This window comes from Streptomyces sp. NPDC006739 (assembly GCF_042869815.1).
In the GTDB taxonomy this organism is placed as follows: domain Bacteria; phylum Actinomycetota; class Actinomycetes; order Streptomycetales; family Streptomycetaceae; genus Streptomyces.
Map to the genome: position 1 here is coordinate 199,543 of NZ_JBIAGM010000010.1, position 57,671 is coordinate 257,213.

Genomic DNA, 57,671 nt, shown 5'->3' on the forward strand with positions numbered 1-57,671 from the left:
GGCGACGGCGATCCCGTCCAGGACGCCCAGGGACTTGCGCAGCTCCTGCCGCGCGGGGGGACGTGTGCCGTGGGGTTTGTCGTTCATGGCCGGCTCTCCGCTCGCGCCGTGGGGCCCGGTGGGCCCTGATGACGGCACATGAAACTGCCCGCGCCCTTCACAGGTCAACGGTGTTGTCATAAGGTCCCCGTCACACCCAGGGAGGTCCTGTGAGCGACCGTGTCGTCCCGTCCGCCGACCGCCGGCGCCGGCGCCCCACCAAGCAGGGCGTCGTCCTGTCCGCCGAACTCATCGTGGACACCGCGCTCCGGCTGATCGAGGAGCACGGCGCCGACGCCCTCTCCGTCCGCCGCCTCGGCCGCGCGCTCGGCGCCGACCCCAGCTCCCTTTACCGGTACTTCCGGCACACCGACGACCTGATGCTGGCCATCGCCGACGAGCTGATCGGCCGGACCCTGCGGGTCTGGCGCCCCACCGGAGACTGGCGCGCCGACCTGCGCGACCTGGGCCTGCGCATGCACGCCGGTGCCCTCGCCCACCCTCGCGCGGCGATGCTCAGCGCCCACCGGGTGACCGGCCGGACCCATGAGATCCAGGCCGTGGAGAGCATGCTCGGAGTGCTGCGCGGGGCCGGGTTCCCCGACGCCGAGGCGGTGCGGATCTATCACGCGTTCGTCGACCAGGCCCTGGCCTTCGGCGCCCTGGACTCAGCGGGCACCGCGCTGCCCCGGTCCGCCCGGGAGGCGGAGGCGCTGGTGTGGCGGACCACGTACGCCCGGCTGCCCGCCGACACCCACCCGCACATCGCGGCCACCGCCCGCCACCTCGTCGCCTCGATGCCGGGCAGCTCCTACCCGGCCGCCCTGGACCTGCTGCTGGCGGCCGCGGCCGCCCTGCTGGCGGAGGCGAGAGCCGACTGAATCGCGGGCACGGGGATATCCGCAGGGGGAGGGACCCCCGAAGACGGATCCGCCGACATCCCCGGAGGAAGCATGCCCCTGGTGAAAGCGGGCGTCGTCGTTCTCGACTGCGCCGAACCCGAGAAACTCGCCGAGTTCTACCGGCAGTTCCTGGACGGTGAGGAGACGGACGCGTCCGCCAACCTCATCGAGATCCGCGGCGCCGACGGCGTCCGGATCGCCTGCCGCCGCGATGTGAACGCCACCCCGCCGAGCTGGCCCCGCCCGGAGAACTCCCTGCAGGCCCATCTGGACTTCCTGGTCGAGGACCTGGACGAGGCGGAGCGCAGGGTGATCGGGCTCGGCGGGCGCCCGATCGACACCAAGGACGCGGCCGGGCCGTACGAGGAACGCGGTTACTCCGACCCGGCCGGCCACTCCTTCACCCTGCGCCTCGTACCGCCCACCGCCCCCAAGCAGGGCTGAGCGCGAGGACCGCTCAGTCCCGGCCGCCCTTGTCGGACGCCGGCCACACCCCCGTCGAACGCTCGATGGCCTTGGCGCCGGTGCGGTCCACGGCACTGCGCACCACCGCGAAGATGGCGCCCTGGACCGCCGCCGCCAGCAGGATCTCGCCCCAGCCGCGGTCCGGGTCCAGGGCGTCCGGGGCGTCCTCCTCGTGCCGGATCGTCTTCCACGCCTTGCGGAAGGCCAGGCCGGCCAGCGCGCCGCCGGCCCAGCTCAGCACGAAGCCGACGGGCTGGTAGACGAGGGGGAGTTTCTTCTTCTTGTTCTTCGCCACGTGGATCTCCTTCGTCGGGATGTCCGGGTCGTCGGGATGTCCGGGTCGTCGTGATGTCGGGGTGTCGTGGTCAGGGCCTGCCCGGGGCCGGGACCTCCTCGTCCGGGGGCACCGGGCCCGGCGCGGTGCCGTCGCCGAACGGCCTGCCGCCCAGTTCCTCCCGGTGGTGCCGGGTCAGCCAGCCGGAGAGATCCGGGCCCAGGGGAACGATCCGGGTCGGGTTGATACCGGTGTGGACCCGGTAGTAGTGCCGCTTGATGTGGTCGAAGTCCACGGTGTCGCCGAAGCCGGGCGTCTGGAAGAGATCCCGGGCGTACGCCCACAGCACCGGGTTCTCCGTCAGCTTCCAGCGATTGCACTTGAAATGACCGTGGTAGACGGCGTCGAACCGGACCAGGGTGGTGAACAGCCGGATGTCCGCCTCCGTGAGGGTGTCGCCGACCAGGTAGCGCTGCCCGGCGAGTCGCTCGGTCAGTCGCTCCAGCCGCCGGAAGAGCGCCGTACAGGCCTCCTCGTACTCCGTCTGGCGGCTGGCGAAACCGGCCCGGTACACGCCGTTGTTGACGTCCTCGTAGACCTCCGCCATCACCGCGTCGATCTCGTCACGCCGTTCGCTCGGGTAAAGATCCGGCGCCCCCTCGCGGTGCAGGGCCGTCCACTCGGTCGCGAGGTCGAGGGTGAGCCGCTGGTAGTCGTTGGTGACCAGCCGCCCGCTGGGCACGTCCACGACCGCGGGGACGCTGACCCCGCCGGGATGGCCCGGTTCCCGCTTCTCGTAGGCCTCGCCGAGGAAGCGGATACCGAGGACGGGGTCGCGTCCGCCCGGATCGAGGGTGAACCGCCAGCTGCGGTCGTCCTGGATCGGGTCGGCGACGGCCATCGGCAGCGCGGCCTCCAGCCCGAGCAGCCGGCGGGAGATCACCGCGCGGCTCGCCCACGGACAGGCCCGGCTGACCACCAGCCGGTAGCGTCCGGCCGCCACCGGCCAGCCGTCCCGGCCGTCCGTCGTGATCCGGTCCGTGAAGTGGCTCTTGGACCGCGTGAACGACTCGTGTCCGTACGCGCTGTTGCGGTCCGCGTTCATGTCTCCTCCTCGCCACGGCTGCTCTCCTGGGAACCGCGTTCCCCGATTTCCCCGGCCCGCACGGTGTGACCTGCCCGGGCGCGGGCAGTCGGCGAAGGGTGAACCGGACAGACTCCAGCAAGAGCGGGAAAGCGCGGAACGCCGACCACAGGACCCGGGTCACCGTCGTGGTCGCGCTCGCGGCGAACCTGGTGATCGCCGTGGCCAAGGCCGCCGGGGGCGCCGTGGCCGGCTCGCCCGCGCTGCTCTCCGAGGCCGCGCACTCCGTGGCCGACAGCCTGAACGAGGTCTTCCTGCTGGCCGCGTTGCGGCGCAGCCGCCGGCCCGCCGACGCACGGCACCCGTTCGGCTACGGCAAGGAGCGGTTCTTCTGGTCGCTTCTCGCGGCCGTCGGGATCTTCGTCATGGGCGGCTGCTTCTCCGTCTTCCAGGGCGTCGAGGCACTGCGCGACGGTGCCGACGAAACGTTCACCGGCTATGTGGCGGGGTTCGTCGTGCTCGGCGTGGCCCTGCTCGCCGAGAGCGTCTCGCTGCTGCGGGCCCTGCATCAGGTGCGCGGGCAGGGCGGCGGGCTGAGCGACCCGGCCCTGCGCACCGTCGTCGCCGAGGACGGCACCGCGGTGCTGGGCGTGACCCTCGCACTGGCCGGCATGGCCCTGCACATGGCGACCGGACAGGTGGTCTGGGAGGCGTCCGCCTCGCTGGCCATCGGCGTCCTGCTGGTCTACGTCGCCTACCGGCTCGGCCGCGAGGCCCGCGACCAGCTCATCGGGGAGGCCGCCACCCCGGAGCTGAGCGGCAGGATCCGCTCGCTGCTGCGGGCCCAGCCGGAGATCGACAGCGTGGAGGCGCTGTTCACCATGAAGATGGGCCTGGACTCGATGCTGGTCGCCGCCCGGATCGACCTCGTGCCGGGCCTGGACAGCGAGCGGGTCGAGGAGATCGCCGTACGCATCAAGCGCTCCCTGGCCCACACCGTGCCCGAGGCCGACCAGATCTTCCTCGACGTGACGGACCGCCCGGCCGGCGAGGCACGAGAAAGCCCCGCCGCGACGGGGGAACGCGGCGGGGCCTGACGCACGGGTGCCCGGCCCGAAACGGGTTCATGCCTGCCGAGCGCAGATTTTTCTAAAAACCGGTCCCCGCACGGCCTGAATCAGTTCCCGTCGGCCGGCTCCAGCACGAACACCGGGATCTCCCGCGAGGTCTTCTCCTGGTACTCGGCGTAGGGCGGATAGGCGGCCACCGCCCGCTCCCACCACTGCGCCTTCTCCGCACCGGTGACCTCACGGGCCGTCATGTCCTGCTTGACCGGCCCGTCCTGCAGCTCGACATGCGGATCGGACTTGACGTTGTGGTACCAGACCGGATGCGCGGGCGCCCCGCCCTTCGAGGCGACCACGGCGTACTTCCCCTCGTGCTCCACCCGCATCAGCGGCGACTTGCGGATCTTGCCGCTCCTGGCCCCCTTGGTGGTCAGCACGATGACGGGCATGCCCGTGTCCATCAGCGTCGTCCCCTCGGTCCCGCCCGAGCTCTCGTACAACTCCACCTGCTCCCGCACCCACTGCTCCGGGCTGGGCTCGTACTCGCCCTCAAGAGGCATGGCGTCGCTCTCCTCGCTTCGACTTCTGTCTGGCGCCCGCGTCAACACCGGTGGGCGCCCGGATCATCCGTACCGGTGCCCCCTTCGGAGGCCGTCCATTACCCCGGAGGTAATCGCGTCCCCCGTGCGGCCCCGGCACAGTGTGCCGAGCGCACCCCACTCCCGTGGCATCCGGCCGAACGCAGAAGGGGCAGGACAGCCGTGTCTCCCAGCCGCACCACCCTCCCGACCCGAACCGTCGTGGACGAGCTGCTGCGCCGCCTCGGCGCCGGCGACCCCGAGCGGATCGCCGAGCTGTACGCCGACGACGTCGACTGGAAGCTGGACTGGCCCGAGCCCGAACACGGCCGCAGCGCGACCCCCTGGATCCGGCACCGCTCCACCCGCGCGGACGTCGCCGCCCACTTCCGGGAACTGGCCGCCCATCACGTCCCCGGACAGGGTGACACCCGGATCGAGCGTCTCCTGACCGACGGCGACGAGGCGGTCGTACTCGGCGAGATCCGGCAGACGGCCAGGGCGACCGGACGCCCCTATCGAGCCAGGTTCGCCCTGCACCTGACCGTCCGGGACGGCCTGGTCGTCCGCCACCACGTCTACGAGGACAGCCTCGCCGTCGCCCGCGCGTTCGCGGTGGAGGGACCCCGCTCCCGCCTCCTGTGAGCCCCCGGCGCCCCTGGGGCCTGGCGGGCGCCTTCACGGCAACGCCGTGCGCACCGCCAGAGCGAGGATCACAGCGCTCGACAGCAGCGCCGTGAGCAGTCGGCCACGGCGGCCGGTCAGGGCGTGGCCGAGCAGCGCGCCGCCCCCGGCGAGCAGCAGCTGCCAACCGGCCGAGGCGGCGAACGCGGCCAGCACGAAGGCGCCCTGCTCCAGGGGGTGAACGGTGTCGGCGGTGCGGGTGCCGAGGACCAGGGCGGCGAAGTAGACCACGGTGGCCGGATTGAGCAGGGTGATGCCGAGGAAAGCGAGATACGCCCGGCCAGGTCCGGCCACCGGGCGCTCCGGCCGTGTACCGGCCCGGAGCGCCCGGTACCGCCGTACGGCGGTCACCGCGCCGCGCACCGCCAGCGCCGTCAGCACCAGCGCCGACGCCCAGCGCAGCGGGGTCAGCACGGGCCGCAGCACCGCGGCCAGGGCGGAGCCGCCGACCGTGGCGAGGAGCGCGTAGAGGCCGTCGGCGCTGGCCACACCGAGGGCGGCCGAGGCGCCGATGCGCAGGGAGGTGCGGGCGGTGAGGCAGACCAGGTAGGCCCCGACGGCGCCGACCGGGACGGCGATGCCGAACCCGGCGAGCAGACCCGCCACGAGCGCGGCCGTCACGGGCGGACGGGCCAGGGTCTCCGGGGACGGCCGGGCTGCTGCCGGCCCGGCACCGGACGGTGGGCGGCGGTGGCGGTCGGCGGCAGGAAGGCGTCAGCGAGGGACATGCGCAGATGCTGCGGCCCGCGCCCCGGTGGCGACAACCGGATTTCGGCGGATAATCGAGTTTCCGGAGAGCGGTCTTCGGCCACATCGCGCGCGTCACCGATCTGGCCGAACTTGCCGTCGCCCTATAGATGCCCGGGGCATCTAATGAAGATCGGCACGACGCACCAACTTCGTCTGCGAGGTCTTCCATGACGGATCTGACGGACCTGACGGAAGCCACCGGTCCGGCGCACCAGGCCGAACCCGTCGCCTTCCCCCAGGACCGCACCTGCCCCTACCACCCGCCCACCGGCTACGACTCCCTGCGCGACGGGCGAGCCCTGTCCCGCATCGCCCTCTACGACGGCCGCCAGGCCTGGCTGGTCACCGGCCACGCCGCCGCCCGGACGCTGCTGTCCGACCCCCGGCTGTCCAGTGACCGCCGCCGCCCCGGCTTCCCCGCGCCCACCGCCCGCTTCGCGGCCGTCCGGGACCGCCGGGTCGCCCTGCTCGGCCTCGACGACCCCGAGCACCACACCCAGCGGCGGATGATGATCCCGGCCTTCACCCTCAAGCGCGCGGCCGGACTGCGGCCCGTCATCCAGAAGACCGTCGACGACCTGCTGGACGCGATGATCGAGAAGGGCCCGCCGGCCGACCTGGTCCCGGCCTTCGCGCTGCCGGTGCCCTCCATGGTCATCTGCGGGCTGCTCGGCGTGCCCTACGCCGACCACGAGTTCTTCGAGGCGCAGTCCCGCCGGCTGCTGCGCGGCCCGTCCGCCGACGACACCCAGGACGCGCGCCGGCAGCTGGAGGACTACCTCGGCGACCTGATCGACCGGAAGGCGGCACAGCCCGGCCCCGGTGACGGTGTTCTCGACGACCTCGTCCACCACCAGCTGCGCGAGGGCACGGTGGACCGCGCCGAACTGGTCTCGCTGGCCGTCATCCTGCTGGTCGCCGGGCACGAGACCACCGCCAACATGATCTCGCTCGGTACCTTCGCGCTGCTCCAGCACCCCGAGCGGCTGGCCGAGTTGCGGGCCGACCCGGCGCTGCTGCCCGACGCGGTCGAGGAGCTGATGCGGATGCTGTCGATCGCCGACGGGCTGGCGCGGGTCGCCCTGGAGGACATCGAGGTGGACGGCACCACGATCCGGGCCGGCGACGGGGTCCTCTTCTCGACCTCGGTGATCAACCGGGACCCGTCCGTCTACTCCGACGCCGACACCCTGGACTGGCACCGGCCCACCCGTCATCACGTCGCCTTCGGTTTCGGGATCCACCAGTGCCTGGGCCAGAACCTGGCCCGCGCCGAGATGGAGATCGCCCTGGGCACCCTGCTGCGACGGCTGCCCGGCCTGCGCCTCGCCGCCCCGGCCCAGGAGATCCCCTTCAAACCCGGCGACACGATCCAGGGGATGCTGGAACTCCCCGTGACCTGGTAAGAGGCTCCTGCCATGCACACCGAGCACATCGAGCACATCGACATCGACAAGGACGTCTGCATCGGGGCGGGCCAGTGCGCCCTGGCCGCGCCGGGCGTCTTCGCCCAGGACGACGACGGCTTCAGCACGCTGGTTCCGGGCCGTGAGGACGGCGGCGGCGACCCGATGGTGCGGGAGGCCGCCCGCGCCTGCCCGGTCGGCGCCATCACGGTGACGGAGTCCGGCGGCTGATTTCCGGCTTCCGGCTTCCACCGGTGCGGGCGGCCCCACGCAGGCGGGGCCGCCCGCACCGCCTGAGTGAGTAGGGTTCCCGGATGACCGAACCCGCCGAGAAGCCCTTCCTCTACGTCGTCGTCTGCGCGGCCGGGATCGCCGCCGGCGTCGGCACGCTGATCACCGCCGCCCAGGAGCGGGACTGGGAGGTCGGCGTCATAGCCACGCCGGTCGCCATGGGCAGCTTCTTCGACGCCGCCGATGTCGAGGCGCGGACCGGCCGCCCGATCCGCTCCGCCTGGCGCAGCCCCGGCGACCCGCGTCCCTTCCCGCCGCCGGACGCGGTGCTGGTGGCGCCCGCCACCTTCAACACCGTCAACAAGTGGGCGGCCGGGATCGCCGACACCCTCGCCCTCGGCACGCTGTGCGAGGCCGCGGGCCTGGGCATCCCGATCGGTGTCCTGCCGTGCGTGGCCGACGCGCTGGCATCCCACCCCGCGTACCGGGCGAGCGTGGAACGGCTGCGCGCGATGGGCGTCCGCTTCGGGGAGCCGTACGACGCGCCGCCCGAAGGCACCGGCGGGCGGGGGGAGTTCGACTGGGCGCGGGCGCTGGACCTGCTCGAACAGCCTTAGCGGCAGGTCACCGTGGGACCGGCCAGCATGCCCCCGGTGTAGAGGGCCTGTCCCTTGGGCATCCAGTAGCCCAGCTTGGACACGACCGTGGAGCAGTTCGGGCCGACGGTCACCCGGACCCTCACGGTGTCGGGGTGGCCCGGCTGGAGGTCGGTCAGCGCGCAGTCCAGGGAGTACCGCAGCCGGGTCGTGGACGGGTAGCGGCCGACGAGCGGGCTGACACAGCGGGGGTCGTCCGTGGCGATGCGTACGCCGCTGCCCTCCTCGCCGATGAGCCCGAAGCGGGCGCTGCCGTCCCCGTCGTCGCTGTCCCGGCGGACGGTGTAGGTGAGGGTGGTCGTGGCGGCGCGGCGCAGCTCCGGCCGGTCGACCGTGATGGCGTGGGTGGCCTTCGCCTTGGGCGCGGTGAGCGTCAGGGTGGCGTGGACGGTGCCCTTCAGGTCGACGCCGGCGGGCGTGGACCGCACCCGTACGGCGGCCGTGAGGTCGTACGTCCCCGGGCCGGGGTAGTCGGCCGAGCCGGGCAGCGTCCCCGTGGCCACGGTCGTGCCGCCGCGCCGGGCCGTCCAGGTGCCGTCGGTCAGGCAGACGTACCGCGTCCCGGTGCCGGTGCGCGCGCAGTTCGCGGGGGCGGAGACACCGAGCTGCGGGGTGCCGCTGCCCGCGCAGAGGCTGACGCCGGCCGACTGCCCGTCGGCGCCGCGCAGGGTTCCGGCCGCCGCGCACAGGGTGGACGGCCCCTCGGCCGCACGGGGCTGCGGGGGAGCGGGCCGTCCCCAGGCGGGGGTGACGAGGGCGAGGGTCAGCAGGCCGACCCCGGCCAGGGTTCGCAGGGTGGTCGCGGGTGTCGGCACCGGGTCTCCTCCGAGCGGCACTGACCGGCCGGACGCCGGTCACCTGCGCCGAGGATGCGCCCACCACGGCGCCTCCCGGCGGCTCCCACGCCGAGCGGTCACCTGCGGGCACCACACCGGCCCGAGGCCTCGGGCCGTGCCGACGTACTCTCCGAGTGGTAACCGACCCGAAGGCAGGAGCAGCAACGATGCAGTACGTGAAGCTCGGTTCGACGGGCCTGGACGTGTCGCGGATCTGTCTGGGCTGTATGACCTACGGTCTGCCGGACCGCGGCGTCCACGAGTGGACCCTCGACGAGGAGGCCTCGCGCCCGCTGATCCGGCAGGCGCTGGAAGCGGGCGTCAACTTCTTCGACACCGCCAACGTCTACTCCGACGGCACCAGCGAGGAGATCGTCGGCAAGGCGCTGCGCGACTTCGCCGACCGCGACGAGATCGTCCTCGCCACCAAGGTGCACGGACGGATGCGGCCCGGGCCGAACGGCGGCGGGCTGTCCCGCAAGGCGATCATGACGGAGATCGACCACAGCCTGCGCCGCCTCGGCACCGACTACGTCGACCTCTACCAGATCCACCGCTACGACCACCACACGCCCGTCGAGGAGACGATGGAGGCGCTGCACGACCTGGTCAAGGCGGGCAAGGTCCGCTACATCGGGGCGAGTTCGATGTACGCCTGGGAGTTCTCCAAGGCCCAGTACACGGCCGAACGGCACGGCTGGACCAGGTTCGTGTCCATGCAGAACCACTACAACCTGCTCTACCGCGAGGAGGAGCGGGAGATGCTGCCGCTCTGCGCGGACCAGGGCGTCGGCGTGCTGCCGTGGAGTCCCCTGGCACGCGGCCGTCTCACCCGCGAGTGGGGCGCCACCACCGAGCGCAGCGCCGGCGACGCCTTCGGCGGCAAGCTGTACCTGGACAGCGACCGCTCCATCGTCGAGGCGGTCACCCGGATCGCCGACGACCGGGGCGTGCCGCGCGCCCAGGTGGCCCTCGCCTGGCTGCTGCACCAGGACACGGTGGCCGCTCCCGTCGTCGGCGCGGGCAGGCCGCGGCACATCGAGGACGCGGTGGCCGCCGTGGAACTGCGGCTGAGCGTCAAGGAGATCGAGGAACTGGAGCGGCCCTACACCGCGCGCGCCATCAGCGGCCACTGACGACCGCTCGGCGCGGCCGGCCCGGTCAGTGCGGGCCTTTCAGTGCGGGCCTTTCAGTGCGGCCCGGTCAGTGCGGCCCGTGCGGTGCGAACTCCGTGCCGCACGGGCCGGCCCCCTCGCTCTCGGCCAGCGGCACACGCTCGCCGGACATGGACAGCGTCCGGTAGTAGCCGCCGATGCGCCGGGTGGAGCGGCCCACGTAATGCCCGATGAAGGAGCGCCGGAAGCGGTCGGCGCTGCGGTTGGGCTGCGAGCCGTGCACCAGGCTCCCGTTGAAGAACAGGACGTCACCCGGCTCCATGTCCACGGGCACCGGGGCCAGACCGGGCGGCGGCGGGACGTACTCCCGGGCGAACGACAGCCCGGCGTCCGCCTCCTCGGGGCAGAACAGGTCCATCCGGTGGGTGCCCGGGACGACTTCCAGGCCGCCGTTGTCCCGGTCGATGGCCTCGCAGGCGACCCAGGCGGCCACACAGGTGCCCGGTTCGACCCGCAGATAGAAGTTGTCCTGGTGCAGCGCCTGGCCCCGGGCGCCGGGCGGCTTGAAGTAGAACATGCTCTGCGCGGCCAGCACCTCCTCCCCGAGCAGCGTCTCCAGGACCGCCCGCAGCCGGGAGTCCAGCAGGAAGTCCCGTGCGACGGTGCTGATCTCGTGCGGCTGCATCACGCGCGGATGGGTGTGCAGCGGATCGGCCGGGCGCCCGTCGTCCCCGCCCGCCCGGGGCTCGAAGTGCCCCGGCACCGGGCCGGCCGCGTGCAGCGCCGCGAACTCGGCGCACAGCCGTTCGATCTCGGTGTGCCCGAACATCCCGTGTACGACGGTGAAGCCGTCCTCGTCGAACCGCATACATGCCCTCCTCGCCTCCGGTGACCCCGGCCCGAAACGTACGCCGGTAATGCGAGACCCGATACCGGCCCCACCTCGTTGACGTTTCGTCAATTCCCGGTGACCGGCCGCCTTCGCGTAAAACGCCGGAATCTCTTGTTCTACCTCGGTGGCCTGTGCAAAGGTGTGCGCTGACGGCGTGCAGACAACTAATTTTCCGCTGCATGCGCGAAGGCCGCTCCCGTGCGCCCCCCCACGCTTCAAAAGAGCTGCCCAAGGCGGACGTCGAGATGCCGAATCCCCGCATACCCGTTGGTATGGACTAATTCCCGCGGTGTGTCTGGAAGGAATGCAGCCGTGAATACGGACGAGCAGCTGAGCGCCGAACTGAAGAAGTGGACGGGGACGACGCCGGCGCTCCATCCCGTCGGAGAACTCCTGGACCGCCACTGGGAAGCGGCCTTCGCCTACGCCCGGCTGTGCACCGACGGACCGCGCGCCGCGGGCATGCTCACCACCGCGGCCTTCACCCGGCTGTTCGGCGAGTCGCTGCGCCAGGCGGGGCCCTCCGCCGCCTGGCGGCCCCATCTGCTGGTCACCGTGCGCCGGATCGCGGCCGAGTGGGACAGCGACGGCCGGCAGGAACTCCTCCATCCCGACCTGCGCTCGGGGAGCGACGCGGGCGACCGCGCGGCCGCCCGGCTGCTCCCGGCACCCGGCCGCCGGCTGCTCTCCCGTGCCTTCCAGCGGCTGCCCCAGTCGTCCCGGGCGGTGCTGTGGCACGTCGAGGTCGAGGCCGAACCGCTGTCGGTGCCCGCCGGGCTGCTGGGCCTGGACGTGGAGGACGCCCGCGTCGAACTGCGCCGGGCCCGCGAGCGGCTGCGCGAGGAGTGCCTCCAGGCCCACCGTGAACTCGCCTCCGACCAGGAGTGCCTGCGCTACTTCCGGATGCTCGACGTGACCTTCCGGCGCGGCGGCGTCGACATCGACCCCGATCTCCAGCAGCACCTGGCCGGCTGCCGGCACTGCCGGCACACCGCCGACCAGCTCGCCCAGTTCAACGCCGGGCTCGGCCTCGCCCTCGCCGAGGCGGTGCTCGGCTGGGGCGCCGGCGCCTACCTGGAGTCCCGGGCGGCCCCGCCCGAGGAGGAGGCCACCGAGCCGGAAACCCCCTCCGCCGAGGGTCCCCGGCACGGCGAGGCCTTCCCACCGGCACCCACCGCGTCCACCCCGTCCACCCTGTCCGAGGCGCCCGCCGCGGAGCCGTCCGCGTCCCCGGCCCCGTCCCGCCGGTCCGCTCACCGGGCGGCCCGGCGCGCCCGCCGCCGCAACCTCGCCCTGGCCGTGGCCACCGTGAGCGGACTGGTCGTCCTGCCGCTGATCCTGTGGTCGGTGCTCGGCTCGGGCGACGACGCACCCCCCGCCGCCGGCGGCAAGCCCGCCCCGGCGCCCGGCACCGGAGCCGCCAGTCCGGGCCCCTCCTACGCCGGGAACGGCAGGAACACCCAGGGCACCCTGCGCGGCAGGCTGCACAACGTCGCCTCGGGGCTGTGCGTGGGCGTCGTCGGCAAGAAGGCCGTCAAGGGGGCGGAGACCGAACTCGCCACCTGCTCCTCGACGGCGAGCCAGCAGTGGACGTACGAGACGGACGGACTGCTGCGCAACGGCGCCGCCCCCGGCCTGTGCCTGGACTCCCACCTCGGCTACTCGGTCCAGCTCTCGCCCTGCCCCGACGAGACGGCCACCGGTGCCGCGGCCAAGAGCGTCCGCTACGACTTCACCCTCCAGGGTGTGCTGGTGCCCCGCTGGAACCAGGACCTGGCGCTCACCCCGGCGGCCACCGACGGCGGGGGCGCCCTGGTCGTCAAGACCCGCACCGACACCGCGGTCCAGCGCTGGACCGTCGACACGTCCAAGCCCGACCTGCAGATGCAGATCGTCAACTGGGACGCGGACGTCACGCCGACGCCCACGCCCTCGGCGACGCCCGCCCCCGAACCCAGGAAGGCACCCGCGGCGACGCCGGCCCCGACACCGTCGAAGCCGGCCGCCGAGCCGACTCCGACCGGCTCCGCGCCCTCCGACGTCTGCGCCTCCTACCCGCACTACTGCTACGGAGGCGGCTACGGCGGGTACGGCGGGTACGGCGGCTGGGGTTACGGCTACGGAGGGCGTCACCGCTGAGGATCCGCGCCCGCTCAGTGGTGGGGGCGCGGTGGCGGTGGCGGCGGGAGCGTGGTCAGGTCCGGGGCCGGTTCCGGCCAGACCAGCAGGACCGGGCAGGGCGCGTGGTCGACGACGAACCGGGACGGCGGCCCCAGGCTGTGCGGGCCGAGCCGGGAGCGGTCGCCGTCCCGGGCCAGCACCAGGAGGCCGGCCCCCTCGGCGGCGGCCACCACCTCCCGTTCCACCCGTCCGGTGCGCTCCAGCCGGGAGCACGGGCGGCCCAGCCGCTCGGCCGCCGCCCGCAGCAGCTCGGCCGCCGAGGTGACACCGAGGTCCTCCAGCCGGTCGCCGGGATCCCTTCCCCAGCCCTCGGCCGGGCGGTGCCCCCGGGGGCGGCCCCGGCCCAGCAGACCGGCGAACGCCCCGTGTGCCAGACCGGGCACGCCGGGCTCGCTCACGTGCAGCAGCACGACCTCGGACGCGTCGGGCGCGTGCGCGCGCACCGCGTCCACACAGGCGGGCCAGGTGCCCTCGACCAGCCACACGATCACCCGCATCGCCACACCGCCTCCCTCACCCGCACCGCCTCCCTCACCCGCTCTGCCCGTACGGTCCCGCTCACATCACCTGGAGCGACCCCCACAGTGCCACCACGGCCGCGACCAGCGCCGACGGCACGGCGAGCAGACCCAGCCGGGTGAACTCGCCGAGGTCCACCTCGTGCTCGTGCTGGTGCACGATCCGCCGCCACAGCAGCGTCGCCAGCGAACCCGCGTACGTCAGGTTCGGCCCGATGTTCACCCCGAGCAACACCGCGAGCACCGCCCCCGGGCCGGCCGGCGCGGCCAGCGGCAGCAGGACCAGTACCGCGGGCAGGTTGTTGATCAGGTTGGCCAGCACGGCGGCCAGCGCGGCGACACCCAGCAGCGCCGGCAGCCCCGTACCACCGGGCAGCACATGCCCGAGCGCACCCGCGAGGCCGTTGTCCACCACCGCCCGCACCACGACGCCCAACGCCAGCACGAACGCCAGGAAGCCCGGCGAGGCCGCCCGCACCACCGTCATCGGCGTCGCCCCCCGGCGCAGCAGCACCCGCGCGGCGAGCACCAGCGCCCCCGCCGTCGCCGCCCACGCCGGATCGATGCCGAGCGCCGAGGCCACCACGAAGCCGGCCAGGGTGCAGGCCACGGTCACCACCGCGAACAGCGGCAGCCCGGGCGTCTCGCCGCCGGTCCCCGGGCCGGGGGCCGCCGCCGACAGGTCCCGTACGAAGAACCGCCTGAAGACCAGGTACTCCGCGCCGATCGCCACCAGCCACGGCAGCGCCATCAGTGCGGCGAACCGCGTGAAGCCCAGCCCGCTGGCCGCGAACGCCAGCAGGTTCGTCAGATTGGACACCGGCAGCAGCAGGGACGCGGTGTTGGACAGATGGGTGCAGGCGTACACATGCGGCTTGGGCCGCGCCCCGGTCCGCGCGGCCGTCGCGAACACCACCGGCGTGAGCAGCACCACCGTCGCGTCCAGGCTGAGTACGGCCGTGATCACCGACGCCAGCCCGAACACGGCCGTCAGCAGCCGCACCGGCCGCCCCGCCGCCCACCGCGCCATCCACGCCCCGCACGCCTGGAACAGCCCCTCCAGATCGCAGAAGTGGGCGAGCACCAGCACCGCCGCCAGGAACCCGACCACCGGACCCAGCCGCTCCGCCTCGGCACGAGCGTGGTCCAGGGAGATCGCGCCGGTGGCGACGGCGATCCCGGCGGCGGGCACGGCCATGACCGCCTCGGGCAGGCCGAACGGACGGATGACGGCCCAGACGAGCACGGCGACGAGCAGGACGGCTGACAGGGCCTCGGCGAGCGGGGTGTTCAGGGCTCGGTCCTTCCCCGGGTTGATCCACTGGTGCCCGCTCATGAAAGCAGACGCCGGTGAACGGGCTACGACGCCCCGGCGCTCGCGGCACCCCCGGCACCCAGGAACTCCCCCCAGCCGCCGGTGGGCGACTGCCCGGGCGACAGCGTGCGCAGCCTGCGCAGCACGGCCGGGTCCTGCGCCTCCAGCCACGCCACCAACTGCTTGAAGGACACGAACCGCACGTCGTCGTGCTCGGCCATGCGGCCGATCGCCTCCTCCACCGCGTCCATGTAGATGCCGCCGTTCCAGCGTTCGAAGTGGTTGCCGATGAAGAACGGCGCCCGGTTCGTCTCGTACGCCCGCCGGAAGCCGGCCAGATAGGTGTCCCGGGCCTGCGCCCGCCAGGCGTCGTACCGCGCCCGGTCGCCCAGCGGGTTGCCGGCCGACTGGTTGAACATCATGTTGTAGTCCATCGACAGCACCTGGAAGGAGTGCCCGGAGAACGGTATCGACTGCAGCGGGAAGTCCCAGATCCGGCCGCCCTGCACCTTGCCCGGCAACATCTGCAGCCCGCCCGGGGAACTGGCGTCGTACTTCCAGCCGAGCGCGGCCGCCGTGGGCAGCAGGTTGGTCTGGCCCTCCAGGCACGGGGTCCGGCCGCCGATCAGCTCCTTGCGGTAGTCGAAGGGCAGCGGCTCCAGGTCGGTGAAGCCGGTGTTCGTCTTCCACTTGGTCACGAAGTCGACCGCCTGGTCGATCTCGCTGCGCCACTCGGCCGAGGACCAGTTGCGCACCCCGGTCGCCCCGCAGAAGTGCCCGTTGAAGTGGGTGCCTATCTCGTGGCCCTCCAGCCAGGCCGCCCGCACCTGCTGGAGCGTGGCGTGGATGTGCCGGTCGGCGAGGTAGCCGATCGCGGAGGCGCCGACCGCGTGCTGCGGCGGACGGTAGAGGTGCTTCTTCGACTCCGGCAGCGCGTAGATGCCGCTGAGGAAGAACGTCATCTTCGCGCCGTGGTCGGCGGCCACCTTGCGGAACCGGGAGAACAGCTGGTTGCTCACCTCGCCCGCGCCGTCCCAGGAGAACACCACGAACTGCGGCGGCCTGGCACCGGACTTCAGCCGGGCCGGCGCCGGCTGGTGCGGCTGGGCACCGGTGTAGGCGGTGGAGCCGTCGCCGATGAGCTTCACGGGCGTCGCCTTGTGCGTGCTGCCGCCGTCGCCGCCCCCGCCCACCGACAGACCGCCCGCCGAGCAGGCGCTCAGCGCACCCAGGGCGCCCGCCGTCGCTCCCGCCGTCAGCAGCCGCCTGCGTGAGATCCCGCTCATGTCCCGTCCCCGGTTTCCTCGTCACGGCCCCCTGCGGGGCCTCTCGCTGTGCGTTCGACGGGTCCGATGGCGGATCACGCCGGAAAGGTCGCGGCGGCCGGGCCCTGTTGCAGGCCCGTGACAGTTGTGATCCGAACATGACGGACCCCGCTGCCGGGGGGAGGGCAGCGGGGTCCGGGCGGGGGTCGGTCAGGCGCCGGTACCGGGGGCGAAGACCGTGAGGAAGACGGAGGAGGCGTTGCCGGACACGGGGACGGGGCCGGCCGTCCAGGCGACCTTCAGCGGGTCCCGCTCGTTCGGCGGGGTGATCACCAGCGCGCTCGGCGTCGCGGTACTCGCCCCGCTGACCTGGGGGTTGGAGAAGGTCATCCCGGCCCAGGCGCTCTGCCCGGGCTTGAGGACGACCGAGACGGCGCTGCCCGGGGTACGCCGGGGGTCGGGCCCGAGCTGGGTGCCGGAGGCGTTCACGAAGGCGGCGCCGGGATAGCCGCGCACGGCGCAGGTCCGGCCCGACCTGTTGGTCAGCACGATGGGGAAGTTCTCCTGGCCGGCGCCCGGATTGTCGCGCCCCACCGAGGCGCGCAGCTCCGAGGTGTGGCAGCGGGCGCCGGCGCCGGCCCCGGTCGTCGTGCCGCCGCCCGCGGAGGCGGTCGCCCCCCGGGAGGCGGACGCGGCGGTCTTGTCGTCGGCCGGGGCGGAACCCGTGCCCTTCGGGGGCGCGGTGGACGTCGCCGTACCGTCGGCCGCCGGTGCGGCCGTGCCCGGCGAGGTGTGCGGGGGACTGCTGTGGTGGACGCCGCCGCTGCCGCCGCAGGCGGTCAGCAGGCCCAGTACGGCGGCCGTGCTCGCGAGCAGGGCCCCGCGCTGCAGGGACCGGGACATGTACGCCATGGCTTTCAGCACTCCTGGATTCACGGCACGCGTCGCCTTGTGCCTGCGGCGCCCCGTGCGCCGTCACCGACTGCGATGCGCGGGGCCGCCGAAAAGTTCGCGGTTTCGCCGGAATTCTTCCCCGGTCCGGACCTTTTCTCGCCGCCCGGTCAAGTGACCCGCAGCGAGCCGAGCACGCGGTCGGTGGCGTCGCCGCCGCCGTGCTGCCGGATCTGCACGTACAGCTGCGGCCGGCCGGAGCCGTCCGCCGGAGCCAGGGCGCTCTCCGTGATCGAGCCGCCGTCGGCGCAGCCGCTCCAGGTCCGCACCCGGCCCTGCCAGGCCGTGGTGGTGAAGGCGCGGCTGCCGTCGTAGTGACAGCCGTCGTGGGTGAGGGCGTCCACCCGGCCGCCGACGTCGCCCCGCTCGCTCAGCCCGACGAACGCGCCGTCGACCGGTGTCGACAGGTCCGGCCACTTCGCCAGGTCCTCGGCGACCTCGAAGCCCGGCTCGTGCCCGGGTGCCAGACCGAGCGCCTTCGGGTCCCAGCCGGAGTCGCGCAGCTGGCGCCCCCAGCCGGCGGGCACCTCGGCGGCGACGCGCCCGGTGGTGTCCGCGATCCGCACCTCCTCGGGCGGCGCGCTCCGGTGGTTCAGGAGGGTCACCGCGACGGCCGCGCCGCCCGCGGCGAGGACCGCGGCGACGCCCAGGGTGACCGCGTTGAGCCTGCGGCGCACGGCGTCGAGCCGCTTCGGCCGCCGCAGCGCGGAGGCGGGAGCGGCCAGCCGGTCCAGCTCGTCGGCGAAGGCCTGCGCACCGGGCCAGCGGCGCTCCCGGTCCGGCTCCAGGGCCCGCATCAACGCCCGCTGCGCGTCCTCCCCGAGGTCCGGGCGCAGCCGCTCGGGCCGCACCACCTTCCCGGGCGCGCCCGGCACGGTGCCGGTGACCAGCTCGTAGCCGACCGCGCCCAGGCTGTAGACGTCGGCGCGCGCGTCGATGCCCTCGCCCGGCTGCGCCTGCTCCGGCGGCTGGTAGCCCGCCGAGCCCGCCGCCAGGGTGAGTCCGGAAGCCTGGGCGAGGCTCTTGGCCAGGCCCAGGTCGGCCAGCAGCAGCCGCCGGGTGCCGTCCGGCGCGGTGCGCAGCAGGACGTTGCTGGGCTTGATGTCCCGGTGCACGATCCCCGCCTCGTGCAGGGCCGCCGCGCTCCGGGCGGCCTCCGCGGTCAGCCGCAGCGCCTCCGGCACCGGCAGCGGACCCGGCGCCAGCAGGTCGGCGAGGGTGCCGGCGTCGGCGTACTCCATCACGAAGTACGGCCGCCCGTCCGGGAGTTCACCGATGTCGAAGACCTGCACCACCCGGTTGGAGCCGGCCCTGCGCAGCAGCCGGGCCTCGGACAGGAACCGCTCCCGGATGTCGAGCCGGTGCGACCAGTTGTCGGCGAGCACCTTCACCGCCACGGGCGCGTCGAGCTGGTCGTCGTGGGCGAGCCACACCGTGCCGAAGGCGCCGGTGCCCAGCGGACGTTCCAGGCGATAGCGGCCGATCCGCTCCGGGGAATGCATACGACTATCATGCCTGGCCTGAGATCGACTTCGAGGGGGACCTCCCGTGCATGACGCAGGCCTGACCGAGGACCTCGCGCGGCGGGCCGCCGCCGGTGACGCGGCGGCCCTGGACCAGCTGCTGACGGAGGTGTGGCCCGACGTGGTGCGGCGCTGCGGGCGCTTTCTGCCGTGCCGGGAGGACGCCGAGGAGGCCGCCCAGGACGTGCTGCTCCAGCTGTCCCGGAAGATCTCCACCTTCGAGGGCCGCAGCCGCTTCAGCACCTGGCTGTACACCGTGATCGCCAACTGCGCCCGGCAGAAGTACCGGGAACTCAAGCGCCGGGCCGCCGAACAGCCCGCCTCCATCGAACCGTCCGCGTTTCCCGGGTATGTCGACCCGCGCACCACGAGCGTCATCGCCGGCTCCCGCGTCGACCTGCTGGAGGCCCTGGACCGGCTGGAGCGGGAGCATCCGCACCTGGTCGCCCCGCTGGTCTACCGGGACATCTGCCAGCTGGACTACGCCGAGGTCGCCGAGCGGGTCGGCATCCCGCTCGGCACGCTCAAGTCCCGGCTGCACGAGGCCCGCAGGCAGGTGCGGCCCTGGCTGACCGCCTCCTGACCCGGCCGCCGCCCGGCCCGACGGCCCCGCCGGCCCGCCCGCTCACTCACCCGCCTCACTCGTCCTCCTCGAACAGCGCCAGTTCCGCCCAGATCGTCTTGCCCTCCGTGGTGTGCCTGCTGCCCCAGCGCTGGGTGAGCTGGGCGACCAGCAGCAGCCCCCGGCCGCCCTCGTCCCAGGTCTTGGCCCGGCGCAGATGCGGGGCGGTGTGGCTGGTGTCGGAGACCTCGCAGATCAGCGTGGTCACGTCGTGGATCAGGCGCAGCCGGATGGGGTGGGCGCCGTACCGGATGGCGTTGGTGACCAGCTCGCTGACCACCAGCTCGGTCGTGAACGCCGCCTGCGCCAGCGACCAGGTGTCCAGCTGCTCCACGACCTGCTTGCGGATCGGCGCCACCAGGGACGGGTCGGCGGGGATGGTCCAGGTCGCCACCCGGGAGGCGGGCAGGCCCTGGGTGCGGGCGAGCAGCAGCGCCACGTCGTCGGCGGCGCCGTCCGAGGGGAGCAGGGCCCGCAGGACGTGGTCGCAGGTCTCGTCGAGGGAGTCGGCGTACGCCCCGAGCGCCTCGCACAGCAGCTCCCGGCCGTGGTCGGAGTCCCGCTCCCGGGACTTCACCAGGCCGTCCGTGTACAGGGCGAGCACCGTGCCCTCGGGGAGTTCGACCTCGGTGGACTCGAACGGCAGCCCGCCCAGGCCCAGCGGGGGACCGGCGGGCAGGTCGAGCTGGCGGGGGGTGGAGCCGGGCCGCAGCAGCACGGGCGGGGGGTGCCCGGCCCGGGCCAGCGTGCAGCACCGTGACACCGGGTCGTAGACGGCGTACAGGCAGGTCGCGCCGACCTCGCCGGGACCGCCGTCGCCGCCGGACTCCTCCGACAGCCGCACCACCAGGTCGTCCAGGTGGGTGAGCAGCTCGTCCGGGGCCAGATCGATGTCGGCGAGCGTGCGTACGGCGGTGCGCAGCCGGCCCATGGTGGCCGAGGCCTGGATGCCGTGCCCGACGACGTCCCCGACGACCATGGCCACCCGCATCCCGGACAGCGGGATCACGTCGAACCAGTCGCCGCCCACCCCGGCGCGCGCCGCCGGCAGATAGCGGGAGGCGGCCTGCACGGCGGCGGTGTGCGGCAGGGAGCGGGGCAGCAGGCTGCGCTGGAGAGCGAGGGCGGTCTCCCGCTCCCGGCAGTAGCGGCGGGCGTTGTCGATGCAGACGGCGGCGCGGGCGGTGATCTCCTCGGCCAGCAGCACGTCGTCCGCGCTGAAGGGGTCGGGCCGCCGGTGCCGGGTGAGGACGGCGACCCCGAGGGTGAGGCCGCGCGCCTGGATCGGCACCGACATCGAGGAGTGGATGCCGTACTCGCGCACCCGCTCCCCGCGCGCGGGGTTCCAGGCCAGCCACTGCTCCAGGTCGCCGGAGGGCACCGAGGCGACGATGGTGCGGCCGGCGAGCAGCGAGTCCGCCTGCGGGGAGGCGACCGGATAGGTCTCGATGTGCCCCAGCTCGGTCACCACCTCCGGGGCGCCCGGCAGGATCGACTGGTAGGCGGCCCGGCGGAGCGGGACCGGGGCGCTGATCCGCGCCGGGGGCTCGGCGCCGTGCTCCTGCGGGTCCAGCAGGTCGATGCTGACGAAGTCGGCGAGGGCGGGCACGCACACGTCCGCCAGTTCCTGTGCCGTGCGGGTGACGTCGAGGGTGCTGCCGATGCGCACGCTCGCCTCGTTGACCAGTTGCAGCCGCTCCCTGGCCAGGTAGTTGTCGGTGAAGTCGTGCGCGGCCAGGCAGACGCCCCGCACCCGCTCCAGCGCGTCGGTGACCGGCGCCAATCGGGCGAGCCACGCGTGGGCGCGCGTCTCGCCGCCGGCACGCGCGTACGTCTGCACGTCCAGCGGCCGGCCGGTGGTCAAAACCTGGCGCATGTGCCGTTCCAGGTCGTCGCTCTGCGGCTGGCCGCCGATCTCCGCGGGTGTGAGGCCGCGCACCCGCTCCTCGGGCAGCCCGATCACCTCGCCCATCGCGTCGTTCATCCGGCGCAGCCGCAGCCGCTCGTCGTACACGGCGACCGCGCACGGCGACTGGGTGAGCACCGCCGAGTCCAGTGGATCGTCGGGGGCGGCCGGTCCGCGGTCCGCCAGCGGGGTGACCACGAGCCAGTCGCCGTCCCGGCCGTCGCGCGGGGGGCGGCGGTGGACGAGCAGCCACACCGACACCGTACGGCCGTCACGATGACGCAAACCGACCGTTCCGTCCCAGCGCGCGCCCAGGGGAACGGCGAGGTGCCCGCCGTCCGCCAGCAGCAGGGCCGCGGGGCGGCCCACCACCTCGTCGGGCGGGTGGCCGAGCAGGCGCCGCGCGCCCTCGTTCCACTCGACCAGCGTGCCGTCGTCGTCGATGACAGCCCGGGCCGTCGCCGCGTCGTCGAACGGATGGACCCGGCTCATCTCGCCACTCCCCAGCGCACACGCACAGTCAACAGGTGCACCACTTCCGCCCCAGCCTAGTGCGTGCGCCTCCCCGGCGGACGCCGTTGCCGGGCCGCCGGGCGGGGCGGCCCGGGGCCGGTCAAGGGGGAAATCCGGCCGATGTGACGTCAGGGGCAGGAGTACACGCCCGCACCCTTGACGGCCGCGTGTGCCAGCACGTCAGAATCTGTTTGTTCACGATCAGTTGTGAGTACTTCTGGGCCCTGATGAGGGAGAGCCGCCATGACGGTCACTCGCAGATCGGTTTTGGTCGCCGCCACGGCGGCCCCGACGGCCGGAGCGCTGCTGGGCGCACCGGCCGCCCGGGCCGCCGAGGCGTCCGGTGCCATGGGGGGACGCCACACCGTCCCGCTGCGCGACGGCTGGCGCTTCGCGCTGGTCAACCCGGGTGGGATCACCGATCCGACCGGCGCTTACGCGACCGCCGCCGATCCCCGGTACGACGACTCGGGCTGGCGCGAGGTCGCCGTGCCCCATGACTGGAGCATCGAACAGACCCCCACCACCGAGCACGGCACCACCAGCGGCACCGGTTTCTTCCCCGGCGGCCTCGGCTGGTACCGCCTCGCCTTCACCCTGCCGCCCGGCTACGCCGGCAAGCGGATCTCGGTGGAGTTCGACGGCGTCTACATGGACTCCCACCTCTACTGCAACGGCACCGAGGTCGGCCACCACCCCTACGGCTACACCGGCTTCGCGTTCGACCTGACCGACCTGGTGCACACCGACGGGCGCACCGAGAACGTGATCGCGGTCAAGGTCCAGAACCAGTTGCCGAGCAGCCGCTGGTACTCGGGCAGCGGCATCTACCGCGAGGCCCGCCTGGTGGTGACCGACCCGGTGCACGTGGCCCGCTGGGGCACCTACGTCACCACCCCCCAAGTGAGCGCCGACCGGGCCACCGTGCGGGTGCGGACCGACGTGGTCGACGAGACCGGCGGCGGCACGAAGGTGCAGGTCCTTACACGGGTCCTCGACCCGGACGGCCGCACGGTCGCCCGTACGTCCAGCACGGTGGCCGTCGCCCAGGCGGTGAGCGAGACCCACGAACTGACGGTCGCGAAGCCGCGCCTGTGGGACTTCGACGCCCCGCACCGCTACACGCTGGTGACCGAACTGCGGGTCGGCGGCCGGACCACCGACACCTACCGCACCGCCTTCGGCATCCGCAGCTACCGCTTCGACCCCGACGGGGGCTTCTTCCTCAACGGCACCCACACCAAGATCAAGGGCGTCGACCTCCACCACGACCAGGGCGCCCTCGGCTCGGCGATCAGCGCGGACGCCGTACGCCGGCAGATGACGATCATGAAGTCGATGGGCGTCAACGCCTTCCGCACCTCGCACAACCCGCCCTCGCCGCAGATGATCGAGGTCTGCGAGGAACTGGGCATCGTGATGATGGTGGAGGCCTTCGACTGCTGGAAGACCGGCAAGACCACGTACGACTACGGCCGGTTCTTCGACCAGTGGTGCGAGAAGGACGCCACCGAGATGGTCCTCGCGGCCCGCAACTCGCCCGCCGTGGTCCTGTGGTCCATCGGCAACGAGATCCCCGACTCCACCTCCACGGCCGGTCTCGCCATGGCGGACCGCATCATCGCCGCGATCAAGGCGGCGGACGACACCCGCCCGGTCGTCATCGGCTCGAACAAGTACCACGGCGTCCCGGCCAAGGGCTCGGCGGCCGACCTCATGCTGGCCAAGCTGGACGGACTCGGCCTGAACTACAACACCGCCAAGTCCGTGGACGCCCTGCACGCCACCTATCCGCACCTGTTCCTCTTCGAGTCGGAGTCCTCCTCGGAGACCTCGACACGCGGCAGCTACCAGGAACCCGAGCACCTCAACACCGGCGAGAACCAGACCCCCGGCCGGCGCGAGACCTCCTCCTACGACAACAACCTCGCCTCCTGGACGATGAGCGGCGAGTACGGCCACAAGAAGGACCGGGACCGCAAGTGGTTCGCGGGGCAGTTCCTGTGGTCGGGCATCGACTACATCGGGGAACCCACCCCCTACGACGTCTTCCCGGTGAAGGCGTCCTTCTTCGGCGCCGTCGACACGGCCGGTTTCCCCAAGGACATGTACCACCTGTTCCGCAGCCAGTGGGTGAGCGAGCCGATGGTGCACCTGCTCCCGATGACCTGGAACCACGAGCCCGGTGACACGGTCGAGGTGTGGGCGTACGCGAACGTCCCCTCCGTGGAGCTGTTCCTCGACGGGAAGTCCCTGGGGGTACGGGAGTTCGACACCAAGACGACCACGGACGGACGCACCTACCTGGAGACCACCGAGGCCACCGGCGACGACAAGACCTTCACCGGCGGCCCCTATCCGGGCAGTTACACCAGCCCCAACGGCAGCGCGGGCAAGCTGCACCTGACCTGGAAGGTGCCGTTCGCGCCCGGCGAGCTGAAGGCGGTGGCCCGCAGGGACGGCAAGGTGGTCGCCACCGACGTCCTGCGCACGGCCGGGGACCCGCACGCGGTGCGCCTGACCGCCGACCGTGAATCCGTCGCCGCCGACGGCCGTTCGCTGCTCTTCGTGACCGCCGAGATCGTCGACGCGCACGGCGTGGTCGTGCCCGACGCCGGGCACCTCATCACCTTCGACGTGGCCGGCGGCTCCCTGGCCGGCGTCGACAACGGCCGCGAGGAGAGCGCCGAGCGCTACCAGGCCAGCACCCGGACCGCATTCCACGGCAAGGCCCTCGCCATCGTGCGGGCGGGCACCCGGGCGGGCGCGGTGAAGGTCACGGCCGCCGCGGACGGACTGCGCCGGGGTACGGTGACCGTACGCGCCACGCCGGCCCGGCAGGTCGCGCGTACGGCCGCCCCCGCTTTCGCCCCCGATTACCCCGCGCCGCCGAACTACCCGTACGCGGACGCCAGTTACTCCGGCCGTCCGGACACCCTGCCCGCCGCGATGCTGGACGGCGACGCGACGACCGGCTGGTCCAACGCCTTCGTCAAGTCGGCCACCGGCCTGCTGCCCGCGTTCAGCGGGGCCCGCGCGAAGGACTGGGTGTCGGTCGACTTCGGGCGGTCCCGGAGCCTGGACCGGGTGGCGGTGTCGTTCACGGCCGACGCGACCCACACGCCGCCCTCGGCGGTGGAGGTGGCGGTGTGGGACGGGCGGGCGTACGTGCCCGTCACGGGAGCGGCGGTGGACTGGGGCACGGCCTCCGACACGCCGACGGTGATCACCTTCGACGCGGTGAGCGGGTCCCGGATCCGCCTCACGCTGACCGGCGCGCACCCCGGCGAGGCCAGGGGGGCGGTGCGGATCAGCCGCCTCGACGTGTAGCCGGCACCAGCGGTCCGGGCGGCGGCCGCCCGGACCGCGAGGCCGTCCGGGTACCGTTGGGCATGGCATCCGAGCTGGGGTTATTTACGGTCGAGTACCCTCGCGCTACCGTTGGGGCATGCCAGCTCTCAACGTGGAGTTCAGCGAGCGCGAACTAGAGGACCTGCGGCAGATCGCCAAGGAGCGCGGTACGTCCATGAAGGCCCTCGTGCGCGAGGCCGCCGCGGCCGACATCGCCCGGCACCGGGCCCTGCAGGAGGGCGCCGAGGAATTCCGGCGCTTCTTCGCCGACCACGCCGAGGAGTTCGCGGCCGCGTTCCCGGAGGACGAGCCCGCCGCCAAGGGCGAGGCCGCCTGACCGATGCCGCCCGTCATCCACATAGACGTACCCTGGCTGCTCCAGCGCCACGAGGAAGTACTGCCCGACCAGCCCACGGTCGACGACTTCTCCGCGCTGGTCGCCGCCGTCGCCCGGCACCGTGTCGACCCGCCCCGGCTCGGCGTGGACTCCGACGCCGCCTGGCGGGCGGCCGCGCTGCTGCACACCCTCGCCCTGCTCAAGCCGCTGCCGTCGGCCAACGCCCGGTTCGCCTGTGCCACGGCCGTGGCCTACATGTTCGTCAGCGGCGCCGGCATCGACCCGCCCTACGGCGCCCTCGTCGACCTCGCCCGCGACCTGATCTCCGGCAAGACCGATGTGTACGGCGCGGCCGACCGGCTGCGTTCCTGGCAGATCTGACCCCGCCCCCGGCCGGTGGGGGAAGGCGCCGGCCCGGGGCCGCCGGCCGAGGGCGGGAGGAACGGGGCCGGCGGCCGGTTTCGCACAGGAGAGCCGCCGTCCTGCGCGGGGCCTCCGAGAAGGGCCGCCACCAGTCCACTACGCGGCCGGGGCGCGGGGGAGCGTGCGCGGGCGGCCGCCATGGGCGCACGCTTCACACGGGGCGCTCGCGGGACATGTCCTGACTTTCGTTCAAAGCTGTCGGGGCAAAGCCGTCGATGCGGACGGGCGCCTTGTTGGCCGTGTGGACATTGTGCAAAGGTGAATCACCCGTGCGGGGGAATGGCCAGGGCTCATCCCGAAGTTGACGCAGCACCACCCGCACCGCACGCACCAAAGGAATCCGCTCAGTGCCCACCCCCCATCCGCCTCGTCCTGCCTACCCGCCGTCCGGCGGTGGCCCCGGGGAGTCCGACGAGTCCCTCGCCGCCCCGCTGCGGGCCGGCTCGGACGCGGAGGCCTCCCGGTCCGTCGCCCAGCTGATGGCCCGGCACTGGGAGCCCGTCCAGGACTACGCGGCCGTCTGCCTGGCCACCCGCGGGCCCCTCGCCCACATGGTCTGCGCCGCCGCCTTCCACCAGGTCCTCGACCGCGTCGTGCTGGGCGAGGCGGCCGAGGCGCTGCGGCCCCGTCTGCTGGTCGCCGTCCGCGACACCGTCGGCACCTGGTCCGCCGAGGACCGGATCACCGAGGTCCTCCCCGGCCTCGGGAAACCCGCCGGAGGCCGCGGCATGCGCGCCGCGGCCTCCCTGACGCCGGAGAACCGCACCCTCGCCGAGCGGTCCTTCCAGGGCCTCGCCCCGTTCGCCCAGTGCCTTCTGTGGCACACCGAGGTCGAGGCCGAGTCCGTCGTCGTCCCCGCCGGGCTGCTCGGCATGGACGCCGAGACCGCGGCGACCGCGCTCGAAGGGGCCCGGGAGAAGTTCCGCGAGGGCTGCGTCCGCGCCCACCGGGAACTCGCCCCGACCCAGGACTGCCGGTTCTACAACCGCCTGCTCGACGTGCCGATCCGGCGCGGCGGCGCCCTGCTGCCCGACGTCCAGCAGCACCTGGACGCATGCTCCTACTGCCGGTACGCCGCCGAGCAGCTCGGCCAGGTCGAGGCGGGCCTCGGCCTGCTGCTCGCCGAGGCGGTCCTCGGCTGGGGAGCCCGCCGCTACTTCGACTCCCGCCCCGGCCGCGACGGCCAGACACCGGTCCGCGCCCGCAGCGCCTCCCGCCGCTCCGGCGGGCGCCGGCGCGGCGGGGGAGGACCAGGGCTGCTGGCCCGCATCCCCATGCCGGCGCGCCGCGCACCCGGCGCCGTCCGGCCGTCGAAGACGCTGCTCACCGGCGTCGGCGTCGCCTCGGCCGGACTGCTCGCCACCGTCCTCGCGGTCAGCGTGTGGCCGGACGGCGGCGACGGCACCGATCCGGTCGCCTCGACGAGCGTCGGTCCCGGCACCGACGGCCAGTCCCCGGCCGCCTCCGCATCCGCCACCGACCCCGGCACGGCCGGGCTGCCCGCCGCCACCCGGGCGACGCGGCTGCGCAACGCCGCGTCCGGCCTGTGCCTGGACATCGACGGCACGCCCCGGGCCGGGGCCGGCGCGGTGCTCACCGCGTGCTCCTCGGCGGGGACCCAGCGGTGGGCGTACGAGACCGACGGCCGGCTGCGCAGCGCGGCCGACTCCGACCTGTGCCTGGACTCGCGCGCGGACGCCGGTGTGGTCATCCTCGGCGTCTGCTCCGACGCGCAGGGGCAGCGGGCCGACGACGTGCGCTACGACCTCACCGTGCAGGGCGAGCTGCTGCCCCGCTGGGACGAGACCCTGGCCCTCGCGGCCACCGGCACCGGCCCGGGCGCCGACATCGTCGTCAAGGTCCGGGACCGCTCCACCGACCAGCGCTGGCTGACCGACGCGCCCCCGTCGAGCCCCGGTTCCCTGTCGATCGCCGGCACCGAGGGTCCCTCGGCCCGCCCGGCGAAACTGGCCGGCCAGGACGTGGGATAGGGGCCGGTCCGGCGGGCCGGGTCCGAGCAGGGACCCGGAACCGGCGTCTCCGGCGTGATCAGCGGGTCAGTGCGCCCGGTCGTGCTCGCCGGGCGGCGTTCCGTCGAGGTCCGCCGCTCCGAGGGTGCTCGGGGTGGTGTGACCGGACAGGGCGAGGGTGAGGTCGAACTCGGCGAGCAGGCAGCGGATCACGTGCTCCACGCCCGGCTGCCCGTCCAGGCCGAGCCCGTAGACGTAGGGCCGCCCCAGCAGCACCGCCCGCGCGCCGAGGGCGAGAGCCTTGAAGACGTCGTCGCCGGTGCGCACCCCGCTGTCGAACAGCACCGTCAGCCGCTCGCCCACCGCCCGCGCCACCCGGGGCAGCGCGTCGGCCGCCGCGACCGCGCCGGCCACCTGCCGGCCGCCGTGGTTGGAGACCACCACCCCGTCCATCCCGGCCTCGGCGGCGAGCCGGGCGTCGTCCGGGTGCAGGACGCCCTTGAGGACGATCGGTCCGTCCCAGTGCTCCCGCAGGAACGCCAGGTCCGGCCAGGTGTGGCCGGCGTCCCCGAACAGGCCGAGGAAGTGCAGCACGGCCGCGCGGGGATCCTCCTCGACCGGCTTGGCAAGGCCCGAGCGGAAGGCCGGGTCGGTGAAGTAGTTGGCGGTGCCCACCCCGTGCAGGAACGGCAGGTACGCCTGGTCGAGGTCGCGTGGCCGCCACGACACCAGGGGGGTGTCCAGCGTGACCACCAGCACCGAGAACCCGGCGGCGCGGGCCCGGCGCAGGAAGCTGCGCGTCACCTCGCGGTCCCGGCCCCAGTACAGCTGGAACCAGCGCTCGGCGTCCCCCATCGCCTCCGCGACCTGTTCCATCGGCGTGCTGGACGCCGAGGACAGGACGAACGGCACGCCCTGCGCGGCGGCGGCCCGGGCGGCGGCGCCCTCCGCGTCGGGATGCATGATCGACAGCACCCCCACGGGTGCCAGGGCCAGCGGCGCCGGCAGCGAACGCCCCAGCACCCGCACCGACAGGTCCCGCTCCCGTACGTCCCGCAGCATGCGCGGCACGATCCGGCGCCGCTCCAGCGCCGCCCGGTTGGCCCGGGCCGTGCTGCCGTCCCCCGCGCTGCCCGCCACGTAGCCCACCGGGCCGGGAGCGAGCCGGTGCGCCGCCAGCTCCTCCAGCCGGGTCAGGTCGGTGGGCAGCCGGGGCACGGCGCCCGTCATCCCGTTCAGATAGATCTCGTACTGGAAGTCCGCCCAGTTCCGGGGCATCCGGCCCTCCCGCCGCTCGTCGTCCCTCACGCGGATGCCGACGATACTCGCGGGTAGCCGCCCGGCCCCGGGGGCCGCCACGCCCGGCTGAACCGGAATGTTTCAGGCCTATTAACGAGGCGCCGGAATTAAGCCATTTGGCCGCTTCTTGCGATCAAGAACCGCTCAGTTTCGGCATTGGAACGTTCGAATTCTGTGACTTCACGCCACTGATTCAATACGCAAGGTTACTGAAACCCGTGGGTCCGATGTGAGTTTCGGCGGCGGACTCGGCAGAGTGGCGCACGCCGCTCCGGCACCCGACCGGACCGGAGCCGGCACCCGTCTATTCGAGCGGAAGGATGCACACAATGCGGAACACCGCGCGCTGGGCAGCGACCCTCGGCCTCACGGCCGCCGCCGTCTGCGGACCCCTGACCGGGGCCGCCGTCGCCTCTCCCAGTGCCGCCCCGGCCTCGCTCTACGCGCCCTCGGCCCTGGTGCTCACCACCGGCCACGGCAGCGACGCCGTCACCGCGACCCCGGAACGCGCCGTCACCCTCACCTGCGCCCCGACGGCCTCCGGCACCCACCCGGCCGCGGCCCAGGCCTGCGCCGAACTGCGCGGGACCGGCGGTGACTTCGACTCCCTGGCCCCGGCACCCGACGTGTGGTGCACCAAGCTGTACAACCCCGTCGTCGTGACGGTCGAGGGCGTCTGGCAGGGCAAGCGCGTCTCCTACGCGCACACCTTCGGCAACGAGTGCATGAGGAACGCGTACGGCGCCGGCGTCTTCGCGTTCTAGAGACCGGGATCGCACGGTCCCCGTGCAGTGCACGCCGGAAAAGGCCCGTGACTGGGGAGTGCGGGCCCCTGGAGCGGGGAACCGGGCGGTCTCGAACCGGAGTCCGGCGGGCGGAGTGGGGCCGCCCGCCGGACTCCGGCTTTCATGGTGTGCGACGGCGTTCACGGGGTGCGACGCCGATGACTGGTGTCGCACCACGGATAGCGGCGGCTGCGCCGGCAGGTGCACAGGGCGACCCGGAAGCGGTCGGAGACGACGGTGGTGCCGTCCTCCAGTTCCACCTCCACGGGACCCTCAACCAGCAGCGGTCCGCGCCGCTGCACGGTGATCCGGCGGGGTCGGTCAGCAGGGACGTTCGGCACGGATGACCACCAGCTCTTCGCTCTCCTCGGCGGGCGCCAGCAGGCCCCGCTCGCGCAACCAGCCGGCCCGGGACCGCAGCACCGGCCCGAACCTGATCCAGCGGCGGTTCACCGCCGCGGCCTTGAGCCCCGCCGCCCGCAGCAGTTCCAGGGTCCGGTCCGGTCCGCTCAGCGCCGAGTGGACCAGCAGCAGCACACCCCCCGGCCGCAGCAGACCGGGGGCGTCCCGGCAGAGACGGTCCAGGACCAGACGCCCGTCGTGGCCCGCGTCCCAGGCGCGGGAGCGGCCGCGCGGCTCGGGCCCGGCGTCGGGCGCCGGCACGTACGGCGGATTGGCCACGATGACGTCGTACGCCCGCCCGCGCACCGGGCCGAAGAGGTTGCCGCGCCGGATCCGGACCGGCAGCCGGTTCAGCCAGGCGTTCAGCCGGGCCGTCCACACCGCCCGCCAGGACAGGTCGACCGCGGTCACCTCGGCGCCGAGCCGGGCGGCCTCCAGGGCCAGCGCCCCGCTTCCGGTGCCGACGTCGAGAACCCGCGCACCCGGTGGCATGGGCTCCGCCCGGAGGGCCTCGGCCAGCAGCGCGGTGTCGTCCTGAGGGGCGTAGACACCCGGGAGTACCAGTGCGTTCACGCGGCGCGAGTACCCCGGTATTCAGGTGATATGGGTTGTTTCCCGCTCAAGAGGCGCACGCAGTGACGACGTGCCGTCCCGCCACCGGCCGAGCAGCCGCCAAGACAGCCGGTCCTCCAGGTACTCGGTCGCGTCGATGCCGAAGGCGATGTCGGCGGCCAGCCGGGGCTCCTCGTCGAGCAGCCCGCCGATGACCTCGTGGCGGACGACCTGCTCGTGCACGGCGTCCGCCTCGACGTGCTCGTCGTAGAAGAACTCCGCGGCCCTCCCGGCGCCGGTGCGCCGCATCGCCTCGGCCAGCCGCCGCGATCCGGGGGACGAGGTGATCTCGACCGAGGCGAAGTGGCCCACCAGCGCGCCGCGCAGCGCGCGGTGCAGACCGAGCAGCGACATCAGGTTGACGGTGGCCAGCATCTCGGCGGGGGCCGCGTCCAGATAGCGGCCGTACGCCGTGTCCAGCCCGAGGTCCGTCATCAGGTCTGCGAACAGGCGGGCGTGCACCCGCTCGGCCCGGCCGCCGCCGAACTCGTCGAACTCCACCGCCGCCATCGCCGCCTTGGCCCGGCCCCACAGCCGGGGCAGCACCCAGGCGTGCGGGTCGGCCTCCTTCAGGTGGTACAGGGAGCGCTGGGCCGCGTACTCGCGCAGCTGCCACCGCTCGCCCTCCTCGCACAGGTAGTGGGTGACGCCGGTGCCCTGGACCGGTTCGACCAGCAGGGCCCCGAGGGCGTCGTCGAGGCTGTCGTGGCCGGGCGTGTCGGCCCGCAGCGCGGAGAGGAAGACCCCCTCCAGCGCGGCGCGGACGCGCAGCAGGCCGGGGTCCCACTCGTGGTCCGGCGAGACGTCCGCGAAGCCCCGGTAGTGCAGCTCGTAGCAGAGGTAGAGGGCGAGCTGGAGGTCGTCGCCGTACGGGTCAGCGGCAGCGCACTCCTCGACGCGGGGCAGCGGGCCGGTGCCGCGCAGCGCGGCGACGACGGCGGCGGACACCGGCCCCCGCGCGGGGGGCAGCTCGGGCTCGGGGCGGTGGTCGTTCATGGGGGCCGGGTACCCGGCGGCGCCTCGCGCATCCTCGGCGTTCCGCCGGACGGGCGCTGCCGCCGGGCACCTTCCCGCTGACGGGACACGGCCTACTCGCCGTGCGGCCCGCCCCGCGTCTCGTCCCGCGTCCGGCCCTGCGCCTCGCCCCGCGACTCCTCCTGGGCCCGGGCGTTCGGTGTGATCGCGTCCGCGGCCTCGCCCCCGGGCCGCGCGGGCTCCTCGTCACGCCGCATGGCATCCGTGATCTCCCGGAGCGCTTCCTCCAGTGCCGTCTCGGGCAGGTTCTCCCCGTGGTCCGCGCCGGACATGCCACTCTCCTTCCGTACCGGGTGGCGCCCGGGCGTCCAGCGCCCGCCGGCGGCCACCGTCTCCATCCGCTCGGGCGCGAGTACCCGCCGGTGCGGACTCAAGCGCCCCGCCGTCACGGTGACAGCCGGAGGGCCGCCGTCTCCCTGCGGACGGCGGCCCTCCGGCCGGAACCCCGGCGGCTCTCGGGGCTGTCACATGTGGACGACCGGTGCGGCGTCCGTGTCCTGCTGCGGCACTCCGCGCCGGTAGAGCAGCAGGGCGATCAGAGCGCCCGCGGTGAAGAAGCCCGCCGACCACCAGAAGGCGGTGGTGTAGCTCTCGATGGTCGCGTGGGCCTGGACCAGCTTGCTGGTGGCGTCGCGGCCCGAGAGGTAATGGGTCGCGGCGCTCGCCGCCAGCGTGTTCAGCAGCGCGGTGCCGATGGAACCGCCCACCTGCTGCATGGCGTTCACGGTCGCGGAGGCGACACCGGCGTCCTCGGCCGCCACTCCGCCGGTGGCCAGCTGCATGGCGGGCGGCATGACCAGGCCGAGGCCGAGGCCGATCACGACCAGCTGCGGCAGCACCGCGCCGGTGTAGGAGGAGCCGACGCCGATGCCGGTCAGCCAGGCCATGCCCACCGCGGCGACGGCGAAGCCCAGCGGGATGACCGCCTTCGGGCCGATCCGCGGCACCAGCAGGGTGGTGCCGAGCTGTGCCGCCACCATCAGCGCGCCGACCATCGGCAGGAACGCCACACCGGTCTTCGTCGGGCTGAACCCGAGGTTGAGCTGGAGGTAGTAGGTGAGGAAGAGGAACACGCCGAACATGCCCGCGCCGGAGATCAGCACGGCCAGGTAGGAGGCCGAGCGGTTGCGGTCGAGCAGGATCCGCAGCGGCAGCAGGGGGTGCGCGGCCCGGGTCTGCCACCAGGCGAAGGCCGCCAGCAGCAGGCCGCCCGCGATCAGGAAGCCCCAGGTCGGCGCGGAGCCCCAGTCGTGGGTCTCGGCGTTGGAGAAGCCGTAGACGAGGGAGAAGAGACCGGCGGCGACCAGGACGGTGCCCGGCACGTCCAGCCGGGAGCCCGCGGCGTCGCGGTGGTTGGTCAGCAGCACCCAGCCGCCCGCGAAGGCGACGACCGCGATGGCCACGTTGACGTACAGGGTCCAGCGCCAGTCGAACGCGTCGGTCAGGACCCCGCCGAGCAGCAGGCCGACCGCACCGCCGGCACCCGCGATGGCGCCGTACACGCTGAACGCCCGCGCCCGCTCCCGGGCGTCGGTGAAGGTGGTGTTGAGCAGGGAGAGGGCGGCCGGCGCGAGGAGCGCGCCGAAGGCGCCCTGCAGGGCGCGGGCGGTGACCAGCATGCCGAAGCCGTTCGCGGCACCGCCGAGCGCGGAGACGCCGGCGAAGCCGACGACGCCGACCAGGAAGGCCGTCTTACGGCCGAACAGGTCGGCTATGCGGCCGCCGAGCAGCAGCAGGGAGGCGAAGGCCAGCGCGTACGCGGTGACGATCCACTGCCGGTTGCCGTTGGAGAAGCCCAGGTCCGCCTGGGCGGAGGGCAGGGCGATGTTCACGATGGTGGCGTCGAGGACGACCATCAGCTGGGAACCACTCCAGGGGAAGTCGTTCGTCGTCGTTCGTCGACGGAAGAGTGCGTGAACGAAACGGTTTCGTACACGGCGAGATTAGACCACATCCAGAGAAACGGCAACGTTTCGTTTCTGGAGTGCTGGCGCCACCCCGCGCGACGCCGGCGGCCTCACGCCAGTTGGCGGCGCACCAGTTCGTGCAGCCGGCCGCCGGCGTCCGCGAGGAGTTCGGCCGGCGGCCCCTGCTGGGCGACCTTGCCGTCCTCCATCACGATGACCCGGTCGGCGTCCAGCACCGTGGACAGGCGGTGGGCGATGACGACACGGGTCGCGTTCAGCTTGCGGGTGCTGTCGATGACCGTGCGCTGGGTGTCGTTGTCCAGGGCGCTGGTCGCCTCGTCGAAGAACAGGATGCGCGGCCGGCGGATCAGCGCCTGGGCGATCATGAGGCGTTGGCGCTGGCCGCCGGAGACGGCACCGCTGCCGGAGACGATGGTGTGCAGGCCCATCGGCATCCGCTTGATGTCCTCGGCCAGCCCCGCCAACTCCGCCGCCGCCATCGCCTCCTCCGGCGTGAACGCCTCGGTGCCGCAGATGACGTCCAGGATCGACCCGGTGAACGGCTGCGCGTGCTGGAGCACCACCCCGCACTGGCGGCGCACCGCCGACTGGTCCAGGGCCGCCAGGTCCTGGCCGTCGTACAGGACGCTGCCGGAGACCGGCCGGTCGAAACCGATGAGCAGCCTGAGCAGGGTGGACTTGCCGCAGCCGCTCGGACCGACGATCGCCACGAACTCGCCCGGCCGCACCGCGAAGGACACGTCGTCCAGGACGAGGGGGCCGTCGTCGGCGTACCGGAAGGACAGCCGCCGCGCCTCGATCGCACCGGAGAGCGCGGCCGGCCGGGTGCTCGCCGCGCGCACCTCCGGCGCGGCCTCCAGGACCGGCTTGATCTCCTCGAACAGCGGCAGCGCCGCCACCGCCGAGACGAACGCCCCGGTGAGCTGGGTGACCGAGGTGAGCACCATCGTCACCGACGTGTTGAAGGTGAGGAAGGCCGCCGCCGACATCGCGCCCCGCGCCGGCCCTGCCAGCAGCATGAACATCAGCAGGGTGCAGACCGGCAGGTACACCGCGCCCAGCACGGTGGTGAGGTTCTTGATGCGGCCGACCTTCTGCTGGAGTTCCCGGCTGCGCGCGAACTCGCCCGCCCAGGCCGCGTACGCGTAGTTCTCCGCCGCCGCCACCCGCAGCTTCGGCAGACCCCGCAGGGTCTGGAAGGCCTGGTTGTTCAGCTTGTTGCCGAGCACCACCAGGCGCCGCTGCCAGCGCACCTGCCACAGGCCGAGCCCCAGGAACACCGCGGCGATCACCACCAGCATGCCGATCGCCGCGAGCGCCATCGGCACGCTGTAATAGAACAGCAGCCCAAGGTTCATGGCGCCGATGGTCACCGACTGGGCGACCACCGGGCCGACGCCCGCCAGCAGCCGGCGGATCGCGCTGATGCCCATGGCGGCGCTGGCCAGCTCACCGGTCGAGCGCTGGGTGAAGAACTTGGTCGGCAGGCGCAGCAGCCGGTCCCAGACGGCCGGTTGCAGCGCCGCCTCGATACGGCCCTCCAGGCGCAGGATGGTCAGGTTCTCCAGCAGCATGAACGCCGCGGCCACCACGCCGCTGACCATCACGGCCAGACAGACCTGGACGATCAGCCCCTCCTGGGCCCTCGGCACGTACTCGCCGAGCACCTTGCCGGTGGCGATGGGCACCAGCGAGCCGATCGCCACCGTCACCAGCCCGGCGAGCAGCAGGTTCACCAGGTCGCCGCGAGTGCCCCGCATGCTGAACCGCAGCAGTCCGAGCGGTCCGAGCGCGCGCTCGGGCAGCGGCCGGTAGAACATCACCGCGCGCGGCTCGAACTCCTCCGCGTTGGCCTTCTCGACCGGGGTCTCCCGTCCGGTCGCCGGGTGGACGGCCACATAGCCGCCGCGCCGCCACAGCAGCGCGACCGGCGCCCCGGACAGGGCCCGGTGCCCGATGAGCGGGCCGACGTCCTCCCGCCACCAGCGGCCGTCCAGGCGTACGGCCCTGGTGCGCACCCGGGAGGCGAGGGCCACCCGCTCGATCGGATCCAGGCGGTCGCTCTCGGTGCCGCTCTGCGCCGGTTCGGCGAGGGTGATCCCGGCGGCCCGGGCGACCAGCTTGCAGACCGCGTGGCTGGCGTCGGCGTCGACGGCCGTCGCGCGGCGGTCCGACGCCTTGCCGATGGAGGCCAGCAGGGTGCGGTCGGCCTGGGCGCGGACCGCCTCACCGGCCCTGATGCCGGCCGCCGTGCGCGTCTCGTGGGTGCGCTCCAGCTGCTCGATCCACCGGTCGAGGGTGGTCAGCAGCCGGTACTGCTGGTCGACCATGCTCTGCCACACGGCGGGGTCCATCAGCAGGTCGGCGGCGGCCTCGGCGCCGTACAGCGAGCCGTACTGCACGCTGCCCGGCGGCACCTGCATCCAGAACACGTCGTCGTCGCGCACCCCGGCGGCCGCCGCGTCGTTGGCCATCGGCGCCTGGAACAGGACGGTCAGGCCGCGGCCGACGCCGAGCGCGAGGGCGTACTCCAGCGGGCTCGTGGTCGGCGGCACGTACTGCGGGTTGCCGTACTCGTCGTACGACCAGGTCTGGGTGTTCGCGGGCTGGTACAGCTCGCGCAGCCCGACGCGGCGCACCACGCAGTCCCGCAGCGGCCGTGCCACCAGCGTGTGCTGGGGCCCGGCCACCGGGCCGAGCAGCAGCGAGCCCGCCGTCAGCCGGCCCAGGTGGTGCCAGTGGCCCTGCTGTCCGGCGTCCACCGCGAACAGGTCCAGCGCGCCCGCCGCGACCAGCCACAGCACCTGCGGACCTTCGAGGTCCAGGCGGCTCAGGCCGGCGCAGTCGATGGGCGTGCCCAGTGTGCCGAGCGCCCCGAGTACCAGGTCGCCTTCGTCGACGGTCGTCATGTCACCGCTCCCTGACCAGCGCGGCGTACGCACCGCCGCGCGCCACCAGCTCGTCGTGCCGCCCGCGCTCCACGATCGTGCCGTGCTGGAGCACCACGATCTCGTCGCTGTCGCGGACGGTGGACAGCCGGTGGGCGATCACCACACAGGCGCAGCCGCGCCGGCGCAGGTTGTCCATCACGACCAGTTCGGTCTCCGCGTCCAGCGCACTGGTCACCTCGTCCAGCACCAGGATGCTCGGCCGGCGCACCAACGCACGCGCGATCTCCAGGCGTTGGCGCTGACCGCCGGAGAAGTTGCGGCCGTCCTGCTCGACCGGGCTGTGGATGCCGCCGGGCCGGCGCGTCACCACGTCGTACAGGGCCGCGTCCTTCAGCGCCTCCACCACCGCGTCGTCCGGGATCGACGGGTCCCACAGCGCCACGTTGTCGCGGACCGAGCCCTCGAAGAGGAAGACGTCCTGGTCGACGAAGGAGACGGAGGCGGCGAGCGAGCCGCGCGGGATGTCCTCCAGGCGCTGTCCGTCGATGCGGATCACCCCCTCCCAGGGCGTGTAGAGACCCGAGATGAGCCGGGACACCGTCGACTTGCCGCTGCCCGAGCCGCCCACCAGGGCCACCTGCTGCCCGGGGCCGACGGTCAGGTCGAACCCGGTGAGCAGCGGCTGGTCGAGGGGGCTGTAGCCGAACGAGATGTTCTCCAGTTCCACATGTCCGTGCAGCCGGCGGGTGGAGTCTCCCGCGCCGGGGCGGGCGTAGAGCGGGTCGGCCTGGAAGCTCTCCACGTCCTTCAGCCGGGCCACGTCGGCCGCGAAGTCCTGGATGCGGCCCGCGACCCCGTTGAGCCGGGTCAGCGGCGCGGTGAAGCGGGTGACCAGCGCCTGGAAGGCGACCAGCAGGCCGATCGAGATATGGCCCTCGACCGCGCGCATGCCGCCGATCCACAGGATCAGCGCGCTGTTCAGCGTCGCCAGCGTCGGCGCGACCACCCCCAGCCAGGCGCTCGGCACCCCGAGCCGCTGCTGTTCCTCCAGCGTGGAGGCGTGCTGCCCGGCCCACTTGCGGAAGTAGCCGTCCTCGCCGCCGGTCGCCTTCATGGTCTCGATCAGCTGCAGGCCGGTGTAGGCGGTGTTGGTCAGCCGCGCCGTGTCGGCACGCAGCTTGGCGGTACGGGTCGCGCGCAACCGTACGACCAGCCGCATCGCGACGACGTTCAGCAGCGCCACGCCGATCCCGACGAAGGTCAGCTGCGGATCGTAGGTGTACAGCAGCACCGCGTACAGCACGACCACGATCGCGTCCACGCCGGCCGCCGCGAGGTCACGGGCGAGCGTCTCGGCGACCTGGTCGTTGGACTGCAGGCGCTGCACCAGGTCGGCCGGGCTGCGCTGGGCGAAGAAGGTCACCGGCAGCCGCAGCAGATGGCGCAGGAAGCGGGCGCTGGAAAGGGTGGAGGAGATGATCCTGCCGTGCAGCAGGTTGGTCTGCTGGAGCCAGGTCAGCACCAGCGTGAGCAGCACACAGGTGCCCATCGAGGCGAACAGCACGCCCAGCAGGGAGGTCTGCCCGCCGATGAGGAACATGTCGATATAGGTACGGCTGAGCGCGGGCACCGCCGCACCGACCGCCACCAGCAGCAGGCTGGCCAGCACGGCCGCGGGCAGGGTGCCGGCGGTGCCGCGCAGCCGGGCCGGCATGGCGCCGAGGACGCCCGGCCTGCGGCCGCCCTTCTCGAAGCCGTCACCCGGTTCCAGCACCAGGACGACGCCGGTGAAGCTGCCGTCGAACTCCTCCATGGGCACGAAACGGCGGCCCTTGGCGGGGTCGTTGATGTACACGCCGCGCCGGCCGAGGCGCCGGCCCATGCCGTCGTAGACGACGTAGTGGTTGAACTCCCAGAACAGGATGGCCGGTGCCCGCACCTCGGCGAGGGCGGCCAGGTCCATCTGCATGCCCTTGGCGGTCAGTCCGTAACTGCGGGCCGCCTTCAGGAGGTTGCTGGCGCGCGAGCCGTCCCGGGAGACGCCGCAGGCGATGCGCAGCTCCTCCAGCGGGACGTGCCGGCCGTAGTGGCCGAGGACCATGGCGAGGGAGGCGGCGCCGCACTCCACGGCCTCCATCTGCAGCACGGTCGGCGTGCGGACGCTACCTCCGCGGCCCTTGGGGACCGGGCGCCTGGACGGGGCGGCGCGTCTGCGGCCCCGGGTCTCCTCGGTGCTGGTGTGCACGGTCACGGGAGCAGCCAATCGACGGGATGCTGGTCGGCCAGCCGGATGGAACCCGTGGCCAGGGTCATGGAGTCGAGCTTGTACGGCGGACCGCCCGCGGACGACCAGCGGTAGCCGCTCGTGGTCGACGACGGGTCCAGCTCGACGAGTACGGCCACCGGGCGGCCCTTCCGGGTGAACTGCTCGCCCAGCTGGCTGTCCCCGAGGAACTCCGAGACGGACTGGGCGGACTGGGCAGCGCGGTCCACCGACTTCACCTGGCCGCGCAGCACCCCGTACCGCTGGGTCGGCACCGACGACACGGTGAGGTCGACGGGGGCGTGCGCGGGGATGGCGGCGGCGTTCTCGGCGGGGACGTACACCGTCGCGTACAGCGGGTCGGAGGCGTGGGCGACTTTCTCGACGGCGGCCACGTTCGCGCCGGTCTGGATGATCTGACCGATGGTGGCGGCGAGCGCGGTGACCCGGCCCGCGGCGACCGTGCGGACGACCGCGTCGCCCCGGTCGGTGCGGACCTTGAGGACCGGTGAGTTCGCGGGCAGGCGCTCGCCCTGCCGGGCGAGGACCGCGGTGACCTGGCCGGCGACGGGGCTCTGCAGGATGTAACTGCCCTGCGCGTGCGTGAGGATGGCCTGCGCGCTGACGGTGGAGGCGACCGAGCCGGTCACCGCCCAGACGGAGGCCGCCGCCATCACGGCGACGGTGACGGACAGCGCGAGCCAGCCCTGCGGACGGGCGAGCCGCACCGGGAGGTCGAGCTCTTCCGGTGACTGGAGCTTGGCGAGGGCCTGCTGGCGGAACTGCACGGGACTTCCCTCACCTGAGGAGAGACTGCGTTACGTCGTGTTGCGGGCACCCGAGAGCCCCGGGGCCGGGAAACGGCTCCGGGGGCTCAGGGCGACGAGGTGCGATCAGAGACCGGCGACCAGGTTGGTGACCGGGGCCACGTTCAGGCCGGTGACACCCTGGGCGGTGCCGACGACCGTGTCGACCAGGCCGGAAACCGGGGCAATGCCGTTCACGGCACCCGTGACGGTGTTGAGGGCGTTCACGGAAAGGCCGCCGGAGACGTTGTCGAGCTCGGCGTCGGAGATCTCGACGGTCTCGACCTGGGGGGTGGAGTTCATGGTGGAACTTCCCTTCGTGTGGATATTTCTCAAGGGGGGAGCGGCCCCCTCTGGGGACAGATGACGGCCGCGACCGCAGGCGCCGAGCGCCGGTTGCGGTGCGATGGATCAAAGCACGCACGCGCCTCGGGCTTCCAATCAACCACCTCTCCCACCTGCGCACTTGCGCCTCGGCGGGCATCAACCGTGCAGGTGTGCGCACGTCGTGTCGGCGACTCCTTCACATGTGACGCGGCATCGGCGCGCCCGGGCCCTTGCCCCCGCCGTCCGGATTCCGGCACTCCGCGCCAAAGGCGTGCCGCGGGGCGCGCGGATGTGCAGATCCACTGGAGCCGGTGACTTGGTTGCGTATTCGATGTGCAGATTCCCTGAAGCAGGGATTCCGGTCCGTGTCCACAACGGACCGTCACCGGTCGGTTGCTGACCGCGTCAACCCCGGGACGCTCGGCCAGGCCGTCACGAACCCGCCGATCCCGGCCGATTCCTGGTTGCGCAAAGGAAGTTGGCAAACGGAATTGAACGCACCGCGTGACCCGTCCGTACCTACAGCCATCCAGGCGCCCCGGATCCACTGCCCGACACGGCAGAGACGCCGTCCCAGGAGGTCGAGAAGTTTGAGTCACAAGCGAATTCCGAAGCGCAAGGCCGCGATCGCGGTCGGCGGTGTCGCGGCGCTCGGCGCGGCGGCCCTCCTGCTGCCCAACGCCAACGCGTCGCAGGACAACGCCTCGGGCGCCGCCGCCGTCGCCCCCAGGACCATGAAGGCCACGGACGCCTCGGATCTCGCCGCACAGCTGCAGAAGCTGCTGGGTGACGCGTTCGCCGGCTCCTACTACGACGGCACCAAGCAGCAGCTCGTCGTCAACGTGGTCAACGGCAACGACAACGTCATCGTCCAGGCGAAGAAGGCCGGCGCGGCCGTCCGCCAGGTCAAGAACAGCACGGCCGCCCTCAAGACCGCCGCGCGGACCCTGAAGAACAGGGCGACCATCCCGGGCACCTCCTGGGCCGTCGACCCGAAGACGAACAAGGTCCAGGTCACCGCGGACAGCACGGTCACCGGCGCCAAGTGGAACAGACTGCAGTCGACCGTCCAGGGCCTCGGCTCCGACATGGCGACCCTGAAGAAGACCTCCGGCCGCTTCAAGACCTTCGTGTCCGGCGGCGACGCCATCTTCTCCCAGGTGCAGAACGGCACCGTCCGCTGCTCCCTCGGCTTCAACGTCACCGCCTCCGACGGCAGTCCCGCCTTCCTGACGGCCGGTCACTGCGGTGTCGCGGCCAAGGACTGGTCCGACTCGCAGGGCGGCCAGCCCATAGCCACCGTGGACCAGGCCAAGTTCCCCGGCAACGACTTCTCGCTCGTCAAGTACAACGACACCACCACCCAGGCGCCCAGCGAGGTCAACGCCGGCAACGGCCAGACCGTCCAGATCACCCAGGCCAAGGACGCCACCGTCGGCGAGACCGTGTTCCGGATGGGGTCCACCACGGGCCTGCACAACGGGCAGGTCACCGGCCTGGACGCCACCGTGAACTTCGCGAGCGAGACGGTCCCGGGCGGCACCGACACCGTCAACGGCCTCATCCAGACCAACGTCTGCGCCGAGGCGGGCGACAGCGGCGGGTCCCTGTTCACCCAGGACGGCGGCGCGGTCGGCCTCACCTCCGGCGGCAGCGGTGACTGCACCAACGGTGGTGAGACCTTCTTCCAGCCGGTGACCGCCGCCCTCCAGGCCACCGGCGCCACCCTCGGCAACGCGGGCAACGGCGGCAACGCGGGCAACGGCGCGGCCGACCCGTCCGCCTCGGCCTCGGCCGGCGACCAGTCCGGTGCCGGCAACCAGGCCGGTGGCAACCAGATCGGCGGCAGCGCCGACCCGTCGGCCACCGCCTCGGCCGGCGACCAGAGCGGCGCGGGCAACCAGTCCGGTGCGGGTGCGGGTGCGGGTGCCGGCGACCAGTCGGGCGCGGGCACCGGAGCGCAGTCGGGCGCGGGTGACCAGTCCGGGGCGGGGGCCGGATCCGGCAACCAGTCCGGGGCCGGCAACCAGTCCGGTGCCGGTGCGGGAACCGGCAACCAGTCGGGGACGGGCGCGAACGCCGGATAGTCCCCTCCGTGGCCCACCGACCGGCCCACTCAGCGGTTCCGGCCGGCGGTGGACGGTCCGGCCCTCCGGCGGGAGGGCCGGACCGCGCGCGTCGTGGCACCACCGCGGACGTGCGGGCGCCGGCTCAGCCCTCGCCGCACGCCCGCAGCAACAGCACCGCCACGTCGTCCACCCGCTCCCGTGCCGCCGCACTGTGCTCCACGAGGGTGTCGGCCAGCTCCTCCAGCGGCAGACCGCCGCCCTCGGCGAGCACCTCGCCGAGACCGGCCAGCGCGTCCTCGATGTCCACGCCGGGGTATTCGATCAGACCGTCGGTGTAGAGGACCAGGACCGCGCCGGGAGCGAGGCAGACCTCGGTGGTCGGATACGTCGCCGCCGCGTCGATGCCCAGCAGCGGCCCCCCGGCCAGGTCGAGCACCCGTACCCGCCCGTCCGGCCGGCGCAGCAGCGGCGGCGGATGCCCCGCCCGGGCCATCACGGCCCGCCCGCGCGCCGGATCGACCCGCAGGTACAGACAGCTGACGAACAGTTCGGCGCCCAGGTCGATGAGCAGCCGGTTGGTGCTGCGCATCACCTCCTGCGGCTCCTGCCCGACGGTGGTGTACGCGCGGACGCCGGTGCGGATCTGCCCCATCAGCCCGGCCGCCGTCACGTTGTGCCCCTGTACGTCCCCGATCACCGCGGCCGCCAGCGGCCGGGTCGGCACCAGGTCGTAGAAGTCGCCGCCGATCTCCATCCCCTGGGTGGCCGGCAGATAGCGTGCCGCCGCCTCCAGGCCGGGCAGCGGCGCCAGCGAGTGCGGCAGCAGCGCCGCCTGCAGCCCGTGCGCCAGCTGGTTCTTGGTGTCGTACAGCTGGGCCCGCTCCAGGGCCTGTGCGATCAGGCCGCCCAGGCTCGTCAGGACCGCCCGTTCGTCGGCCGGGAAGACGTGCGGCTCCGCGTAGGCGAGCACACAGGTGCCCACCGGCCGCCCGGAGGCGATCAGCGGCAGATAGGCCCAGGCCGCGAACCCGTCCGGCGACCCCCGGTGACGGGGGTACAGCCGCTCCAACTGCTCCCGGGAGTCGATGAAGCCGGGCACCCCGCTGTCGAGGACCTGGGTGGCCGGGGTGCGCTCGCTCAGCGGCAGCCCGTCGAAGCGCTCGACGACGCGCGGGTCCGGATACCCCCGTTGTCCCAGCACGTGCAGCCGCCCGCCCCGCGACCCGAGGATCAGCAGCGCCTGGCTGCCGACGGCCGGCGCCACCTCGTCCGCGACCAGCTGCACCACGTCCGAGACGCCCACCGCCTCGGTCAGCGCGCCCGCCAGGCTCAGCACCTGCGAGATGGTGACCAGCCGGGACGGGGGCCGCCCGGAGCGCGGCAGGCTGCCCACCATCTCCGCCACCGCCCGGGCCCGGCTGATCCGCACGGTCAGCCCGCTGGTGCTCGGGTACAACCGGAACGACAGCCACTCGCCCGGCGGGCGCAGCGCCACGAACGACGTCACGGACTGGCTGATCAGGGCCGCCCGGTAGCGGTCCTCGTACATGGGGTCGTTCAGCCACGGCACCGACACCCATGGCTGGGTGCCGAGCAGGTCACCGGCCTGCGCGCCCAGCAGGTCGGCCGCCGCCGTGTTGGCGAACCCGATCCGGCCGTGCAGGTCCAGCGAGATCAGCCCGTACGGCAGCCGGGCCACCATCCGCGCCGCCTCGACCGTCCCGAGGGTGCCCGCCACGCCCGAGGTCGGCGCCGCCAGCAGGTCGGCCTCGTGGCCCAGCGGCCGGCCCTTGCCCGCCGCCCGCCGCAGCCGCAGCGCCAGCCGGTCGCAGGCCGCCGTCAGATGGTCCCGCTCCCGGTCGGACAGCTCGGCCGGGTGCGAGCCTGGCCAGGTCACGAACACCGCGCCGTACACCGTGGCCTCCGTCGCCACCGGCAGCGCGGCCAGTGCGAACGGGTAGGGCAGCACCACGGCGATGCGCGGATAGCGGCGGGCCATGTCCTCCTCGCCGCCCACCCACACCAGCCGCCGTTCGCGCGCCGCCTCGGCGACCGGGATCGGCGCGCTCAGCCCGACCCGCTCCCACGGCGCCGCGAACGCCCGGGGCAGTCCCGCCATCACGGCCATCTCCAGCACCGGCTCGTCGGGTCTGAGCACGTACACCGCGCCGGAGTGCGCGTGCACGTCCTCCAGCATGGTGGCCAGCGCCAGGGACAGCAGCGGCTCGCCGACCCGCGCCTCGGCGGCCGTCGGTGCCGGCCCGGACCGCTGCCCGTCGGACACGGCGACCACCTCCTCGTACGGCCGCGCGTCGCATGGTCAAGGCTCCCTCGTGGCGGCGTCCGTCGCACGGCGAGCGGGCCGACGCGCGGGTGCGCCCGCCGACCCGGAGTGGTGGGACGACGTCCCAAACGCCTTCGAGTACCCCACTCGCGCCTGCTTACGCCCCTCGAATCGAAGCGCGGGGGGCACATGCGGTCGGCGTATGTGCGCCCCCGTGCACCGCGAGAGCCGAATGGCCTCAGCTCATGGGCCGACCTCGGCCGTACCGCGGGTAACGGGTACCAGCACCATTGACCACCACGTGGTTACCGGTCGGTCACCAGTAGTCACTTCGCCGACCGCCCGGACCGTCGTGCCTGCTCAGGGGCGGCTGGTCGGGCAACGGGGCCGTATTCGCGGGGACTTCGGGTTTCGGGAGGAGGGTGTGGGGGCACACGCGGGGCGACGATCCGCAGGGGCCGCGATGCGTGGCCGGACCCCCGTTGACGTCGCTCTCCGTTCAACCTCAGGGGGTTGCTATCGGGTGTCTCGCCGTGAAGACTGTGGCCGGTTCGACCGAAACGAAGGTGTTCTGGAGTGCGCATCGTGCCAATCCTGGGACAGCACACGCCGGGCGTACGCGCCCTCTCACCTCGTTCCGAACCTTCGGGTCTGACGCTGGGGGGAATCGCTATGCGGGGTCGGTCCGCCGGACACGGTTCGGCACGGGGCCACGGCCGACCGCGCAGTCCCAGTGCGCCCGGGTGGGCGTGCTGAGGTGTTCCGGCCCGGCCCGCCGGCCGGCTGAAGGCACCTGACCGCCAGGCTTCGCACGACAGGCAGCACGGGCCGCGCCCTGTGTGCCGGAGCCAGGCGTGTGACCTCGCCCGGCGTGGCTCCGCGAGCGGCCGGCGGTCCGAGTGACCGGCGGCCCCGTGTGTCCGCCGCACCAGGCCCCGTCCAGCACCACCCGCACGTGTGGTTCCACCGTGCCCGCGTGTCGCTACCCAAGGAGAAGACGTGACCAGCAACCAACTGGCGGGGGAGTCCCTGCTGCTGGAGGAGTTACCGGCACGCTGGCGGCTCTTACGGGAGACCGGGCCGGTGCGCTACGACGAGGGCCAGGGCGTGTGGCAGGTCCTGGACCACGAGTCGGTCGCCGCCGTACTCGCCGACCCGGCGACCTACTCCTCGGACATGTCCCCCATCGCCCCGACCCAAGAGGACTTCGCGACCTTCACCCAGGGCAACTTCGTCGCCATGGATCCGCCGGAACACCGCAAGCTGCGCGCCCTGGTGAGCCAGGCGTTCACCCCCCGGGTGGTGCAGGGGCTGGAACCGCGCATCGAGGCCGTCTGCGCCCGGCTGCTCGACAGCGTCGCGGACCAGGACCGTTTCGACCTGGTCGACACGCTCGCCTATCCGCTCCCCATCATCGTCATCGCCGAACTGCTGGGCGTCCCGGCCGGCGAGCACAGACTCTTCCAGGAGTGGGCGAGCACCCTGTTCGGTGGTGACCAGCTCGGCGAGGCGCCGGACATGGCCGACCTGGAACGGGCCCTGGAGGCGATCGCGCCCACCGTGCGCGAGATGAACGACTATGTGCTGGAGCACATCCGGCACCGGCGCGCGCACCCGGGTGACGACCTCACCAGCCGACTGATCGAGGCCGAGGTGGACGGCGTCCGCCTGGCGGACCAGGAGATGGTCGGGTTCGTCGCGCTGCTCCTGGTGGCCGGGCACATCACCACGACCGCGCTGCTGGGCAACGCCGTCGTCACCTTCGACCGGCACCCCGGGACGAACGCCGCGCTGCGCGCCGACCCCGGCGGGATCCCGCGCGCCGTCGAGGAGGTGCTGCGCTGGCTGCCCCCCTTCCCCGAGCTGGGGCGACGCGTCACCAGGCCGGTGGTCCTCGGCGGCCACGAGCTGCCCGCCGACACCCTGCTGATGGCCCACCTCGGTGCCGCCAACCGGGACCCGGCCCGCTTCCACGAGCCCGACGTCCTGGACCTTTCGCGCCACCCCAACCCCCATCTGACCTTCGGCCACGGCATCCACTTCTGCTTCGGCGCGCCGCTGGCCCGGCTGGAAGCGCGCATCGCCCTGCGCATGCTGCAGATACGTTTCCGCACCCTGGCGGTCCCCTCCTACGAAGAGGTCACCTACCAGAACCCGGCCGTCATCGTCGGCGTACGCCATCTGCCGGTCGAGGTCACCAGGCCGTAACACGGGCGCGCTCACGCCCCCCGGCCCTCCCGCACCGCTCGCATCCGGGCCGGACCTTCACACCCGCACATGAGACCCAGTCAACGGGAGTCCCCTTCTCATGCCGTACACCCCTACCCCGCCGCTCGCCGAGCGGGCGCCGTCCGCCCTGCGCCACGAACTGCAGGACCGGCTCGACGCGCTCGCCCGCACCCACCGGGTCCCCGGCGCGCAACTGGCCGTGCACACCGGGACGGACGTGCTCACCCTGCACACCGGTACGGCCGACGACGCGACCGGCGTCGCCTTCACGACGGACACCGCCGTCCCCCTGGGGTCCCTCACCAAGCCCTATACGGCCGCCCTCGTGCTGCTCCTGGCCGACGACGGCGACCTGGACCTGGACGAACCCGCGGCCGAATACCTTCCCGAGCTGCGCGAGTTGGGCGAAGTGACGATTCGCCACCTGCTGAGCCACACCGGCGGACTGCCCACCGGCCCCGACTCCGACACCGCCGCCCGGACCACCGCCTCCCGCTACCTCTCGGCCGTGTGCACGGCCCGGGACGCGCTGTTCCCGCCCGGTACCGACTTCTCCTACTCCAACGCGGGCTACGTCGCCGCCGGGCGGCTGGTCGAGGAGGTGACCGGCATGCCGTGGCACGAGGCCGTCCGCGCGGTGCTCCTCGAACCGCTGGGCACCGTGCCCGCGTTCCTGGGCGACAGAGCGCCCGCGCGGCCGGTCGCGGCCGGCCACGCGCTCAACACCGCGACGGGCCGGACCCGCCCGGCCCGGCAGAACCTCGCACCGCTGGAGGCGCCGGCCGGCGCCCTGATGGCGAGCGCCGCCGACCTGTGCGCGTTCGGCGGCGCCCTGGTCGGCAGGTCCACCGTCCTGCCGCCCGCCGTCGCCAAGGAGATGCGCCGCCCGGAACCCGGTGCCCGGCCGGGCACCCTCGCGGACGGCTGGGGGCCGGGTCTCGCCCTGTACGGGCAGGACGACCACCTGTGGTGCGGCCACGACGGCAACGCCCAGGGCACCTCCTGCCATCTGCGGGCCGAACCGGACAGCGGTGTGGTGGTCGCCTTCACCGGCAACGCCGGCGGGGCCACCGCGCTCTGGCGGGACCTCACCGACGACCTGGCCCGCATCACCGGGGTGCGGGTGCCCACCGCCCCCGCCCCCGCCCTCGCGGACCCCCGCCGGCCCGCGGCCGCTCCGGGCGACTGCGCGGGCACGTACCTCAACGGCCGCACGGAGTACCGCGTCGCACCGGCGCCCGACGGCTCCCTCACGCTGTCCGTCGACGGCGACCTGCCGATACCCCTGGTCTGCCACCCCGACCTGACATGCGATCTGGCCGACCCGGCCACCGGCCGCCGCGAGCCCGGCGGGCGGTTCCACCGCGATCCCGCCACCGGCAGGATCGACCGGGTGCAGATATCCGGGCGCACGGCACGCCGTACCGACGACGGCTGAGCGGCACAGCGCCGCCGCGCGCCGCACCCGTAGCTCCGGAGTCCCACCGCACGCCGTAGGGGAGACGCCCCACGAGCCTCGGCACAGCCGTGCGCCGTACGGGCGGTGCCTCGCCCCGTGGCTCCGCCGCACGGACCGCGCCCGCACGCACGCCCGCTCGCACGCACCACCCGCCGTGCCGCCCCGGTGCGTCCGAAGGCTGCCCGCTCACCGCCCTCCGTCCGCTCGCGCCGCATCGTCCCCGAAGGACTTTTCCCATGACGCACCTGCACGACAAGCCCGTACCGGCGTCACCGCTGCCGCAGGCCGGCCACGCCGCCGGGCCGCCGGAGAGCGCCGCGGCGGTGCCGGACGCGTACCCGACGCTCGGCGAACTGTTCGCCGCGTGGGTGTCGGTCACCCCGGACGCGCCCGCGGTGACCGACGGGCGGCGGACCTGGAGCTACCGGGAGCTGGCGGCACGGGCCGACCGCCTGGCCGGCCACCTCGTCCAGGGCGGGGCCGGGCCGGACCGCACGGTGGCGCTGGTCCTGCCGCGCTCGATGGAGCTGATCGCGGCGGAGCTGGCGGTGGCCCGGGCGGGCGCCGCCTTCCTGCCCGTGGACCCCGCCTATCCCGCCGAGCGGCGGGCGTTGATGCTCGCCGACGCCGCACCCGCGGTCGTACTCGACGACCTGTCCCGGGTGCGCGAGGCGATGGATCCGGCCGCGCCGGCGGGCGTGGGGCGGGGCCGGCGCCCGGACGGCGAGGACGCGGGCGAGGCGGTGGCCCCCCGCGTGGCCGTCGACGCCGACCACGCCGCGTACGTGATCTACACCTCGGGTTCCACCGGGACGCCGAAGGGCGTGACCGTCACCCACCGCGGCATCGGCGGCTTCACCGCCGCCGCCGTGGAACGCTACGCCGTGCGCCCCGGTGACCGGGTGCTGCAGTTCTCCTCGCCCAGCTTCGACGCCTCCGTCCTGGAGCTGTTCATCTCCGTCCTGGCCGGCGCCACCCTCGTCGTACCACCGGACGGCCCCTGGCTCGGCGACGAACTCGCCTCCGTCCTCGACGAGCACCGCATCACCCACACCCTCATCCCGCCGGCGGCCCTGGCCACCCTCCCCGACCCGACCGCCGGCACCGCCCGCCGACTGCGCACGCTGATCGTGGGCGCCGAGGCCTGCCCGGCCGGGCTCGTGGACCGCTGGGCACCCGGCCGACGCATGATCAACTCCTACGGCCCCACCGAGGCCACCATCGTCGCCACCTGGACCGGGCCGCTGTCGGCAGGCGGCGGCACCCCGACGATCGGTGCCGCGCTGCCGCACACCCGGGTGTACGTGCTCGACGCCGCGATGACCCCCGTACCGCCCGGCGAGGAAGGGGAGCTGTACGTCGGCGGCGACGGCGTGGCCCGCGGCTACCTGGGCCGCCCGGGCCTGACCGCCGCCCGTTTCGTCGCCGACCCCTTCGGGCCGTCCGGTGCCCGGCTCTACCGCACCGGCGACCGGGCCCGCTGGACCGCCGACGGTGAACTGGAGTTCCTCGGCCGGGTCGACCGGCAGGTGAAGGTCCGCGGCTTCCGTGTCGAACCGGGGGAGATCGAGGCCGCCCTGCTGAAGCGCGCCGAGGTCGGCGAGGCCGTGGTCGTGGTGCGCGAGGACGAACCGGGCCGGCAGCGGCTCGTCGGCTACGTCACCCCCGCGGACCCCGGACGGGCCCCGGACCCGGCGGCGGTGCGCGCGGCCGTGGCCGCCGTCCTGCCCGCCCACATGGTCCCGTCCGCCGTAGTCGTCCTGGACCGGCTGCCCCTCACCCCGCAGCACAAGATCGACCGGCGGGCCCTGCCCGCCCCCGCCCGCACGTCCTCCACGGGCCATGTTCCGCCGCGCACGGAGCGGGAGTCCGCGCTGGCCGCCATCTGGGCCGACGTGCTGGGCGTCGACGCCGTCGGCATGAGCGACGACTTCTTCGACCTGGGCGGCGACTCGATCCTCGCCGCCCGGGCGCTGGCCCGCGTCAGGGACGAACTGGGCGCCCGGCTGACCGTGCGGGACGTCTTCACCGCGCGGACGCTCGCCGCCCTCGCCCCGCTGCTCGACGACGCGTCCGCCGCCGCCCCGGCCGAGCCGATCCCGCCCGCCCCGCGCGAGCGGCCCCTGCCGCTCTCCAGCGCCCAGCGACGGCTGTGGTTCCTCGACGACCTGACCGCCGGCGGCACGGAGTACAACACCGGCGTGGCCCTGCGGCTGCGCGGCGAACTGGACCCCGAGGCCCTGCGCCGGGCGCTCGACCGGCTGGCCGCCCGGCACGACTCCCTGCGCACCACGTTCCTCACGGTCGACGGACAGGGCGTGCAGCGGGTCGACCCCGAGGCCGCGGTGCCGCTGCGCACGGCGGACCTCGGCGACCTGCCGGCAGAGGACCGGGCGGAGGCCGCCGAACGGCTGCTGACCGACGAACTGCGCCGCCCCTACGACCTGACGACGGGCCCCCTCACCCGCGCCCTGCTCGTCCGCCTCGCCACCGACGAGCACCTGCTGCTCATCGGCCAGCACCACATCGTCACCGACGGCTGGTCGGTGGGCGTCCTCACCCGCGAACTGGCCGCCCTCTACCGGGCGGAGGTCTCCGGCGAGCCGCACGACCTGCCCGAACCGGCCGTCCAGTACCCGGACTTCGCGGTGTGGGAGCGGGACCGGCACTCCGCCGGGGACGCCGAGGACCTGACCTACTGGAAGCGGCACCTGGCGGGCCTGCAGCACCTGGAACTGCCCACCGACCGGGTCCGGCCCACGGTGCGCACCGCCTCCGGCGCGGCGCACCGGCACCACCTCCCGGCCGGCCTGGTGAGCCGGCTGCGGCACCTGGCCACCGGCCGGGGGACGACCGTGTTCACCCTGTTCGCCGGGGCGTCCGCGCTGCTGTTCTCCCGCTACTCCGGCCAACGGGACGTGGCCTTCGGCACCGTCACCAACGGGCGTGGCCGCCGGGACCTGGAGGAGGCGGTGGGCTTCTTCGCCAACACCGTGGTGCTGCGCGGCGAGGTGGACGAGGCGGTCACCGTCGACCGGTTCGTGGAGAGCATGCGGACGACCGTGCTGGACGCCTTCGCCCACGACGGGGTGCCGTTCGACCGGGTGGTCGAGGAACTGGCCCCGCCCCGCGACCCCAGCCGCACCCCGCTCGTGCAGGCGCTCGTCGTCCAGCAGACCGCCACGGCGCTGCCCGCGGCCGGCCGGCTGCGCTTCGAGGAGCACCCGCTGCCCCGCCCGGCCGCCCGCTTCGACCTGGTCCTGGAGTTCGCTCCGGACCAGGAGGGCGGCTGCGCGCTCACGGTGGAGTACAACACCGACCTGTTCGAGGCCCGGACCGTGGCCCGTATGGCCCGGCACCTGCACCACCTCCTGGAGGGGATGGCGGACGGCCCGAGCCGGACCCTGGCCGAACTCTCCATGCTCTCCGGGGACGAGCAGCGCACACTCGTCGACTCCTGGAACCCCGCCCCCGAGGACATGCCGGACACCTCGGACACCACGCTGGTCGGACTGTTCGAGGCGCAGGTGGCCCGCACCCCCGACCGGACCGCCGTCACCTGCGGGCCGGTGCGGCTGGACTACGCCGAGGTGAACCGGCGCGCCAACCGTCTGGCCCGGCTGCTCGTCTCCCGCGGCGCGGGCCCGGAGACCCTCGTCGGACTGTGCCTGCCGCGCTCCGCCGATCTGCCGTCGGTGCTGTGGGCGGTACTGAAGTCGGGTGCGGGGTACCTCCCGGTGGACCCCTCCTACCCGGCCGACCGCGTCCGCTTCATGCTCGCCGACGCCGCTCCCGCCCTGGTCGTCGCCACCCGCGAGACCGCGCGCGCCCTGCCCGAGGACTGCGACCCGCTGATCCTCGACGACTGCGCGGCCTTCGACGCCGAGGTCACGCGGGCCGGGGAGGCCGACCCGACCGACGCCGACCGGATCCGGCCCCTGCACCCGGACCACCCCGCGTACGTCATCTACACCTCGGGGTCGACCGGCCGCCCCAAGGGCGTGGTGGTCACCCGGCGCAGCGTGGCCGCGCTGGCCGCCTGGGCGCGCGAGCGGTTCGGTACCGGCCGGCTGGCGCACGTCATCGCCGCCACCTCGCTCAACTTCGACGTCTCGGTCTTCGAGCTGCTGTGCCCGCTGCTGGCCGGAGGGTGTGTCGAGGTCGTCGACGACCTGCCCGCCCTCGCCGACGCGCCGGGGACGCGGCGGGCCGGACTGCTCAGCGGGGTGCCGTCCGTGGTCTCCCGGCTGGTCGCCGGCGGCGCCACCCCGGTCGAGGCGGGCACGGTCGTGCTGGCCGGCGAGGCGCTGTCCGCGCAGACCGTGCGCGAGCTGCGTGACGTCATGCCCGCGTGCGAGATCGCCAACATCTACGGCCCCACCGAGGCCACCGTGTACGCCACCGCCTGGTTCGCCGGCGACCGGGTGCCGGAAGACGCCCCGCCGATCGGCCGGCCGGTGGCCCGCACCCGGGTCTACGTCCTCGACCGCTCGCTGCGCCCGCAACCCCCGGGAGTGACCGGCGAGCTGTACCTGGGGGGCGGCGGCCTGGCGCGCGGCTACCTGCGGCGCCCCGGCCTGACCGCCGCCCGGTTCCTCGCCGATCCCTACGGCGCGCCGGGGGAGCGCATGTACCGCACCGGAGACCTGGTGCGCTGGAGCGCCGACGGCGAGCTGGAGTACGTGGGCCGGACCGACCAGCAGGTCAAGGTCCGGGGATTCCGTATCGAACTGGGCGAGGTGGAGGAGGCGCTGCGGCGCTGCGAGGGCGTGGCCGAGGCGGCCGCCCTCGCCTCCGAGAGCGACGGCCGGCGGAGCCTGGTCGGCTACGTCGTCCCCGTCCCGGGAGGCGGCGTGGAACCGGAGGCCGTGCGCCGGACGCTCGGCCGCACGCTGCCCGCCTACATGGTGCCCTCGGCCGTCGTGGTGCTGGACGCCCTGCCGCTCAACCCCAACGGCAAGCTCGACCGCGGCCGGCTGCCCGACCCGGGGCCGGCCGTGCACGCCGTACGCCACGTCGCGCCCCGCACCCCCACCGAACACCTGCTGGCCGCCATCTGGGCGGAGGTCCTGCACCTGGAGCGCGTCGGCGCGGACGACAACTTCTTCGCGCTCGGCGGCGACTCCATCCTCAGCATCCAGGTGGTGGCCCGGGCCCGGCAGGCGGGGCTGCAGGTGACGTCCCGTGACGTCTACCGGCACCAGACGGTCGCCGCCCTGGCCCGGTGCGCGGACGCCGTCGGCCGGCCCCGCGCCGCCGCGCCCGCCGCGGTGGCCGCCACCGGACCGAGCCCCCTGACGCCGATACAGCACTGGCTGTTCGACAGCGCCGGCGACCGGGCCGGACACTTCGCGCAGACCCTCTCCCTCCGGATGCCCGAGGACCTGGACACGGCGGCGCTGGAGGACGCGCTGAACGCCGTGGTCGCCCACCACGACGCCCTGCGCTCCCGGTTCCCGGCCGGCGACGGCCCCGGGGACGAACGCTGGCACATCGACGAGACGGCACCCCGGATCACGCTGGCCCGGCACACCGGCCCCGACACCGACAGCCCCCACTTCGGCCCCTTCGACCTGGAGCACGGGCCGCTGCTGCGGGCCGTCCTGCACGACCGGGGCCCCGGCCGGCCCAGGGTCCTGCACCTGGCCGTGCACCACCTCGTGGTCGACGGGGTCTCCTGGCGGCTGCTGCTGGAGGACCTCGACCGCGCCTACCGCGCCTACCGCGACGGCGGCGACGCGACGGCCGCGCTGCCGGCGAAGTCCTCGCCGCTGCGGCACTGGGCCCACCGGCTGAACGCGCACGCCGCCGACGGCGGCTTCGACGACGAGAGGCAGTACTGGGCGCGGGCCGTCCCGGAGGCCGGCGCGGCCCTGCCCGGCGACCTGCCGGGCGACCCGACGGGCGCCAACACCTACGCCTCGGCCCGTGCGGTGACCGTGCGGCTGAGCCCCGAGGACACCGCCGTCCTGCTGCGCACCCTGCCCGAGACCTACCGCACCCGGGTCAACGACGTGCTGCTGAGCGCCCTCGGCCGGGTGCTGTGCGCGTGGAGCGGGCAGGACCGGGTGCTGGTGGACGTCGAGGGGCACGGCCGCGAGGAGCTGTTCACCGACCTCGACATCAGCCGCACCGTCGGCTGGTTCACCACCCGCCATCCGGTCGCCCTCGCCGTCCCCGAGCGGGCGGACTGGGACACCGTGCTCAAGCAGGTCAAGGAACAGCTGCGCGCCGTACCCCGGCACGGCCTGGGCCACGACGTGCTGCGTCACCTCGCCGGCACCGGCGACGGGACCGGCGACGGGACCGGTGACGGGGCCGGGCCCACGCGCCCCGGCCCGGCGGCGCGGGTCAGCTTCAACTACCTGGGGCGCATGACGTTCCCCGACCGGCCGGACGGCCTGTTCCGGGGGACGTTCCGGCCGCTCGAGCTGGACGCCGACCCGGCGTCCGAGCGCCCGCACGCCCTGGAGGTCGTAGGACAACTCGACGGCGAAGAGCTGGAGTTCACCTGGTTCTACTCCGACCGGCTGCACCGGACAGCGACCGTCGAGGCCCTGGCCGAACGGTTCGCCGGGGCACTGTCGCAGCTCGCCCGGTACGCGGCGCGGCCGGGCGCCGGCGGGCGCACGCCGTCCGACTTCCCGCTGGCCCTCCTCGACCAGGCGGCCGTGGACCGGATCGTGGGAGACGACCCGGGCGCGGTGGAGGACGTCCTGCCGCTCACGCCGACCCAGGCCGGCATGCTCTTCCACGGCCTGTCCCAGGACGACCGCAGCGCCTACTTCCAGCAGCTGACCTTCGTTCTGGACGGCGTACCCGACCCCGACGCGCTGGCCGCGGCCTGGCAGCGGGTGACCGACCGCACCGCGGTCCTGCGCGGTCGGATCGTCTGGCAGGACGTGCCCGAGCCGCTGCTGGTGGTCCAACGGAACGCGTCCGTACCCGTCACCCACCTGGACTGGCGCGAGCTGACCGAGGACGAACGCCGCGACCGGCTGGCCGGACTCGTGGACCGGGACCGGGCGGCCGGCCTCGACCTGGCGCGGGCGCCGCTGCAGCGACTGGCGGTGGCCCGCGTCTCCGACACCGCCGTGCGGGTGGTCTGGTCCTTCCACCACCTGCTCCTGGACGGCTGGAGCCTGTTCCAGGTGCTGTCGGACGTCTTCGCCGGCCATGCGGCGCTGACCGGACGGACCGGTGCGGCGGACACGACCCCCGACCGGCCGCCGTACCGGGACTACGTGGCCTGGCTGCGCGAACGCGACGGGACGGAGGCCGAACGGCACTGGCGCGACCGCCTGGCCGGCCTGGCCGAGCCCACGCCGCTGCCCTACGACCGCGACCCGCGCGAAGCCCATCGCGCCGAGTCCACCCAGGCGGTACGGGCCACTGTGCCCGCGGCCGCCACCCGGGCCCTGGAGGACCTCGCCAAGACCTCCGGCCTGACCCTGAACACCCTCGTCCAGGGCGCCTGGGCGCTGCTGCTGGCCCGCCAGGCCGGCCGGGACGACGTGGTGTTCGGCACCACCGTGTCGGGTCGGCCGCCCGAGCTGCCCGGGTCCGAGGCCATGACCGGCCTGTTCATCACGACCCTGCCCACCCGGATCACGGTCCCGGCCGACGGCGGCCTGCTCGACTGGCTGCGCCAGGTGCAGCGGGACCAGAGCGAGGACCGGCGCTTCGACCACCTGCCCCTGACCCGGATGCGGACGTTCACCGAACTGCCCGAGCGGGTCGCCCTGTTCGACAGCATCGTCGTCTTCGAGAACTATCCGGCCGACGACGGTCTCGCCGCCGCACACGGACTGCGCCTCAGCGACCTGGACGGCATCGAGACCACCAACTACCCGCTGAGCCTGGTGGCCTATCCGGGGCCGGAACTGGCCCTGCGCCTGGGGTACGACCCGGAGCTGTTCGACGAGGCCACCGTGCGCCTGATGGCCGAGTACCTCACGGTCCTGCTGGAGCACATGGTCACCGGTGCCGGGCGGCCGCCCGCACGGCTGCCGTTGCTCACCGCCGAGCGCCGCGAGCAGGTCCTCGGCGCCTGGCACGGCACGGTCACCGAACACCCCGTCACCACGGTCGCGGAACTCTTCGCCGGGCAGGTGCGACGCGTCCCCGACGCGGTCGCCCTGGAATGCGGCGACGAGCGCCTCACCTACCGCGAACTCGACACCCGGGCCGAGACCCTGGCCGGCCGTCTGGCGGCGCTCGGCGTCCGGCCGGAACGCCCGGTCGGCGTGCTGATGGACCGTTCGGTCGAACTGATCGTGGCGCAGCTGGCCCTGGTGCGCACCGGCGGGGTGTACGTCCCCCTGGACGGCAGGGCGCCGCGCGAGCGGCTGCGGCGGATGCTGACCGAGGCGGGCGCGGACCTGTTGCTCACCGACGCCGAGTGGCAGGACACGGCCCGCGAGGTGCTCCCCGGCGACGGCGTCCTGCGCCTCGACGGCACGGCCGCCGGCCGGCCGGCCGAGCCCGGCACCACCTGGGCCGTGCACCCCGACAACGTCCAGTACCTGATGTTCACCTCCGGCTCCACCGGCACCCCCAAGGGCGTCGCGGTGCGCCAGCGGGACGTGGCCGCGCTCGCCCTGGACGGCGCCTTCACCGGCCACGACCGGGTGCTCGTGCACTCACCCCACGCCTTCGACGCCGCCACCTACGAGGTGTGGGTGCCGCTGCTGCGCGGCGGCACGGCCGTGCTCGCCCCGCCCGCCGACCTGGACGCCGCCGTGGTCCGCCGCGCCATCGGCGAACAGGGCGTGCGCTGCCTGTGGCTGACCGCCGGCCTGTTCCGCCTGCTCGCCCAGGAGGACCCCGCCTGCCTGCGTGGCGCCCGGGAGGTGTGGACGGGCGGCGAGGCCGTACCGGGCGCGGTGGTGCGCCGGGTCCTCGACGCCTGCCCCGGCCTCACCGTCGTGGACGGCTACGGCCCGACCGAGACCACCACCTTCGCCACCCGGCGGGTCTTCCGCTGCGGTGACCCGCTGCCCGCCGTACTGCCCATCGGACGCCCGCTGGACAACACGCGCGCATACGTGCTCGACGGCGCCCTGCGGCCCCAGCCCCCCGGCATCCCCGGCGAGTTGTTCATCGCGGGGGCAGGGGTTGCCCGGGGGTACGCGGGACGCCCCGGGGCCACCGCGGCCCGCTACGTCGCCGACCCGTTCGGCCCGCCCGGTGACCGGATGTACCGCACCGGCGACATCGTGCGCTGGAGCGCCGACGGCGAGCTGTGCTTCGTGGGCCGGGCCGACGACCAGATCAAGATCCGCGGCTTCCGCATCGAGCCCGCCGAGATCGAGGCCCGGCTCACCGCCCACCCGGGAGTCGCCGAGGCGGTCGTCTCGCCGTACGAGAACGCCGGGCGCAAGCGCCTCGCCGCCCACCTGGTACCGGCCGACGGCGCCCCGCTGCCG

General features: G+C 73.7%; 42 protein-coding genes and 1 pseudogene (2 of these 43 only partly in view). 19 read left to right on the plus strand and 24 right to left on the minus strand.

All coding sequences use genetic code 11. The features are described 5' to 3' along the window. A protein-coding gene (locus ACFYMM_RS21595) for an APC family permease (protein ID WP_388388895.1) crosses the window boundary here: on the minus strand, positions 1-87 show its 5' portion. Its footprint begins 1,416 nt before the window's first position; the window shows 87 of its 1,503 coding nt (coding positions 1-87); it begins with the start codon at positions 85-87; its stop codon lies off the left edge, out of view. A 122-nt stretch (positions 88-209) separates the two neighbouring features. Between ACFYMM_RS21595 and ACFYMM_RS21600 the strand changes: the two genes are divergently transcribed. Both ACFYMM_RS21600 and ACFYMM_RS21605 read left to right on the plus strand, forming a co-directional pair. Further along, complete coding sequence (locus ACFYMM_RS21600; protein WP_388388897.1) at positions 210-920, plus strand: TetR/AcrR family transcriptional regulator; 711 nt, start codon at positions 210-212, stop codon at positions 918-920. A 72-nt stretch (positions 921-992) separates the two neighbouring features. Beyond that, positions 993-1,385: a VOC family protein gene (locus ACFYMM_RS21605; RefSeq protein ID WP_388388900.1), complete on the plus strand. Its 393-nt coding sequence runs from the start codon at positions 993-995 to the stop codon at positions 1,383-1,385. A 13-nt stretch (positions 1,386-1,398) separates the two neighbouring features. Here ACFYMM_RS21605 and ACFYMM_RS21610 read toward each other — a convergent pair whose 3' ends face one another. Both ACFYMM_RS21610 and ACFYMM_RS21615 read right to left on the minus strand, forming a co-directional pair. After that, the gene (locus ACFYMM_RS21610) at positions 1,399-1,701 is read right to left on the minus strand and encodes a DUF4235 domain-containing protein (RefSeq protein ID WP_388388902.1); all 303 of its coding nucleotides are present in this window, start codon (positions 1,699-1,701) and stop codon (positions 1,399-1,401) included. A 70-nt stretch (positions 1,702-1,771) separates the two neighbouring features. Next, positions 1,772-2,785, minus strand: a complete 1,014-nt coding sequence (locus ACFYMM_RS21615) for a glutathione S-transferase family protein (protein WP_388388904.1) — start codon at positions 2,783-2,785, stop codon at positions 1,772-1,774. 98 nt (positions 2,786-2,883) lie between these two features. Here ACFYMM_RS21615 and ACFYMM_RS21620 point away from each other — a divergent pair, with 98 nt between their 5' ends. Continuing rightward, positions 2,884-3,861: a cation diffusion facilitator family transporter gene (locus tag ACFYMM_RS21620; protein ID WP_388388906.1), complete on the plus strand. Its 978-nt coding sequence runs from the start codon at positions 2,884-2,886 to the stop codon at positions 3,859-3,861. Between the two features lie 80 nt (positions 3,862-3,941). Here ACFYMM_RS21620 and ACFYMM_RS21625 read toward each other — a convergent pair whose 3' ends face one another. Next, a complete protein-coding gene (locus ACFYMM_RS21625; RefSeq protein WP_388388908.1) occupies positions 3,942-4,391 on the minus strand; it encodes a nitroreductase family deazaflavin-dependent oxidoreductase in 450 nt (149 codons plus the stop codon). 201 nt (positions 4,392-4,592) lie between these two features. Here ACFYMM_RS21625 and ACFYMM_RS21630 point away from each other — a divergent pair, with 201 nt between their 5' ends. Beyond that, positions 4,593-5,054 carry a nuclear transport factor 2 family protein gene (locus ACFYMM_RS21630; RefSeq protein WP_388388910.1) on the plus strand — a complete coding sequence of 154 codons (462 nt, stop codon included), beginning with the start codon at positions 4,593-4,595 and terminating at the stop codon, positions 5,052-5,054. A gap of 33 nt (positions 5,055-5,087) precedes the next feature. Here the strand turns inward: ACFYMM_RS21630 and ACFYMM_RS21635 are convergent, their stop codons facing one another. Further along, on the minus strand, positions 5,088-5,714 hold the full coding sequence (locus ACFYMM_RS21635; RefSeq protein ID WP_388388913.1) for a LysE family transporter: 627 nt from the start codon (positions 5,712-5,714) through the stop codon (positions 5,088-5,090). Between the two features lie 296 nt (positions 5,715-6,010). Here ACFYMM_RS21635 and ACFYMM_RS21640 point away from each other — a divergent pair, with 296 nt between their 5' ends. The 3 genes from ACFYMM_RS21640 to ACFYMM_RS21650 all read left to right on the plus strand — a co-directional run bounded on the left by ACFYMM_RS21640 (position 6,011) and on the right by ACFYMM_RS21650 (position 8,097). After that, the gene (locus ACFYMM_RS21640; RefSeq protein WP_388388915.1) at positions 6,011-7,249 is read left to right on the plus strand and encodes a cytochrome P450; all 1,239 of its coding nucleotides are present in this window, start codon (positions 6,011-6,013) and stop codon (positions 7,247-7,249) included. A gap of 12 nt (positions 7,250-7,261) precedes the next feature. Then, on the plus strand, positions 7,262-7,480 hold the full coding sequence (locus tag ACFYMM_RS21645; RefSeq protein ID WP_388388918.1) for a ferredoxin: 219 nt from the start codon (positions 7,262-7,264) through the stop codon (positions 7,478-7,480). Positions 7,481-7,563: 83 nt separating this feature from the next. After that, positions 7,564-8,097, plus strand: a complete 534-nt coding sequence (locus ACFYMM_RS21650; RefSeq protein WP_388388920.1) for a flavoprotein — start codon at positions 7,564-7,566, stop codon at positions 8,095-8,097. Here ACFYMM_RS21650 and ACFYMM_RS21655 read toward each other — a convergent pair. Beyond that, on the minus strand, positions 8,094-8,951 hold the full coding sequence (locus tag ACFYMM_RS21655; RefSeq protein WP_388388922.1) for a hypothetical protein: 858 nt from the start codon (positions 8,949-8,951) through the stop codon (positions 8,094-8,096). The two genes, ACFYMM_RS21650 and ACFYMM_RS21655, sit on opposite strands and share 4 nt — an antisense overlap. A gap of 188 nt (positions 8,952-9,139) precedes the next feature. Here ACFYMM_RS21655 and ACFYMM_RS21660 point away from each other — a divergent pair, with 188 nt between their 5' ends. After that, a complete protein-coding gene (locus tag ACFYMM_RS21660; RefSeq protein WP_388388924.1) occupies positions 9,140-10,108 on the plus strand; it encodes an aldo/keto reductase in 969 nt (322 codons plus the stop codon). 67 nt (positions 10,109-10,175) lie between these two features. Here the strand turns inward: ACFYMM_RS21660 and ACFYMM_RS21665 are convergent, their stop codons facing one another. Next, positions 10,176-10,955: a phytanoyl-CoA dioxygenase family protein gene (locus ACFYMM_RS21665; protein WP_388388926.1), complete on the minus strand. Its 780-nt coding sequence runs from the start codon at positions 10,953-10,955 to the stop codon at positions 10,176-10,178. 336 nt (positions 10,956-11,291) lie between these two features. Between ACFYMM_RS21665 and ACFYMM_RS21670 the strand changes: the two genes are divergently transcribed. Beyond that, positions 11,292-13,118 (plus strand): ricin-type beta-trefoil lectin domain protein, encoded by a 1,827-nt coding sequence (locus tag ACFYMM_RS21670; protein WP_388388928.1) that lies wholly within the window; start codon positions 11,292-11,294, stop codon positions 13,116-13,118. 14 nt (positions 13,119-13,132) lie between these two features. Here the strand turns inward: ACFYMM_RS21670 and ACFYMM_RS21675 are convergent, their stop codons facing one another. From ACFYMM_RS21675 to ACFYMM_RS21695, 5 genes are all read right to left on the minus strand, one after another. Beyond that, positions 13,133-13,657, minus strand: coding sequence for a universal stress protein (locus tag ACFYMM_RS21675; protein ID WP_388388930.1), 525 nt, complete (start codon positions 13,655-13,657; stop codon positions 13,133-13,135). Positions 13,658-13,718: 61 nt separating this feature from the next. Next, positions 13,719-15,014, minus strand: coding sequence for an arsenic transporter (locus ACFYMM_RS21680; RefSeq protein WP_388388932.1), 1,296 nt, complete (start codon positions 15,012-15,014; stop codon positions 13,719-13,721). 23 nt (positions 15,015-15,037) lie between these two features. After that, entirely contained in the window at positions 15,038-16,279 is a 1,242-nt protein-coding gene (locus tag ACFYMM_RS21685; protein ID WP_388388934.1) for a hypothetical protein, read from the minus strand. A gap of 189 nt (positions 16,280-16,468) precedes the next feature. Beyond that, on the minus strand, positions 16,469-17,170 hold the full coding sequence (locus tag ACFYMM_RS21690) for a DUF4232 domain-containing protein (protein ID WP_388388936.1): 702 nt from the start codon (positions 17,168-17,170) through the stop codon (positions 16,469-16,471). A gap of 149 nt (positions 17,171-17,319) precedes the next feature. Further along, positions 17,320-18,711, minus strand: a complete 1,392-nt coding sequence (locus tag ACFYMM_RS21695; protein WP_388388938.1) for a serine/threonine-protein kinase — start codon at positions 18,709-18,711, stop codon at positions 17,320-17,322. 46 nt (positions 18,712-18,757) lie between these two features. Here ACFYMM_RS21695 and ACFYMM_RS21700 point away from each other — a divergent pair, with 46 nt between their 5' ends. Beyond that, on the plus strand, positions 18,758-19,315 hold the full coding sequence (locus tag ACFYMM_RS21700) for an RNA polymerase sigma factor (RefSeq protein ID WP_388388940.1): 558 nt from the start codon (positions 18,758-18,760) through the stop codon (positions 19,313-19,315). A gap of 55 nt (positions 19,316-19,370) precedes the next feature. Here the strand turns inward: ACFYMM_RS21700 and ACFYMM_RS21705 are convergent, their stop codons facing one another. Then, positions 19,371-21,752: a SpoIIE family protein phosphatase gene (locus tag ACFYMM_RS21705; RefSeq protein ID WP_388388942.1), complete on the minus strand. Its 2,382-nt coding sequence runs from the start codon at positions 21,750-21,752 to the stop codon at positions 19,371-19,373. A gap of 264 nt (positions 21,753-22,016) precedes the next feature. Between ACFYMM_RS21705 and ACFYMM_RS21710 the strand changes: the two genes are divergently transcribed. The 4 genes from ACFYMM_RS21710 (at position 22,017) to ACFYMM_RS21725 (ending at position 27,875) form a co-directional block, all read left to right on the plus strand. Next, positions 22,017-25,103 carry a glycoside hydrolase family 2 TIM barrel-domain containing protein gene (locus ACFYMM_RS21710; RefSeq protein ID WP_388388944.1) on the plus strand — a complete coding sequence of 1,029 codons (3,087 nt, stop codon included), beginning with the start codon at positions 22,017-22,019 and terminating at the stop codon, positions 25,101-25,103. A gap of 118 nt (positions 25,104-25,221) precedes the next feature. Continuing rightward, on the plus strand, positions 25,222-25,461 hold the full coding sequence (locus tag ACFYMM_RS21715) for a hypothetical protein (RefSeq protein ID WP_388388946.1): 240 nt from the start codon (positions 25,222-25,224) through the stop codon (positions 25,459-25,461). Between the two features lie 3 nt (positions 25,462-25,464). After that, entirely contained in the window at positions 25,465-25,842 is a 378-nt protein-coding gene (locus ACFYMM_RS21720) for a toxin Doc (protein WP_388388949.1), read from the plus strand. A gap of 389 nt (positions 25,843-26,231) precedes the next feature. Further along, positions 26,232-27,875: an RICIN domain-containing protein gene (locus ACFYMM_RS21725; RefSeq protein ID WP_388388951.1), complete on the plus strand. Its 1,644-nt coding sequence runs from the start codon at positions 26,232-26,234 to the stop codon at positions 27,873-27,875. A 66-nt stretch (positions 27,876-27,941) separates the two neighbouring features. On the opposite strand, the gene ACFYMM_RS21730 is transcribed toward ACFYMM_RS21725, so the two are convergent. After that, positions 27,942-29,132, minus strand: coding sequence for a lactate 2-monooxygenase (locus ACFYMM_RS21730; RefSeq protein WP_388389060.1), 1,191 nt, complete (start codon positions 29,130-29,132; stop codon positions 27,942-27,944). A 350-nt stretch (positions 29,133-29,482) separates the two neighbouring features. Here ACFYMM_RS21730 and ACFYMM_RS21735 point away from each other — a divergent pair, with 350 nt between their 5' ends. Beyond that, a complete protein-coding gene (locus ACFYMM_RS21735) occupies positions 29,483-29,917 on the plus strand; it encodes a protease inhibitor (protein ID WP_388388953.1) in 435 nt (144 codons plus the stop codon). A gap of 161 nt (positions 29,918-30,078) precedes the next feature. Here the strand turns inward: ACFYMM_RS21735 and ACFYMM_RS21740 are convergent, their stop codons facing one another. The 9 genes and pseudogenes from ACFYMM_RS21740 to ACFYMM_RS21780 all read right to left on the minus strand — a co-directional run bounded on the left by ACFYMM_RS21740 (position 30,079) and on the right by ACFYMM_RS21780 (position 40,178). Further along, entirely contained in the window at positions 30,079-30,279 is a 201-nt protein-coding gene (locus ACFYMM_RS21740; RefSeq protein WP_388388955.1) for a CDGSH iron-sulfur domain-containing protein, read from the minus strand. Further along, positions 30,260-30,913, minus strand: coding sequence for a HemK2/MTQ2 family protein methyltransferase (locus ACFYMM_RS21745; protein ID WP_388388957.1), 654 nt, complete (start codon positions 30,911-30,913; stop codon positions 30,260-30,262). The genes ACFYMM_RS21740 and ACFYMM_RS21745 overlap by 20 nt, the downstream gene beginning before the upstream one ends. 21 nt (positions 30,914-30,934) lie before the next feature. Beyond that, on the minus strand, positions 30,935-31,948 hold the full coding sequence (locus ACFYMM_RS21750; RefSeq protein WP_388388959.1) for an iron-containing redox enzyme family protein: 1,014 nt from the start codon (positions 31,946-31,948) through the stop codon (positions 30,935-30,937). A 92-nt stretch (positions 31,949-32,040) separates the two neighbouring features. Next, positions 32,041-32,259 carry a hypothetical protein gene (locus ACFYMM_RS21755; protein WP_388388961.1) on the minus strand — a complete coding sequence of 73 codons (219 nt, stop codon included), beginning with the start codon at positions 32,257-32,259 and terminating at the stop codon, positions 32,041-32,043. Positions 32,260-32,451: 192 nt separating this feature from the next. Then, positions 32,452-33,852, minus strand: a pseudogene (locus tag ACFYMM_RS21760) (MFS transporter); the annotation flags it as partial. 152 nt (positions 33,853-34,004) lie between these two features. Then, the gene (locus ACFYMM_RS21765) at positions 34,005-36,824 is read right to left on the minus strand and encodes an NHLP bacteriocin export ABC transporter permease/ATPase subunit (RefSeq protein ID WP_388388963.1); all 2,820 of its coding nucleotides are present in this window, start codon (positions 36,822-36,824) and stop codon (positions 34,005-34,007) included. A 1-nt stretch (position 36,825) separates the two neighbouring features. Further along, positions 36,826-39,051 carry an NHLP family bacteriocin export ABC transporter peptidase/permease/ATPase subunit gene (locus tag ACFYMM_RS21770; RefSeq protein ID WP_388389062.1) on the minus strand — a complete coding sequence of 742 codons (2,226 nt, stop codon included), beginning with the start codon at positions 39,049-39,051 and terminating at the stop codon, positions 36,826-36,828. A gap of 2 nt (positions 39,052-39,053) precedes the next feature. Next, the gene (locus ACFYMM_RS21775; protein ID WP_388388965.1) at positions 39,054-39,857 is read right to left on the minus strand and encodes an HlyD family efflux transporter periplasmic adaptor subunit; all 804 of its coding nucleotides are present in this window, start codon (positions 39,855-39,857) and stop codon (positions 39,054-39,056) included. Between the two features lie 105 nt (positions 39,858-39,962). Continuing rightward, positions 39,963-40,178, minus strand: a complete 216-nt coding sequence (locus ACFYMM_RS21780; protein WP_388388967.1) for a type A2 lantipeptide — start codon at positions 40,176-40,178, stop codon at positions 39,963-39,965. A gap of 614 nt (positions 40,179-40,792) precedes the next feature. Between ACFYMM_RS21780 and ACFYMM_RS21785 the strand changes: the two genes are divergently transcribed. Further along, on the plus strand, positions 40,793-42,289 hold the full coding sequence (locus tag ACFYMM_RS21785; RefSeq protein WP_388388969.1) for a S1 family peptidase: 1,497 nt from the start codon (positions 40,793-40,795) through the stop codon (positions 42,287-42,289). Positions 42,290-42,413: 124 nt separating this feature from the next. On the opposite strand, the gene ACFYMM_RS21790 is transcribed toward ACFYMM_RS21785, so the two are convergent. After that, entirely contained in the window at positions 42,414-44,564 is a 2,151-nt protein-coding gene (locus ACFYMM_RS21790; protein WP_388388971.1) for a SpoIIE family protein phosphatase, read from the minus strand. 990 nt (positions 44,565-45,554) lie between these two features. On the opposite strand from ACFYMM_RS21790, the gene ACFYMM_RS21795 reads away from it, so the two are divergent. The 3 genes from ACFYMM_RS21795 to ACFYMM_RS21805 form a co-directional block, all read left to right on the plus strand. Continuing rightward, positions 45,555-46,763 carry a cytochrome P450 gene (locus tag ACFYMM_RS21795; RefSeq protein WP_388388973.1) on the plus strand — a complete coding sequence of 403 codons (1,209 nt, stop codon included), beginning with the start codon at positions 45,555-45,557 and terminating at the stop codon, positions 46,761-46,763. Positions 46,764-46,863: 100 nt separating this feature from the next. After that, positions 46,864-48,222 carry a serine hydrolase domain-containing protein gene (locus ACFYMM_RS21800; protein WP_388388976.1) on the plus strand — a complete coding sequence of 453 codons (1,359 nt, stop codon included), beginning with the start codon at positions 46,864-46,866 and terminating at the stop codon, positions 48,220-48,222. 257 nt (positions 48,223-48,479) lie between these two features. Continuing rightward, positions 48,480-57,671: the start of a non-ribosomal peptide synthase/polyketide synthase gene (locus ACFYMM_RS21805; protein WP_388388978.1), read on the plus strand. The gene runs 9,534 nt beyond the window's last position; the window shows 9,192 of its 18,726 coding nt (coding positions 1-9,192); its start codon is at positions 48,480-48,482; its stop codon lies beyond the right edge, outside the window.

Coding starts and splice junctions, on each gene's coding strand:
- ACFYMM_RS21605 (WP_388388900.1), top strand. CDS start 993: ATGCCCCTGGTGAAAGCGGGCGTCGTCGTTCTCGACTGCGCCGAACCC.
- ACFYMM_RS21615 (WP_388388904.1), bottom strand. CDS start 2,785: ATGAACGCGGACCGCAACAGCGCGTACGGACACGAGTCGTTCACGCGG.
- ACFYMM_RS21625 (WP_388388908.1), bottom strand. CDS start 4,391: ATGCCTCTTGAGGGCGAGTACGAGCCCAGCCCGGAGCAGTGGGTGCGG.
- ACFYMM_RS21640 (WP_388388915.1), top strand. CDS start 6,011: ATGACGGATCTGACGGACCTGACGGAAGCCACCGGTCCGGCGCACCAG.
- ACFYMM_RS21645 (WP_388388918.1), top strand. CDS start 7,262: ATGCACACCGAGCACATCGAGCACATCGACATCGACAAGGACGTCTGC.
- ACFYMM_RS21650 (WP_388388920.1), top strand. CDS start 7,564: ATGACCGAACCCGCCGAGAAGCCCTTCCTCTACGTCGTCGTCTGCGCG.
- ACFYMM_RS21660 (WP_388388924.1), top strand. CDS start 9,140: ATGCAGTACGTGAAGCTCGGTTCGACGGGCCTGGACGTGTCGCGGATC.
- ACFYMM_RS21665 (WP_388388926.1), bottom strand. CDS start 10,955: ATGCGGTTCGACGAGGACGGCTTCACCGTCGTACACGGGATGTTCGGG.
- ACFYMM_RS21675 (WP_388388930.1), bottom strand. CDS start 13,657: ATGCGGGTGATCGTGTGGCTGGTCGAGGGCACCTGGCCCGCCTGTGTG.
- ACFYMM_RS21680 (WP_388388932.1), bottom strand. CDS start 15,014: ATGAGCGGGCACCAGTGGATCAACCCGGGGAAGGACCGAGCCCTGAAC.
- ACFYMM_RS21685 (WP_388388934.1), bottom strand. CDS start 16,279: ATGAGCGGGATCTCACGCAGGCGGCTGCTGACGGCGGGAGCGACGGCG.
- ACFYMM_RS21690 (WP_388388936.1), bottom strand. CDS start 17,170: ATGGCGTACATGTCCCGGTCCCTGCAGCGCGGGGCCCTGCTCGCGAGC.
- ACFYMM_RS21695 (WP_388388938.1), bottom strand. CDS start 18,711: ATGCATTCCCCGGAGCGGATCGGCCGCTATCGCCTGGAACGTCCGCTG.
- ACFYMM_RS21705 (WP_388388942.1), bottom strand. CDS start 21,752: ATGAGCCGGGTCCATCCGTTCGACGACGCGGCGACGGCCCGGGCTGTC.
- ACFYMM_RS21710 (WP_388388944.1), top strand. CDS start 22,017: ATGACGGTCACTCGCAGATCGGTTTTGGTCGCCGCCACGGCGGCCCCG.
- ACFYMM_RS21715 (WP_388388946.1), top strand. CDS start 25,222: ATGCCAGCTCTCAACGTGGAGTTCAGCGAGCGCGAACTAGAGGACCTG.
- ACFYMM_RS21720 (WP_388388949.1), top strand. CDS start 25,465: ATGCCGCCCGTCATCCACATAGACGTACCCTGGCTGCTCCAGCGCCAC.
- ACFYMM_RS21730 (WP_388389060.1), bottom strand. CDS start 29,132: ATGCCCCGGAACTGGGCGGACTTCCAGTACGAGATCTATCTGAACGGG.
- ACFYMM_RS21735 (WP_388388953.1), top strand. CDS start 29,483: ATGCGGAACACCGCGCGCTGGGCAGCGACCCTCGGCCTCACGGCCGCC.
- ACFYMM_RS21750 (WP_388388959.1), bottom strand. CDS start 31,948: ATGAACGACCACCGCCCCGAGCCCGAGCTGCCCCCCGCGCGGGGGCCG.
- ACFYMM_RS21755 (WP_388388961.1), bottom strand. CDS start 32,259: ATGTCCGGCGCGGACCACGGGGAGAACCTGCCCGAGACGGCACTGGAG.
- ACFYMM_RS21765 (WP_388388963.1), bottom strand. CDS start 36,824: ATGACGACCGTCGACGAAGGCGACCTGGTACTCGGGGCGCTCGGCACA.
- ACFYMM_RS21780 (WP_388388967.1), bottom strand. CDS start 40,178: ATGAACTCCACCCCCCAGGTCGAGACCGTCGAGATCTCCGACGCCGAG.
- ACFYMM_RS21800 (WP_388388976.1), top strand. CDS start 46,864: ATGCCGTACACCCCTACCCCGCCGCTCGCCGAGCGGGCGCCGTCCGCC.